The sequence below is a fragment of the Delftia sp. GW456-R20 genome, from assembly GCF_001622915.1.
Taxonomy (GTDB): Bacteria; Pseudomonadota; Gammaproteobacteria; order Burkholderiales; family Burkholderiaceae_C; genus Comamonas; species Comamonas acidovorans.
Genome location: NZ_LWCN01000001.1, coordinates 172,444 through 229,620, shown reverse-complemented (window position 1 = coordinate 229,620; position 57,177 = coordinate 172,444). Strand labels below are relative to the sequence as shown.

Here is a 57,177-nt window from a genome sequence, read left to right as displayed (position 1 = left end):
CCAGCGAAACGCCGGCCGAGGCCGCCGTCTACCGCAAGGTGGCCTGGCGCCTGCTGCCCTTCATCATGGCCTGCTATGTGGCGGCCTACCTGGACCGGGTGAACGTGGGCTTCGCCAAGCTGCACATGCTGGCCGACCTGCAGTTCAGCGAGGCCATGTACGGCCTGGGTGCGGGGCTGTTCTTCATCGGCTACTTCTTCTTCGAGGTGCCCAGCAACATGCTGATGCACCGCATAGGCGCCAAGGCCACCATCTCGCGGATCATGATCATGTGGAGCCTGATCTCGGCGGCCATGATGTTCGTGAGCACGCCCACGCAGTTCTACGTGCTGCGCTTTCTGCTGGGCGCGGCCGAGGCGGGCTTCTACCCCGGCATGATCCTGTACATGACCTACTGGTTTCCGTCGTACCGGCGCGCCCGCATGGTGGCGCTGTTCATGTGCGCGATTCCGGTCTCGGGCATCCTGGGCGGCCCGCTGTCGGGCGGCATCATGGACCTGATGCAGGGCGTGGCGGGCCTGCGCGGCTGGCAATGGCTGTTCCTGCTCGAGGCCATTCCCTCGATGATCCTGGGCCTGGCCGTGCTCTGGTACCTGGACAACGGCATCCGCGCCGCACGCTGGTTGACCGAGGCGGAAAAGACCCTGCTGGAGCGCAACATCGCCCGCGAGAACGCCAGCAAGAGCGATAGCCATGTGACGCTGCGCGCGCTGTTCTCCGACCCGCGCATCATCAAGATGGCCCTGATCTGCTTTTGCACCGTCATGGGCCAGTACGGCCTCACGTTCTGGCTGCCCAGCCTGATCCGCCAGTCGGGCGTGGAGGGGGCCTTTCACATCGGCCTGCTGACGGCCGTGCCGTTCTCGGTGGCCGTGGTGTCCATGAACCTGGTCAGCCGCAGTTCGGACCGCATGCGCGAGCGCCGCTGGCACCTGATCGTGCCGTTCTGCGTGGGCGCAGCGGGCCTGATGCTGTCGGCCATCTTCAGCGGCAACGTCTATCTGTCGCTGGCCGCCCTGGCGCTGGCCGCGGGCGGCAGCCTGGCGACCTCTCCGCTGTTCTGGAGCCTGCCCACGGCCATCCTGTCCAGCGCGGGTGCGGCAGCCGGCATTGCGCTGATCAACTCCTTTGCCAACCTGGCCGGCTTCATCAGTCCCTACATGATCGGCCTCATCAAGGATGCGACACAGAGCACCAATGCCGCCATGTTCGTGCTGGCCGGCGTGCTGCTGTTCGGCGCCTTCCTGACCTATACGGTGCCGGCCAAGCTGGTCAACAAGTAGAGGCACCAACGCCGCACGACCACACGACCACACGACCGTGCGGCAGCGGTGCGCAGTCGCTAAGATCAGCGCACCTGCCGCCCCCGACCCCGAGACCTGCCAACGCATGGAACCCAGCACCGCTTCCAGTCCTTCCGCCAGCACCGCCGTTGCCGGCAATGCCGCCCGCGTGATCCGCGAGTGGATCGAGGGCGGCGTGTATCCGGTGGGCGCGCTGCTGCCGTCGCAGCGCGACCTGTCGGAGCAACTGGGCATCAGCCGGACCTCGCTGCGCGAGGCGCTGTCCACGCTGCAGGGGCTGGGCCTGGTCGTGGCGCGGCCCGGCAAGGGCATGTACGTGACGGAGGCCACCGACGCCCCGGCCTCCGCCGCAGAGGCCTGGCGCTTTGCCGACTCGCATGCGCTCACCGATGTCTATCAGCTGCGCTATGCGCTGGAGGGCTTTGTCGCACGCCTGGCCGCCCTGGTGGTGCAGCCCGAAGACGTGGCGGCCCTGCAGGCCAACCTGCAGGCCATGCAGCAGAGCATCGAGCTGGCCGATTTCGTGCAGGCCACGCGCCTGGATTTCGAATTTCACCTGCAGATCGCCACCATCTCGGGCAACCATGCGATTGCCGACGTGCTGCGCGGCAGCGGCGAGGTCATGCAGGAAAGCCAGCGCCTGCCGTACTACAAGCGCGGCGCGCGCCATGCGACCGCCGAGGAGCATGCCGCCATCATCGAGGCCCTGTCCCAGGGGCGGCCCGAACTGGCGCAGCAGGCCATGGCCACGCACATCGTGCAGGCTGCCCAGCGCGCGGGCGTGCACTTTCCCACCGGCCTGTAGGCGCGCCGGCACGAGCCCGATCGGCCGGGTTTTTGGCCTTACCATCCTTGGCGCAACGCATTTTTTCCCTCTCTACAGACCGCCACGGATGCCGATCCATGACAAGCCAAGGAAATGAACTCTGCATACTGGCAGACGCCCTCGCGGCGCAGCGCGAAGGACTCTTGCAGACATGGCGCAAGGCCGTCAGGCGGGACCCGGCACTGACCGCCGGCGAGGCGCTTCCCCGCACCCAGTTGAACGATCACATTCCGGCCGTGCTGGCCGCGTTCGAGCAGCAATTGCGGGCCCTCGGCGGTGCCCCGGCAGGCGCTGCCGAGCCGCCGGTCGATGGCGAGCAGGCCGCCGCCCACGGCCTGCACCGCTGGCAACAGGGCTATGACCTGCATGAAGTCGTGCGCGAGCTGGGCCTGCTCAACGAAGTCATGGTGGCGCAACTGGAGGCCTATGCCGAGGAGCATCCCGATGCGCATGGCGCCATGCCCGTTGCGCGCAAGGCCTGGGCCGCCACCTACACGCGCGACGTGCAGGACAGCAGCACCCAGTATTTCCGCCTGCAGCAGCAGGAGGCCGAGGGCCATGTCCGGGACCTGGAAGCGGCGCTGCATGACGTGAGCACGCTGGACCTGCAGCGCTCGCAACTGTGGGAGCAGGTCGCGCATGACCTGCGCAGCAACGTCGGCGTGGTGGCCAATGTGACGCATGGCCTGGGCATGCAGCATGCGCCGGCGCAGTCGCGCGAGAAACTCCTGCGCATGCTGGACCGCAACGTCCAGTCGCTGCGCCATCTGCTGGATGACGTGACGGAGCTGGCCAAGCTGCACGCCGGGCGCGAGCATCGCCAGCTGACCTCCTTTGACGCAGCCGAGGTGATCACCCATCTGTGCGAGGGACTGCAGGCCCTGGCCAACGATCGCGGCCTGTACCTGCACCTGCAGGGGCCGGGGACGATGCCGGTGGAAGGCGATGCCTTGAAACTGCGCCGCATCGCGCAGAACCTGATACTCAACGCGCTCAAGTACACCCAGGAGGGCGGTGTCACGGTGAAGTGGGCTCTGGGCGATGGGGAGGACCGGCGCCGCTGGATGCTCTCCATCGGGGACACGGGCCCTGGCATGGCGCCTGCGGCGCCTTTGGTTGCCGCCCTCAAGCAGGCCACGGACATGGACCCTTCGGGCCACCTGGGGACGGCGGAGTCCGGGGAGGTCCGCACCGGGGGCGCGCCGCAGCAAGGCGGTGCGGCGGCCAGCTACCGCAGCGGCGCAGGCGAGGGGATCGGCCTGTCCATCGTCAAGCGGCTGGCGGAATTGCTGGACGCCACGATCGAGGTGCAGTCGGCCGCGCAGACCGGCACGACCTTTCTTCTGTTGTTTCCGCTGCGATACGCCGACGAGTGACCGATAGCCGGGCCAGAAGATGAAAAAACGGGCACACAGGCCCGTCGTTTCGAGTGCGGGGTGCGGCCTGTGCCGCCGCCCCTGAGTCCGATGCTCAGGACTCTTCGTCCATCTGCGACTGCAGGTAGTTCTGGATGCCGACCTTGTCGATCAGGTCCAGCTGGGTTTCGAGGTAGTCGATGTGCTCCTCGGTATCGTCCAGGATCTTTTGCAGCAGATCGCGCGAGACATAGTCGCGCACGCTTTCGCAGTGGGCGATGCCATCCTTGATGGTCTGCTGCGCGGTTTTCTCGCTGCTCAGGTCGCAAGCCAGGGCTTCGGGCACGTCCTCGCCGACTTGCAGCTTGCCCAGGTCCTGCAGGTTGGGCAGGCCGTCGAGCACGAAGATGCGGTCCATGAGCCAGTCGGCGTGCTTCATCTCGCCGATGGACTCCTTGTATTCCTTCTTGGCCAGCCTGTCGAAGCCCCAGTGCTTGTACATGCGGTAGTGCAGGAAGTACTGGTTGATGGCCGTCAGCTCGTTCTTGAGCTGGGCTTGCAGCCAGGTGATGACTTGTGCGTCGCCTTGCATGGGAAACTCCTTTGTTGTACGTGGGGGACCGCGCCGATCGCCGGCCGCTATAGGGGTGGATTGTCTAGGGTTTCTGCGTCAGATCAAGCAAACCCCTGTTGTCGCGCATTGGCTGCTTATGAGGCGCGTTCTCGTTTGCGGGCCGGCTGCCGACGCGGCTGCGGGGTTGCTGCATTGCCTTGTCATATTTCGGCCCAAAATAGCCTCTTCAGGCCGGTGGCAGGCTGGTCAAGCCCGCAGGCCTGGAGACCAAGGATGTTCACATAGTTTTTGACAATCGGATGAATTCAATCAATTCATTGGATCAATCGATTGCCTGGGCCTAGACTTCGTCCTGTGTTCACTCACCAACCACAAAGGAAACAGCAATGTCCGTGATCAACACCCAAATCAAGCCCTTCAAGACGCAGGCCTTCAAGAATGGCAAGTTCATCGAAGTGACCGAAAAGGACGTCCTGGGCAAGTGGGCCGTGTTCTTCTTCTACCCCGCTGACTTCACCTTCGTGTGCCCCACCGAACTGGGCGACGTGGCCGACCATTACGACGAACTGCAAAAGCTGGGCGTGGAAGTCTTCTCCGTGTCCACCGACACCCACTTCGTGCACAAGGCATGGCACGACACGTCGGACACCATCCGCAAGATCAAGTACACGATGCTGGGCGACCCCACCTGGGAAATCAGCAACAACTTCGAAGTCCTGCGTCCCGGCCAGGGCCTGGCTGACCGCGGCACCTTCATCGTCGATCCCGATGGCGTGATCCAGGCCGTGGAAATCACCGCCGAAGGCATTGGCCGCAACGCCGTCGATCTGCTGCGCAAGGTCAAGGCTGCCCAGTACGTCCGCAACCACCCCGGTGAAGTCTGCCCCGCCAAGTGGGAAGAAGGCGACAAGACCCTGGCTCCTTCGCTCGACCTGGTCGGCAAGATCTAAGCGGTACACCGCTTCCTGTTCACAGTTGAACTGTTGAAGACGCCCGGGTGCCTGGCGCCCGGGCTTTTTTTTCCGAAAATTCGTATTTCCCTAGGAGTCCGACATGCTTGACAACAACCTGAAAGCCCAATTGCAGGCCTACCTGGAGCGCCTGCAGCGTCCGGTGGAGCTGGTGGCTTCGCTGGATGACAGCCAGGGTGCGCGCGAGCTGAAGGAACTGCTGCTGGAAATCCGCGAGCTGAGCGACAAGATCACCGTCGTCGAGCACAACGACGCCGAGGTGCGCAAGCCCTCGTTCCTGATCACCAATCCCGGCGTGGACAGCGGCGTGCGTTTCGCAGGCGTCCCCCTGGGCCATGAATTCACCTCGCTGGTGCTGGCCCTGCTGCAGGTCGGCGGCCATCCGTCCAAGGAATCGGCCGAGCTGCTGGAGCAGGTGCGCAATATCGACGTGCCGCTGCACTTCGAGACCTATTACTCGCTGTCCTGCCACAACTGTCCCGACGTGGTGCAGGCGCTGAACCTGATGTCCGTGCTCAACCCCAAGATCAGCCATACCGCCATCGACGGCGGGCTGTTCCAGAAGGAAGTCGAGCAGCGCGAAGTCATGGGCGTGCCCACCGTCTTTGTGAACGGCGAGCGCTTCGGCCAGGGCCGCATGGAGCTGGCCGAGATCGTGGCCAAGGTCGATACCGGCGCCGCTTCGCGTGAAGCGGCCAAGATTTCCGCCAAGGATGCCTTCGACGTGCTGATCGTCGGCGGCGGCCCGGCCGGCGCGGCCGCTGCCATCTATGCGGCACGCAAGGGCATCCGCACCGGCATCGCCGCCGAGCGCTTCGGTGGCCAGGTGCTGGACACCGTGGACATCGAGAACTTCATCTCGGTCTCCAAGACCGAAGGCCCGCAACTGGCCGCCGCCATGGAGCGCCATGTGCGCGACTACGAGGTGGACATCATGAACCTGCAGACGGCGTCCAAACTGATTCCGGCCGCCACGGAAGGCGGGCTGATCGAGGTGCAGACCGCCTCGGGCGCCAGCCTCAAGGCCAAGACCGTCATCCTCTCGACCGGCGCGCGCTGGCGCAACATGAACGTGCCGGGCGAGGACAAGTACCGCACCAAGGGCGTGACCTACTGCCCGCACTGCGACGGTCCCTTGTTCAAGGGCAAGAATGTGGCCGTCATCGGCGGCGGCAACTCGGGCGTGGAAGCGGCCATCGACCTGGCCGGCATCGTGCGCAGCGTGACGCTGCTGGAGTTCGCCAGCGAGCTCAAGGCCGACGCCGTGCTGCAAAAGAAGCTGCGCAGCCTGCCCAACGTCACGGTCATCCTCAACGCCCAGACCACCGAGGTCAACGGCGATGGCAAGAAGGTCACCGGCCTGACCTACAAGGACCGCACGACGGAAGAGGTCAAGACCGTGGCGCTGGAAGGCATCTTCGTGCAGATCGGCCTGCTGCCCAACACCGACTGGCTCAAGGGCACGGTGGAGCTGACACGCTTCGGCGAGATCGTGATCGACGCCAAGGGCCACACCAGCGTGCCCGGCGTGTTCGGCGCAGGTGACTGCACCAACGTGCCGTACAAGCAGATCATCATCGCTGCCGGTGCCGGCTCCACGGCTGCACTGTCGGCCTTCGATCACCTGATCCGCCACTGATCAGCCGCTGACCAGTTGCTGCTCCGCCATGGTGCGGAGCAAGCCGGAGAAAGGGCCCGGATGCCATGGCATCCGGGCCCTTTTTTCATCGCCCGACCAGGGGCGGAAGGCCTGGCGCAGCAAGGGGAGGGCGGGGGCTGTTTTTCATGCCCGCGTCTTCAGGCGCGGGCCTTGTCGCTGTGGGTGTCGCGCAGATAGCTGCCTGGCGGCACGCGGCGCCAGCAGGGTTTGTTCCGGAGACCATGAGCCAGATCAAACCAATAAATGAGAACTATTCGCATATAATTTTTCTTCATCCAGCCAGCACATGACGCGCCAACGGCTGGCGGGCCACCCGCCAGCTGCTGCAAGCAGAAGCCAGCTCTCGCACATCCATGTTGATCAGAGAGAGAGGGCTTCGCAATGGCTTACGACTTCGCAATGCAATCAAGCGCCCGGCGGGCGCGCCATCCCCTGGCCGCCGCCTGCGCGCTGCTGTGCGCCTCCGCTGCCCTGGCCCAGGATCCGGGGCAGGCCGCCGCAAACGTTGCAAATGCCGGGGATGCCGACACGCAATTGCTGGCGCAGGCCGCGTCCGGGGTACGGACCCGTGCCCCGGCCCTCAAGGAGATGGTGATCAGCGCCTCGCGCGAGGTGCAGGACCCTGACACCCTGCCCATGAGCATCGACGTGATCGACGCCGGCCGCATGGAACGCGAGCAGGCCAGCGACATCCGCGAGATGGTCAACCTCCTGCCCAATGTCGAGGTGCCGCGTGCCCCGGCCCGCTTCTCGCTGGCGACCTCTCCGGCCGGGCGCGATCAGAACAGCGGTTTCAACATCCGTGGCCTGGACGGCAACCGCGTGCTCATGCTGGTCGATGGCGTGCGCCTGCCGCGCAGCTACAGCTTCAGCGCCAACAGCTTCGGCCGCGACTACCTGGACCTGGGCCTGGTGCAGCGCGTGGAAATCCTGCGCGGCTCCACGCCGGCGCTCTATGGCTCGGACGGCATGGGCGGCCTGGTCAACTTCGTGACCGTGCAGCCGGACGATCTGCTGGGCAAGGACAAGCGCATCGCCGGCCGCGTGGCTGCCGGCTACGACGGCTCGGACAACGGCCGCAAGCTGGGCGCCACCGTGGCGGGCCGTGCCAGCCCCGAATGGGCATGGCTGCTGTCGGCGGGCCTGGGCCGCTCTCACGCGCTGGAGAACATGGGCACGAACAACGTGACGGGCGCGGCGCGCACCACGCCCAATCCCGAGAAAGACCGCAGCGAATCGCTGATGGGCCGCCTGGTCTTCACGCCCAGTGCCGTGCAAAAGCATGTCTTCACCTTCGAGAACGTGGACAAGCGCGCCGACTACGCCCTGCTGTCCGCGCGCTCGGCCACCGTGGCCAATTCCGACTCGCGTACCGACATGAAGCGCTGGCGGGCCAGCTGGCAGGGCCAGTGGCAGCAACTGGGCACGGCGCTGGCCGACGAACTGCAGCTGATGGCCAGCTACCAGAAGTCCGACGCGCGCGAATTCGTCACCGAGACGCGCATCGGCCTGCCCTACCGCGAGCGCGACGTGACCTATGACGAGGACGCGATCCAGCTGCACGCCCAGGCCAGCCGCCTGCTGCGCTGGAGTTCTTCGGCCAGCGGCAAGTTCACCTACGGGCTGGACTACCTCCGCAACAAGGTGGTCAACGCGCAAAACGGCATCACGCCGCCCGTGGGCGAGAGCTTCCCGCTCAAGCGCTTCCCCGACACCACCGAAAGCGCCACCGCCCTGTTCGCCCAGGCCGAACTGCACAGCGGCCCCTGGAGCGTGACCCCGGGCCTGCGCGCCGAGCACTACAGCATCAAGCCCCGGCAGAACGGCTTTGTGCCCACCGTGGTCAGCAACTCCGACTCCGCGCTCTCGCCCAAGCTGGGCGTGATGCTGCAGGCCAGCCCGGCCTGGTCCGTCTATGGCAACTATGCGGCGGGCTTCCGGGCGCCCAACGCCGGGCAGATCAACGCCTTCTTCGAGAACCCGGTGGCGTTCTACCGGAACATTCCCAACCCCAACCTGCGGCCCGAAAAGAGCCAGACCTTCGAGCTGGGCCTGCGCGGGCGCATGGACAGGCTGCGCCTGGACGCCGCCGTGTTCACGGGGCGCTACAAGGACTTCATCGTCGACCAGCAGTTGGTTGCGGGCCAGCCCGGCAACGCGGCCAACCCCGCCATCTACCAGTCCATCAACGTGGGCCGCGCCCGCATCAGCGGCTTCGAACTCAAGGCCGACTACGACTGGGGCCGCTGGGCCGGCGGCGACTGGCAGACGCGCCTGGCCTACGGCTATACCGACGGCAAGGACACGCAGTCCGACAAGCCGCTGGACACCATCTCGCCCCAGCAACTGGTGCTGGGCGTGCGCTATGAGCGCTCTGCCGTGGGCGTGCAGTTCAACGTCTCGCACTGGAGTGGCAAGAAGGCCGGCGACGTGTCCAACGGCAGCGCCGCCTGGCTCAGCCCCTCGGCCACCGTGGCCGACCTGAGTGCCCAGTGGCGCATACGCCCCGACCTGCGCCTGAACGCCGGCATCTACAACCTGACCGACAAGAAGTACTGGCGCTGGGCCGATGTGCGCGGCCTGGCTGCCAGCACGACGATTGCCGACGCCTACAGCCAGCCCGGCCGCCATGTGCGGGTGTCGATGGTCAAGGATTTCTGAAGCATGCGCCTGTGGCGCGGGCGCATGCATGTGCAACGCTGCCAACTGAAACGCAAGGAGAACCCCATGCATCCATCCAAGAGTGAGAGCCTTGCCCAGGACGAGGAATACCTGCTGCCCGAGAACGAGGCCGCGCTGGCTGCCACGCTGGCCCTGATGACCGGCTTCGGCCACGGCTGCTGCGACACCCATAGGCCGGCCATGGCCGCCCGGGTGGCCGAGCAGCTCGAAAACCTGGCCTGCGCGGGCGGCTTGTCCCATGACATGCGCGCCCTGCTGGGGCGGCTGCAGCAACGCTGGCAGGCAGTGGCCGATGCGGGCGCGCCGTCGCGCTCGCACCGCGCCGTGCCCGATGCCGAAGTGTCCCTGCCTGGAGCCCATGCAGCCCAGCCGGTGCCCCATGCGCTCTGGCACGCACCGCTGGACACCCTGCAATGAGCAGCGCCGTCCACGATGCCGAGGAGAGCGGGCTCCTGATTCCCGTTGATGCTCCCGCAGTCCGCCAGCGCTTTGCGCGGGCGCGCCAGGGTGGCCTGCGCGCCAAGGAGGCAGCCGATTCCCTGGGCCTGCCGGAAGGCGCCGCCATTGCCGCGCATGCGGGCCAGCATGAGGGCAGCCTCCAGGCCGTGCCGCTGCGCGCCGAATGGCTGGCCATCCTGAAGGGTTTGCAGGACTGCGGCCCCGTGATGGCGCTGACGCGCAACGAGTCCACGGTCCACGAAAAGACCGGGGTCTACCAGAAGCTTTCGGCCAACGGCGGCGTGGGCCTTGCCCTGGGCCGCGACATCGACCTGCGAATGTTCTTTGCCCAATGGCATGCCGGCTATGCCGTGACCGAGCAGCCTGCCCAGGCCGGCAGGCCGGCCATGCGCAGCCTGCAGTTCTTCAATGCGCAGGGCCGTGCCGTGCACAAGGTCCATGCGCGCGAGTCCACCGACCTGCAGGCGTGGGAGGCGCTGGTGCAGCGTTTCGCCGAGCCCAGCGCTGGTTACCTGTTCCGCCATGCCCGCCCGCGTGCGCTGCCGCAGGCCGACGAGGCCATCGACGTGCCCGGCCTGAGCACTGCCTGGGCCGCCATGCAGGACACGCATGAATTCTTCGACCTGCTGCGCCGGTTTGGCGCGGAGCGCCAGCAGGCCTTCCGCCTGGTGCCCGGTCACTGCGCGCGGCTGGCGCCCGAGTCCGTGGCCCAGTTGCTGGGCGATGCGGCCGTGGACGGCCTGCCCATCATGGTCTTCGTGGACAGCGGCGGCTGCATACAGATCCACACCGGCCCCGTGCACAACATCCAGCCCATGGACACGCCCGGCGGCGCACAGTGGATCAATGTGATGGACCCGGATTTCAACCTGCATCTGCGCTGCGATCTGATCGCCAGCGTCTGGGCCGTGCAAAAGCCCACGGCCGATGGCGTGGTCACCTCGGTCGAGGCCTTCGATGCCCAGGGCGACCTGATGGCCATGTTCTTTGGCGAGCGCAAGCCGGGCCGGGCCGAGCTGCCGGGTTGGCGCGAACTGGTGGCAGGCCTGCCGCGCCTGGCAGCGCAGGCGCTGGCCTGAGCGCACCCAGTCCCTGAAAAGAAAGATCCGGCCCTGCGTCGGGCCGCGTCAGAGATGCACGGTGGCGGCCACCAGCCTGCCCACCAGCGGACGCACCACCATCACGCAGACAAAGGCCACAGGCATGGCCAGCACATAGGCCTGTATCACGCGCCGCAGGTAGTCGGCGCCCAGGCCGCTGTTGGCGCCGACGATGGCGCAGCACATCAGAAACGCCATGATGGCCGACATGTAGAAGGCAAAGACGATGGGTGCGAAGCGGCGGTGCAGCTTGCGGCTGCGGGGGGCTGCAGGGGAAATGGAGGCAGAGGCAGAGGTGGATGCGGAGGTAGGAGGCATGGACACGGATCCGGTCAGGCCGCTTGTCGATTCGGCGCGGCAAGTGCACGACTGTAGGCAAGGCCCGTGCTGCCGTGTAGAGGGCTGCAGCTTGGTGCACTCGTAAGCTATATTGATGAATCGATTTTTCATCCATAGTTTTTTGTGCCTAATCTGCGCTCCATCGAGACCTTCGTCAAAGCCCTGGAAGGCGGCTCCATTGCCTCGGCTGCACGCCAGCTGGGCATTTCTCCGGCGGCGGCCAGCCAGAACATCGCCCGGCTGGAGCGCGAGCTGGGCACGCGGCTGATCACGCGCACCACGCGATCCATGGCGTTGACCGAGGCGGGCGAGCGCTATCTGGCGCGCGTGGGCCCCGTGCTGCAGGAGCTGGAAAAAGCGCAGTCCGACCTGTCCCAGCTGCACGGCGAGTTGCAGGGCCGGCTGCGCATCGCCTGCATGGCAGCCTTTGGCCGCCATGTGCTGGCGCCGCTGCTGCCGGCCTTTGCCGCGCAGCATCCCCGGCTGGAGCTGGAGTTGCTGGTGGTGGACAGGCAGGTGGATGTGCTCAAGGAAGACGTGGACATCAGCGTGCGTTACCGCGATGTGCTGGAGCCCGGCATGGCCGTGCGCCAGCTGGCGGCCGTGCCGCGCGTGCTGTGTGCATCGCCGGCCTATCTGCAGGCCCATGGCAGGCCACGGACGGCCCAGGATCTGCTGGACCATGCCTGCCTGCTGTACCGGCGCGAGGCCGATGGCCGCTTCATGCGCTGGCCGTTTTCACGCGACGGCAAGCGTGTGGACCCGCAGCTGCGCGTGACCGCCATCGCCAGCGACGTGGATGCCCTGACCGAGATGGCCGTGGCCGGGGGCGGCATTGTCTGGATCGGCAGCTTCATCGCGCACCGCTACATGCGCGAGGGGCTGCTGCAGCCGCTGGCCCTGGGCCCGGCGCGCAAGGGGCAGCTGCATTTCGAGGACACCACGCTGGATTTCTTCGCCTGCTTTCGTGACCGCCAGTACGTGCCGACCAAGGTGCGTGCCCTGGTGGACTACCTGGTCGAGACGCTGCCGCAGCAGCCCATGCTGCGCTGGAACGTCCCGGCCTGAGCAGCGCAGGGGAGGCTAGTGCCCCAGGTGCTGGGGCAGCACCTCCTGCAGGATGGTGGTGGCGATTTCCTCGATGGACTTGGTCGTGCTCGACAGCCACGGTATGCCGCTGCGGCGCATCATGGATTCGGCCTCGGCCACCTCGTAGCGGCAATTGACGAGGCTGGCGTACTTGGAGTCGGGCCGGCGTTCGTTGCGGATGCTGGACAGGCGCTGCGGATCGATGGTCAGGCCGAACAGCTTCTTGCGCGAGGGCACCAGGGCGGGCGGCAGCTGCTTGCGCTCGAAATCCTCGGGGATCAGCGGGTAGTTGGCCACCTTGAGGCCGAACTGCATGGCCAGGTACAGGCTGGTGGGGGTCTTGCCGCTGCGCGAGACGCCGACCAGGATCACGTCGGCGCCCGTCAGGTCCTGGTGGGTCTGGCCGTCGTCATGGGCCAGCGTGTAGTTGATGGCCTCCATGCGCTCCAGGTATTCCTTGCTCTCGCTGATGTCGGCGAAGCGGCCCACGCGGTGCAGCGATTTCTGGCCCAGCTCCAGCTCCAGCGGCCGCACGAAGGTGCCGAACATGTCGAACACCTTGCCCTTGCACTGGCTCTCGATCAGGTCGAGCATGTCCTGGTTGACCAGGGTGGTGAAGACGATGGGCTTGTGGCTTTCCGACTCGGCCACATGGTTGATCTGGCGCACGGCCTGGTGCACCTTGTCCATGGTGTCCACGAAGGGGATGCGGACCAGGCGCGACTTGGTGTCGAACTGGGCCATGATGGCCGTGCCGAAGGTCTCGGCTGTAATGCCAGTGCCATCGGAGATGACGAAGATGGTGTGGGTGTGCATGGTGGTCGGACTCTGGACAGGGGGGCTGCCGTCGGTTCACGGCAAACGCCTACAATGGCGCCCATTATTCCCAATTTCCCATCCATGCTCGCTGCCGGCCTCCAACCAGAACAGCAAAGCCTCGCGCATGCCTGCGTGGATGGATCGACCGTGCCCGGCTTTGGCAGCCGGGGCGGCGCACGACGGTTTTCAACTTCTGGAGCTTTCCCATGTCTCAACTGTTCGAGGCCACCGCCCTCGTCGTTCCGTTTGAACAACTGAGGATGACCGATGTCGAGTCCGTAGGCGGCAAGAACGCCTCGCTCGGCGAAATGATCTCGCAGCTGCCGCAAGGCGTGCGCGTTCCCACGGGCTTTGCCACCACGGCCCACGCCTTCCGCCAGTTCCTGGCCCACGACGGCCTGGCCGACAAGATCAGTGCCAAGCTGGCCGCCCTGGACGTGGAAGACGTCCGCGCCCTGGCCCAGGTGGGTGCCGAAATCCGTGCCCTGGTCGAGAACCAGCCCTTCCCGGCAGATCTGGAGCAGGCCATCCGCGAGGAATTCGTGCGCCTGCAGGGCGGCAACGAGGCAGCCTCGTTCGCCGTGCGCTCCTCGGCCACGGCCGAAGACCTGCCCGACGCTTCGTTCGCCGGCCAGCAGGAAACCTTCCTGAACGTGGTGGGCATCGAGTCGGTGCTGCACAAGATGAAGGAAGTCTTCGCCTCGCTGTACAACGACCGCGCCATCTCCTACCGCGTGCACAAGGGCTTTGCCCACGACGTGGTGGCCCTGTCGGCCGGCGTGCAGCGCATGGTGCGCTCCGACCTGGGCGCGGCCGGCGTGATGTTCACCATCGACACCGAATCGGGCTTCGAGGAAGTGGTCTTCATCACCTCCAGCTATGGCCTGGGCGAGACCGTGGTGCAGGGCGCCGTCAATCCTGACGAGTTCTATGTGCACAAGCCCATGCTCAAGGCCGGCAAGAAGGCCCTGATCCGCCGCAACCTGGGCTCCAAGCTGATCCAGATGGTCTTTGCCTCGCCCGAGGAAAAGGCCGCCAGCGGCAAGCTGGTCAAGACCACCGACGTCGCCCATGAGCTGCGCAACCGCTACTCGCTGTCCGACGAGGACGTGCAGCAGCTGGCCCACTATGCCCTGGTCATCGAGCAGCACTATGGCCGCCCCATGGACATCGAATGGGGCAAGGACGGCACGGACGGCCAGCTCTACATCCTGCAGGCCCGCCCCGAGACCGTGAAAAGCCAGGCCAAGGGCCAGGCCGAGCAGCGCTACGCCCTCAAGGGCACGGGCAATGTGCTGGCCGAAGGCCGCGCCATTGGCCAGAAGATCGGCACGGGCCCCGTGCGCCTGGTCAATGACATCGCCAACATGGACCAGGTCCAGCCCGGCGACGTGCTGGTGACCGACATGACCGATCCCAACTGGGAGCCGGTGATGAAGCGCGCCTCGGCCATCGTCACCAACCGTGGCGGCCGTACCTGCCACGCGGCCATCATTGCGCGCGAACTGGGCATTCCGGCCGTGGTCGGCTGCGGCAACGCCACCGACCTGCTCAAGGACGGCACCCTGGTCACCGTCAGCTGCGCCGAAGGCGATACCGGCAAGATCTACGACGGCCTGATCGAGACCGAGATCACCGAAGTGCAGCGTGGCGAGATGCCCGCCATCAAGACCAAGATCATGATGAACGTGGGCAACCCCCAGCTGGCCTTCGACTTCGCCCAGCTGCCCAACGAGGGTGTGGGCCTGGCCCGCCTGGAGTTCATCATCAACAACAACATCGGCGTGCACCCCAAGGCCATCCTGGACTACCCCGCCGTCGATGCCGACCTCAAGAAGGCCGTCGAGTCCGTGGCCCGCGGCCATGCCTCGCCGCGTGCCTTCTATGTGGACAAGGTTGCCGAAGGCGTGGCCACGATTGCCGCCGCCTTCTGGCCCAAGCCCGTCATCGTGCGCATGTCGGACTTCAAGTCCAACGAGTACCGCAAGCTCATCGGCGGCAGCCGCTACGAGCCCGAGGAAGAGAACCCCATGCTGGGCTTCCGTGGCGCCGCGCGCTACATCTCCGAGGACTTCGGCGAGGCCTTCCGCATGGAGTGCGAGGCACTGCGCCGCGTGCGCGAGGACATGGGCCTGACCAACGTGCAGATCATGATTCCCTTCGTGCGCACGCTCAAGCAGGCCGAGCGCGTCACCCAGCTGCTGGCGGCCAACGGCCTCAAGCGCGGCGACAACGAACTCAAGCTCATCATGATGTGCGAGGTGCCCTCCAACGCCATCCTGGCCGACGAGTTCCTCGAGTTCTTCGACGGCTTCTCCATCGGCTCCAACGACCTGACCCAGCTGACGCTGGGCCTGGACCGCGACTCCGGCCTGGAGCTGCTGGCTGCCGACTTCGACGAGCGCGACCCCGCCGTGCGCAAGATGCTGTCGCGCGCCATCAAGGCCTGCCTGGACCAGGGCAAGTACGTGGGCATCTGCGGCCAGGGCCCTTCGGACCACCCGGACTTCGCCCAATGGCTGGCTGACGAAGGCATTGCCTCCATCTCGCTGAATCCCGACAGCGTGGTCGCCACCTGGCAGCGCTTGGCGCAGTAAGGGCTGGCAGCGTCGCCATGCATACGCCGAAAGCGCACTTGCATGACGACGCGGTCGGGGGACCGTCCGAAGGCGAGACCTTCGCCCCCGACCTGCACGACATCCGCCATCTGTGGCTCAAGGCCGTGCTGTTCGCGGTCTGGGTGGCCGTCTCCTTTGGCGCCTGCTACTACGCGCGCGACCTGCAGGCGCTGATGCCGGACTGGCCGCTGGCCTACTGGTTCGCGGCCCAGGGGGCAGTCCTGATGTTCCTGGCCATCGTCATCGTCTATTGTCTGTCCATGGACCATTTCGAGCGCCGCGAGGCCCGGGCCGCTTTTGCGACGGCACCGGCTCCCGCATCCCCATCGGCCGATACGCAACCGTCCGCACCGCCATCGCCTCCCGGCCATGGCTGAGCGAGCACCGCTGACGGCGGCCTCCCACTGGCGGCTGCACCGCATCGTGGCCCTGTACACGCTGGGCGTGCTGGGTTTTCTGGCCCTCATGTTCTGGGCCGAGCAGCAAGGCCTGTCGCGCCACTGGATAGGCCCCATCTTCCTGTTCTTCACCGTCATGGTCTATGCGGCCATCGGCGTGTATTTGCGCACCAGCGACCCCGAGGAGTACTACGTCGCGGGCCGGCGTATTCCGCCCTTCTACAACGGCATGGCGGCTGCGGCGGACTGGGTCAGCGCGGCCTCGTTCATCAGCCTGTCGGGGGCGCTGTACCTGCAGGGCTTTGCCGGCGTGCCGGGCCAGGCCGGAGGACTGGCCTACCTGCTGGGCTGGACGGGCGGCTTTTGCCTGGTTGCCATGCTGATCGCGCCGCACCTGCGGGCGATGAAGCTCTACACCATTCCCGATTTCTTCCAGCAGCGCTACGGCGGGCGCTGGCCGCGCGTGATCGCGGCGCTGGCGGCCGTGATCTGCTCGTTCACCTATGTGGTGGCGCAGATCTACGGCGTGGGGCTGATCGCCTCGCGGCTGACGGGTGTGCAGTTCGAGATCGGCATCATGCTGGGCCTGGGCGGCGTACTGCTGTGCTCCTTCCTGGGCGGCATGCGCGCCATCACCTGGACCCAGGTCGCGCAGTACGTGGTGATCCTGCTGGCCTTTCTGATCCCCGTGTCCTGGCTGGCCTACCGGCAGATGAGCAATCCCGTGGCGCCACTGGCCTATACGGCCCAGCTCAGCCAGATTGCGGAGATGGAGCAGCGCCTGCTGGACTCGCCGGCCGAGCAGGAGGTGATCGCCGCCTACCGCCTGCGCGCCGAGGTGCTGGAGGACAAGCTCAAGGACGTGCCGCGCGTGCTGGCCGCCGAGCGCCATGCGCTGGCCGAGCGCATACGCGATCTGCGCACGCGCAGCGGCGATATCGGCGCCATCATGGCCGCCAGCCGCGAACTGGCCGCCATGCCGCGCGACGAAGCCGCCGCGCGCGCGCTGTGGACACGCCAGCTGCAGGAAATGCGCGAGCGCGAGAAGCCGCTGGGCGGCATCCCGCTGCACAGCCTGCCATTCGCCGGCAACCCCGACGGATCGCCCCAGGAGCAGCAGATCTACGAGGACAGCCGGCGCAACTTCCTGGCGCTGATGTTCTGCCTCATGGCCGGCACGGCCGGCCTGCCGCACCTGCTCACGCGCTACTACACGGCGCCCTCGGTCTCGGGGGCGCGGGCCTCGGTGGGCTGGACGCTGTTCTTCATCGGCGTGCTGTACATGAGCGCGCCGGCCCTGGCCGTGCTGGTCAAGTTCGAGGTCATGAACAACCTCGTGGGCATCCGCTTTGACGAGCTGCCCAACTGGATGGCGCAGTGGGCCCGGGTGGATGCCTCCTTGCTGGCCGTGGAGGATGTCAACGGCGACGGCGTGCTGCAGTTCGGCGAGATCCGCATGGGCGCCGACCTCATCATGCTGGCCACGCCCGAGCTGGGCGGCATGCCCTACGTGGTCTCCGGCCTGGTGGCGGCCGGCGGCCTGGCTGCGGCGCTGTCCACGGCCGATGGACTGCTGCTGACCATCAGCAACGCGCTGGTGCGCGACCTGTACTTTCGCGAGCGCCGCCGCCGCGCCTCGCCCGAGCAGCGCGTGATCCTTTCCAAGTTCGCGCTGCTGGTGATGGCGCTGTCGGCCGCCTTCGTGGCCTCACGCCGTTCCTCGGACATCCTGCCCATGGTCACGGCATCGTTCTCGCTGGCGGCCTCGGCTTTCGTTCCGGCCATGGTGCTGGGCATCTTCTGGCGTGGCACCACGCGCCGGGGCGCCGTGGCCGGCATGCTGGCCGGGCTGGGCGTCACGCTGTACTACATGGTCTCGCATGTGCCGGCACTGCAGCCCGTGCTGCCCGAAGCGCTGCACGCGCGCCTGTGGTGGGGCATACAGCCGATTTCGTCGGGCGTCTTCGGCGTGCCGGCCGGCCTGCTGGTGACCTGGCTGGTCAGCTGCCTGGACCCGCGCCGCCGGGCGCCGGCGCGTTCCGTGCCCGCAAAAGCGTCCTGACGGGCAGAGGCCGCCGGGCGGGAGGATGGCCATTTTCTGCCCCGTTTTTGCGCTTTTGGCAGATCTGGATCATTGCCGGCCCCACTGAAGCCTGTGCGTGCTGGAAAACCCGCTTTTGGGAGCGGGAGGCTCATGACACGCTGCGAGCCGTGTCCGATCCGATCCCTTGCAGAGAATCCCGTCCGCCATGCATTTTGTGAAAACGTCCGCCGGCCAACAGGCATTCAAGGAACGCCATGCCGATCTCTCGCCCCGGTTGCGCTCGGCCTTTTTGCTGTTTGACGGGCAACGCAGCCTGGCGCAGGTGCTGCAGGCCGTCGCCGGCATGGGCGTGACGCAGGACGAGATCCTGGCGCTGGTGGAGCGCGAATGGCTGGCACCGCGCGACGCGGCCGAGCCCCGGCTGGGCGTGGTGGCCGTTGCGGTGCCTTCGGTCCCTGCCGCGCCTGCTGCAGCGGCTTCGTCCACGGATTCGGCTGGCGATGCCCCCGCGCAGTCCGAGCCATCGCTGGCCGTGCGCTATCGCAACGCCTATCCGCTGGCCGTGGCCATCACGGCCAACCTGGGCCTGAAGGGGTTCCGGCTCAACCTTGCCGTGGAAGCGGCCATGGGCTACGACCAGCTGGTGGCGCTGGCGCCGCGCCTGCGCGAGGCGGCCAGTCCTGCCAGCTACCTGCCGCTGCACGAGGCGCTGTTCGGCAAGGCACCTTGAATGAGGAATGGCCCGCACGCTCGCCGAGGGTGCGCTTTTCATCTTGGGGTGGCGCGGCAATGAAAAAGGGCAAGGCGCCTTCGCACCTTGCCCTGGCATGAATCCGTGGGTGCAGGCTCAGACGGCCAGCAGCTCCACGTCGAACTTCAGCGTGGCGTTGGGGGGGATCACGCCGCCGGCGCCGCGGGCGCCATAGCCCAGCTCGGCCGGGATGATCAGGGTGCGCTGGCCGCCCACCTTCATGCCTTGCACGCCTTCGTCCCAGCCCTTGATCACCATGCCGCCGCCCAGGGGGAAGACGAAGGGATCGTTGCGGTCCTTGCTGGAGTCGAACTTGGCGCCCTGCACGCCGTTGTTGTAGAGCCAGCCCGTGTAGTGCACGGTCACGCTGCGGCCGCGCTGGGCTTCGGCGCCGTCGCCCACGACGGTGTCTTCATACTGCAGGCCGGATGCGGTGGTGGTGAAAGCCATGGTGGTATTCCTTGAGAGAGAAACGGTAGGGGGAAAGGAGACGACCCGGCGGGCCGGTGGCCCTGCGCGGGAAGAGGCCGTGGCGCCTGGTTCCGCGCCCGGCCTGACATCACTTCTTGGCGCGCGCGGCCACCCAGCGGTTGGCAAAGGCCTGCACATCGGACAGGCGCTTGAGCAGGTCCTGGCCGGCCAGCGTCACGGTGTAGCCGTCGGAGCCATGCTCCAGCAGCCCGCACTCGCGCAGCTCCTTGATGCGGGTGTTCAGCGTGTTGGGCGTGATGCCGCCCACGCTGTCTTGCAGCAGTCGAAAGGTCTGAGGATGGCCGTCACGCAGCGCCCACAGCACGCGCAACGCGTAGCGGCATTCGAGTTTCTCGAACAGCTGGTTGATGGCGGCGTTTTCCTTGGAGCTCATGACGCTTCTCCTTGCGCAATGGTGTGGGTGAGCCGGCGGGTGCGTCCGGGTGGGACGCGCGCCGAGCCAAGTCCCGGGGAACTATAGCTCTGGATCCATTCTGCTACAAGTTTGGTAGCTCAAAACCCACAGCGGCAATGCCCCACGCTAGAGGAATACGCGTATGACCAAGCCAGTGTTGCAGGCCCGCCACGTGGCCTGCCCGCTGCGCGGCGGTTTCTCAGCTCTTGAGTTTGAGCAGATAGGTCATCACGCTGGCCGTGGTGTGCTCCAGCTCCAGAAAGCCGTTGAAATCGCGGCCCGCCTGCCAGGAAGACTCCCAGCGGTTCTGGCGCAGGGCGCGTTGCCAGCTCTCGTGCTGCGTGGCCTGCTCCACGGCGCCCAGCAGGGCCTGGGCACGTGCGGCGCTGACCTGCTTGCCGGTGAAGACGGCGCGCCAGTTGGCCATGTCCGCATCCAGCCCCTGCTCGCGGAACGAGGGCAGGCCGAACAGGCTGCGGCGCGAGGACACGCCGATGGCGCGCAGCTTGCCGCTGGCCAGCGCCTCGCTGAACTCGCTGTAGCCGGACACGCCCATGCGCGCATCGCCCTTGAGCAAGGCCTCCACCACCTGGGCGCCGCCTGGAAAGGGCTTGTAGACCAGTTGCTCGGGCGCCGCCTTGGCCGCGCGCGTGAGCAGGCCGGCGAACATGTGGTCCACGCCACCGGCCGAGCCACCCGCAAACGACTGGTGGGCCAGATCGCTGCGCAGCGCGGCCACCAGGTCCTTGGCATTGCGGATGGGGGAGTCGGCCGGTACGGCCACGACCAGGTAATCGCTGGTCAGGCGGGCAATCGGCTGCACATGCGACATGTTGACGGCCGGCTTTTGCAGTGCCACCGCACCGACCATCACCATGCCGCCGATCAGCAAGGCGTCGGGGTCCTTGCCATGGCGCTCGGCAAACTGGGCCAGGCCGATGGTGCCTCCCTTGCCGCCCACGTTTTCATACTCCACGCGCTCGGCCGCGCCGCTGGCCACCAGCGCCGCGCCCAGCGCGCGGCCGGTCTGGTCCCAGCCGCCGCCGGCATTGGCTGGAATGACGATGCGCAGGCTGGTCGCCACGCGCTGGGCGCTGCCGGCAGCACGTGGCGCATGGGCTGCAGGTGCTGCCGCTGGCGGTGCGGCCTGGGCCAGAGGAGAGCACAGCATGGCCAGGGCAGCGCCCTGGACCAGCATCTGGCGGCGGTTCTGGCGCGTTCCATCGGCGGTATGGGCGGCGTTGGCGGCGGTTTGCGAAAAGCTCGGAAGGCGCATGCAGTCTCCAATCGGGTTCGCGCGCCATTGTGGGCGCAAATGAATCAGAAAAGCAGATTATGTAAGCATGTGCGTCAGCTGCTTGACACAACACAGTACAGCGCAGTCCGGCCCGCGCGGCTCTGTGATCTCTGGGCCGGTGCGGTCCCTCAGCGCTCAGAAGTCGTAACGCATGCTCACGTTGACGCTGCGCGGCGCACCCCAGGTGTAGTACAGGCCCTGGGCATTGAAGTTGGTCACGCCAGAGAAGTAGTGCTTGTCGAACAGGTTGTTGACGTTGGCCGCGATGCTGAGATGGCGGTTGATCTGGTAGCGCGCCATCAGGTCCATCACCCAGTAGGCGTCCTGGCGCAGCGTGGCGGCGCCGCGGCTGGTGGAGATGGCGCTTTGCCAGCGCGCGGCGCCGCCCACGGTCAGGCCGGACAGCGCGCCCTGCGCGAAGCGGTAGGTGGTGCCCAGCTTGAACTGGTGGCGCGGGCTGGTGGCGGCGTTGTCCAGATTGCTGTTGATGGTCACGTAGCTGCCCTGGGCCTGCCAGCCCTTGGCCAGCTCGCCGGACAGTTCCAGTTCGAAGCCGCGCCTGCGCGCGCCCTGGACCGCGCGGTAGGCCGTTTCGCCATTGGGCATGAGCCCGTCTTCCACGGCCGTGTTGTCGGTGCGCATCCAGAAATGGGCGACGCTGGCGTTCAACCGCTTGTCGAAGAATTCGCCCTTGGCGCCGATCTCGTAGGTCAGGCCCTCCTCGGGCGGCAGGGTGCGTTCCTGCAGATCCTTGGCGCTTTGCGCCTTGAAGATGCTGGCGTAGCTGCCATACAGCGAGATGTTCGGGCTGACGTCATACACCAGGCCCGCATAGGGCGTGACCACGCCGTGCTCGCGCATGTTGTAGTTGTACCAGCTGATGTCGGTCACATCCTTCTGGTCGTAGTTGGTCACGCGCAGGCCGGCGATCAGCTTCAGCGGATCGGCCAGATTGAGGCGTGCCGCGCTGTAGAGATAGCTGCGCTTGTTGCTGAACAGGTCGTTGGAATAGGGGATGTTGTCCGCTGGCGCCGGGATGGCTGCGCCGCCCTGGCTGAAGTCCACCTGCGGCAGGTCCAGGCCGGGGCGCGCGCCGCGCAGCAGCGTGGTGCGGTTGCGTGCGGCGCCCGCGCCCACCAGCAACTCATGCTGGCGGCCGAACAGCGTGAACGGGCCTTGCACGTCGATGCTGATGTTCTGGTTGCGGGACTCGATGTCCTTGTAGGCCGCGAACTGGGCCGAGCTGGGCAGGGCGTAGCGCAGCAGGCCGATCTGCATGTCGGGCGTCTTCACCTCTTCATGCGACATCTGCAGCTTGGCCTTCCAGCCGCTGGCAAAGCGGTGCTCCAGGCGCGCGAAGCTGTTGAGCGACTCCTGCTCGTAGCCCGACCAGGGCGCGGCGATGTTCAGCGAGCGCGGCATCCAGCCGACGAACTGGCCGGTGCCCGTGTAGCCCTGGATGGGCGTGGTGCCGCCCGAGCCGCGCAGCTCGCGCTGGCGGTAGGTGATGCCGGCGCTCAGCAGGGTGTCGGGGGTGAGGTCGTATTCCAGCGTGCCGTACAGCATGGAGCTGTTGCTGTGCTGGTGGTCGCGGAAGCTGTCGCCGCTCTTGCGCGAGGCCACCAGGCGGCCGCGCAGGCTGCCTTCCTGGTTCAGCGGACCGGCAATGTCGGCATCGGCACGGTAGGTGCCCCAGCTGCCCGCGCTGGCCATTGCGCTGGCCTGGAAGTCGCGCGTGGGGCGCTTGCGGATCAGGTTGACCGTGGCTCCGTAGGCGCCGTCGCCATTGATCAGGCCCGACGAGCCCTTGAGCACTTCAACGCGGTCGATCTCGGCCAGATCGTCCAGCGAGTACATGATGTGCGTGTTCCAGCCCCAGCCATTGGTGAGCTGGCGGCTGCCATCGGTCTGCAGGTTGACGCTGGAGCCGCGCACGTTGAAGGTGGTCATCTCGCTTTGGCGGACCACGGCCACGCCGGGCGTCTGCTCCAGCACGTCGGCCAGCGTCTCCAGCTTGAAGTCGTCCATGCGCTGGCGCGTCATCACGCTCACCGACTGCGGCGTCTCGCGCAGCGACAGGCCCAGGCCCGTGGCCGTGCTGCTGGCTCCGGTCGCGGTGTAGGCGCCCGTGCCTTCCGTGGCGCTGCCGACCTCGGCCTTGGCGGTGACGTGCACCTCGCCCAGCGTGGTGGCGCCCACGGCTGATGCGGCAGGCGCTGTCGAGGACGCAGGCGATGCCTGCGAGCGGCGCAGCGTATAGCCGCCGTTGCCTGAGGTCGCGGCCGCCAGGCCCGAGCCCGCCAGCAGGCGGGTCAGCGCCTCGGCCGGCGCATGGCTGCCCTGCAGGCCCGGGCTTTGCAGATCGCGCACCAGCTCGGGCGTATAGGCCAGCAGCACGCCCGAGGCCTTGGCGAAGCGCGTGAGCGCGGCCTCCAGCGGTCCTGCCGGAATGTCGTAGGCCTGGGCGCGCTCGGTACCTGTCTGGGCCTGGGCCTGGGCCTGGCCCTGGCCCTGGGCATTCGCGGGCAAGGGCAGGGCGGACAGGCTCGCCAGTGCGGCGGCCAGGGCCAGGGTCAATGCGGACAGGTGGAACACGGGCGCAGGCTGCGCGGGGCGGAGGACGCGTGCCGCCGCGGTAGCGAGGCGGCGCTGGTGATGGAGGTCGGACATGTTGATGCGGTCTTTGGATCAGGGAGGAAACATGGCGCCGCAAAGCGCCTCTCCCCTGCTTGTCACGCGAGATGGGAAAAGGTACAGACCGATGTCACCCGGCCGGATTGTCCCGCCGCCTTTTCTTCATGCCGGACCTATGCGCACCCAGTAGCGCACCGGCACATGGATGCGCACGGGCAGCACCTGTACCAGGGACTGCAGGATGCGGTCCGTATCGGCGAGCGGGAAGACGCCCGACAGGCGCAACCCGGCCACCTCGGGTGCCAGCGTGATCAGCCCGGGTCGGTAGCGGCGCAGTTCGTCGATGAAGCGGTCCAGGCGCATGTCCGAGGCCACGAGCACGCCTTCGTCCCAGCCCGGCCCCTCGCCGGCCGCGCCGGCCGGCAGCGCCTGCGTGGCACTGAGCCTTGCCGCTTCGCCGCTGTCGACACGCAGCAACTCGCCCGTGCGGCTGCGGGCCTCGACCGCACCCTCGAAAACGGCCACGCGCGTATCCGCAGTCTCCATGTCATGGCGCACCGTGAAACGCGTGCCCAGGGCGCGCAGCCTGCCCGCGGGCGTGTCCACCACAAAGGGGCGCGCGGGCTGGGCCGTGTCATGGGCGGTGGTGACCATCAGCTCGCCGCGCAACAGCAGCACGCGGCGCAGCTGGTCGTCGAAGGCAAGGTCCACGGACGTCTCGGTGTTGAGCAGCAGCTGCGTGCCATCGGGCAACTGCAGGGAGCGCCGCTCGCCCTTGGCGGTGCTGACATCGGCATTCCAGGCCTGCCAGGGCAGGCGCTCATGCGCAGTCCATGCCGCAGCACCTGCGCCGGCCAGGCCAGCGACGCTGGCCAGCAGGCGGCGGCGTGACTGGGAGGTCTTGAGGCTGCGCGCCAGCGTGGCCGTGGCAAGGGGGCCATTGAGGGGACCGCTGTCCGGGCGTGCGTCAGGCAGCCTGAGCCGCGCATTCGTGGCCTCGATGCGCTGCCAGGCCCGCTCATGCAGCGGATGGGCCGCGCGCCAGTCCAGCCATTGCGCGCGTTGTTCCTCTGTGCACTCGCCTGACCACAGCTGCACCAGCCAGTCCACGGCGCTGTGGACCACGTCAGGCGGCAGCGCGGGGTCGGCACTATGGGTGGAAGCCATCGGCGCCATGGACGCGCCCGGCAGCGCAGCGCTGCGTCATGCCGCATGTTCCGGGAAGTAGCAATGCCGGATGGCGCGCGCCATGTACTGCTTGACCGAGCTGACCGAGACCTGCAGCAGCAACGCGATCTCGGCATAGGCCATGCCGTCCAGCTGGGCGTGCAAAAAGGCCGCGCGCACCTTGGGCGGCAGGCCGTCGAGCAGGCGGTCCAGCTCGCACAGCGTCTCCAGCACGATGGCGCGTTCCTCGGGCGAGGGCGCCAGCGGCTCGGGCTGCAGCGCCAGCGTGTCCAGATAGGCACGTTCAATTTCTCGGCGGCGCAGGTGGTTGGCCATCACGCGCTTGGCCACCGTGGTGAGGAAGGCGCGTGGCTCCCGGATCTCGGACAGTTCGGTGCGGGACTCCATCACGCGCACGTAGGTGTCCTGTGCGAAATCTGCCGCATCGCCTGCATGGCCCAGCCGGCGCTGCAGCCAGGTGCGCAGCCAGCCATGGTGCTGCTGGTAGAGATGGGCAAGGGCCTGGTGGGGAGTCACGGCGGGACAGGACACGAACGGTGAAGAGAGGGGATGCAAGTGATAAGCATTCTTATTTTACTTTGGGTGATGCTGGCACCGCCTTGGCGTGGTGCACGATTAAGCCGGTAAAGCTTGTGTAAATGCGATCAATTCTTATTTGTGGGCGGTAGAATCCCCGGGCCTTTCCTTTCCTGGGCTCCCGTGCCCGCCATCCGTGATGGTTGACGCCGCGTGGCGCTGCCGCCTTTTTCTGTTGCGATGACACCCCCCAAACCGGACCCTCGGCGCCGTTCCTACTGGCTCAAGACACTGCACGAGTGGCACTGGGTCAGCTCCGCGCTGTGCCTGATCGGCATGCTGCTGTTCGCCGTCACGGGGTTCACGCTCAACCATGCGGGGCAGATCGAGTCCAAGCCGCGCATCGTGCGTGGCGAGGCGGCATTGCCCGATGCGCTGCGCGTGCAGTTGGTCCAGCAGCAGGCCAGCCAGCCGCGCGACCGGGCTCCCGTGCCTGCGCCGTTTGCGGACTGGGTGCGCGGCCAGTGGGGCCTTGAGGCCGAGGGCCGCGAGGCCGAATGGACGGCCGACGAACTCTATGTCTCCCTGCCACGCCCTGGCGGCGATGCCTGGGTGCGCGTTGCCCTGGCCGATGGCGAGGCCGAATACGAGCGCACCGACCGGGGCTGGATCGCCTATCTGAACGACCTGCACAAGGGCCGCAACACGGGCGCCGCCTGGAGCTGGTTCATCGACATCTTTGCCGCAGCCTGCCTGGTGTTCACCGTCACGGGCCTGTTCATCCTGAAGATGCATGCAGGCAACCGCCCCTTCACCTGGCCCATGGTCGGCATGGGGCTGGTGATTCCCATGCTGCTGGCCCTCCTGTTGATCCACTGAGAACCGAAAGAGCCTTGCCAATGAATCCGCACTTCTCTCTGCGCTACACCATGGCGCTTGGCGCCTGCCTGGGCGCGGTCCCGGTCTTTGCCGCCGGCCTGAACGTGGGCGTGGAAATTCCGCGCCTGGATGTCGCCGAATACCACCGCCCCTACGTGGCCGTGTGGATCGAGCGCGCCGACGCTTCGGTGGCCTCCACGCTGTCGGTCTGGTACGACGTGAAGATGCGCAATGCCGAAGGCACGAAGTGGCTCAAGGACATGCGCCAGTGGTGGCGCCGCACGGGCCGTGACCTGACCCTGCCGATCGATGGCGTGACCAGCCCCACGCGTCCCGTGGGCAAGCACCAGCTGAGTTTCACCGAAGGCGCCAATCCCTTCGCCAAGCTGCCGCCCGGTGAATACAAGCTCGTGGTCGAGGCCGCGCGCGAAGTCGGCGGCCGCGAAGTGGTTACCGTGCCCTTCAAGTGGCCCGCTGCCAAGGCCGAGCAACTGAGCGCCAAGGGCAGCAGCGAGCTGGGCGAGATCAGCGTCGAGCTCAAGCCTTGAAATTGAAAGCCGCCGAGGCGCTGTGCGCCTTCCCCCTCACGAGGGGGACGACGCCATCGCTGCACGTGCCAGACCCATCCACGAACCAAGGAGATTTTTCATGAAGTCCAAGACCCGCTTTGCCGTCCGTCTGGCTGCCAGCCTCGCCATTGCCTGCGGCGCCTTCCAGGCCGCCCAGGCCCACAACCTGTGGCTGCTGCCCTCGACCACGGTGCTGTCCAAGGCCGAATGGATCACGGTGGATGCCGCTGTCTCCAACGACCTGTTCTTCTTCAACCACGTGCCGCTGGGCCTGGACAACCTCGTTGTCTCGGCGCCGGACGGCTCGGCCGTCGCGCCGCAGAATGCCCATCGCGGCAAGCTGCGCAGCGTGTTCGATCTGGACCTGCAGCAAAGCGGCACCTACCGCCTGGCCATCGTCAACGACGGCCTGTTTGCCTCCTGGAAGGACAAGGCCACGGGCCAGAACCGCCGCTGGCGCGGCTCGCCCGAGAAGTTCGCCGCCGATGTGCCCGCCGACGCGCAGGACCTGAAGGTGACCCAGTCCGTGGGCCGCATCGAGACCTTCGTGACCGTGGGCAAGCCCAGTGCCGTCAAACCTTCCGGCAAGGGGCTGGAGCTGGTGCCCGTGACCCATCCCAACGACCTGGTGAAGGGCGAGAAGGCCACCTTCGCCTTCCATGTGGACGGCAAGCCCGCCGCCAACCTGGAAGTCGTGCTGGTGCCCGGCGCCACGCGCTACCGCGACAACAAGGGCGAGATCAAGGCCACGACCGACGCCAAGGGCGAGTTCAGCGTGACCTGGCCCACCGCCGGCATGTACTGGGTGGATGCCGATGCCCAGGACAGCAAGACATCGCTGCCCCAGGCCAAGGAGCGCCGCCTGTCCTACGTGGGCACGTTCGAGGTGCTGCCCTGAGCCTTGCGTCCCCACCCGGGGCTCCGTCTGCGCCCACGCCCGTGCGCGTGAGCTTCGCGCCCGCCCTGTTGCAGGGCAGCGCAGGCCGGGGCCTTGCCGCGCCTGTGTCCACAGGCGCGGCGTCCTTTGCCGTCTCCGGCTACGCGCCGCAGGCCGTGCGGCGGGCAGACCCCGCCGCGCTGCAAACACTCACTGGCGAGGCCATGGGCACGACCTGGAGCGTGCGCCTGCACAACCCGGATTTCCGCCCGCTCGATGAGGCGTGCCAAGCCATAGAGGCTGCGCTGGCCCTGGTCGTGCGCCAGATGAGCAACTGGGAAGCCGGCTCCGACATCTCGCGCTTCAACCGCGCCGAGCCCGGCAGCTGGCATGCACTGCCGCCCGAATTCTTCACCGTGCTGGCCTGCGCACTCGAGTGGGCACAGGCCAGCGGCGGCGCCTGGGATCCTACCGTGGGGCCGCTGGTTGATCTGTGGGGCTTCGGCCCGCGTGCGGAAAAGGCGCAGGGCGCCGGCATCCCCGATGCCTATGCGCTGCGGCGGGTGCGCGAGCGCGTGGGCTACCAGCGCATCGTGCTGGACCTGGCGGGCCGGCGCGCGCTGCAGCCCGGCGCCGTGCATGTGGACTTCAGCGGCATCGCCAAAGGCTATTCGGTGGACCTGGTCGCCGAGCGCCTGCAGGCGCTGGGCCATACCGATTTCCTCGTCGAGGTGGGCGGCGAGCTGCGGGCCTGCGGTCAGCGCCCTGGCAACCAGCCCTGGCGCGTGGCCGTGGCCAGCATGGCGGACCAGTCCACGCCGCTGGCGCTGCCGCTGCGCGACATGGCCATCGCCACCTCGGGCGACCACTGGCATGCCTTCGAGCAGGGCGGGCGCCGCTACTCCCACACCATCGATCCGCGCAGCGGCGAGCCCGTGGCGCATGGCCTGACCAGCGTCACCGTGCTGCATGCCGAATGCATGCAGGCCGACGCCCTGGCCACCGTGCTCACCGTGCTGGGACCGCGCGAGGGCCTGGACTTTGCCGAGCAGCGCGGCGTGGCGGCGCTGCTTTGCGAGCGCACTGCCCAAGGCCCTGCCATGGCGATGACAACGGCTTTTGCCGCGCTGCTGCCGTGAGCGTTTCCTTCCCTTTTTCCGCCGTGTAGATTCCCGGTCCTGCCATGACCTTGTCCGACCCTGGGCTGCGCGTACTCGCAGCCGCCGTGCTGGTCCTGCTCTATGCGGCCATGTGCGCCGCCATCTGGTGGCGTGAGCGCCGCCAGCGCATGCGGACCCTGCAGGAAGCGGCTGCGCTGACCAGCGCACGCGAGGGCGCGCTGCCCCTGCTCGTGGCCTATGCCAGCCAGACCGGCCAGGCCGAGGAGCTGGCGCGCGAGACCGCACGGCTGCTGCACACGGCCGGAGAAAGCGTGCACCTGTGCGCCCTGGACGCTGTGGATGCCGACCTGCTGGCGCGCACGCAAAGGGCGCTGTTCATCGCCAGCACCTATGGCGAAGGCGACCCGCCCGACAACGCGGCGCTGTTCCTGGCGCACGCCATGGCCGATGCACGGCCGCTGTCCCATCTGCAATACGGTCTGCTGGCGCTGGGCGACCGGCAGTACGCGCAGTTCTGCGGCTTTGGCCGCGCGCTGGACAGCTGGCTGCGTGCCGGTGGCGCCAGGCCCTGGTTCGAGCGCATTGAAATGGACAACGGCGCGCCGCAGGCGCTGACCGCCTGGCAGCACCAGCTGACCCAGATCAGCAGCCTGGGCGACATGCCGGCATGGGAGCAGCCGGTCTTCAGCGAATGGACGCTGGCCGCGCGCCGGCACATGAACCCGGGCAGCGCAGGCGAGCCGGTGTTCCACATCGAGCTGCAGCCCCCTGCAACGGAGCCCGCGCTGTGGGAGTCCGGCGACCTGGCGCAGGTCTGCATTCCTGCGGACCCGCAGCATCCGCGCGAGTACTCCATCGCCTCCATCGCCCAGGATGGCTGCGTGCACCTGCTGGTGCGCCAGACGCGGCGCGAGGATGGCTCGCCGGGCCTGGCCTCGGGCTGGCTCACTCAGGGCGCCCCCCTGGGGGCAGCCATCACCCTGAGGCTGCGTGCGCACCGCAATTTCCGGCTGGAAGACAACCTGCAGCGCCCGCTGGTGCTGATCGGCAACGGCACGGGCCTGGCCGGCCTGCGCAGCCACCTGCGCGCGCGTGCTGCGGCGGGCCTGGGTCCCAACTGGCTGCTGTTCGGCGAGCGCAATGCGGCGCACGACCGGCTGTACGGCGACGAGCTTCAGGCATGGTGCGATGGCGGCGTGCTGCAGCGCCTGGAGCTGGCCTTCTCGCGCGACCGCAGCGAAGGCGCGCCGCGCGCCTATGTGCAGGACCTGCTGGCGCAGTCCGGCGATGTCTTGCGCCAATGGGTGGCGCAGGGCGCAGCCATCTACGTTTGCGGCAGCCTGCAGGGCATGGCCCAGGGCGTGGACCAGGCGCTGCACGCCGTGCTGGGCGAGGCGCAGATGGAGCTGCTGGTGCGCAGCGGCCGATACCGGCGCGATGTGTACTGAACCCCGCTTGCGCGAGCGCAAAGATGGGCCCGGTTTGCTCCTAGGAACGTAGCATCGGCACGACAGATAAATCCTATTGTGCTCGTGAGAATGGAAATGATTCTCAATGTTCATATAATTTCGTTACATATCCCCATCCCATCGCATAACCAAACATTTCAAAGCGAGTTTCACGGGCCCCACAGCCCGTTTTCCGTTTCTGGAGTGTTTGCATGTCGTATCGCGATCTGCGCGGAGTTCTTCCGTCGCGTCCTTCCCATCTGGCCCTTGTGGTGGCTGCCGTCTGCGCTTCGGGTGCCGTCTGTGCACAGACGGCAACAGGCAATGCCGCGCCCGCCACGGAGCTGCGCGAAGTCGTGGTCTCCGCCTCGGGTTTCGAGCAGGACATCAAGGAGGCGCCGGCCTCCATCACCGTCATCCCGCGTGAGGAACTGGCCAAGGGCCGCTTCGGCAGCCTGACCGACGCGCTGGAAAGCGTGGAAGGCATCGACGTGGGCGCCCCCGCAGGCAAGACCGGCGGCCTGAACATCAGCATCCGCGGCATGCCCAGCGACTACACGCTGGTGCTCATCGACGGCCGCCGCCAGAACTCGGCCGGCAACGTCACGCCCAACGGCTTTGGCGAGACGCAGACCAGCTTCATGCCGCCCATCGGCGCCATCGAGCGCATCGAGGTCATCCGCGGCCCCATGTCCACGCTCTACGGCTCCGACGCCATGGGCGGCGTGATCAACATCATCACCCGCAAGGTCGGCAAGACCTGGACGGGCAGCGTCAGCGCCGACTACACGCTGCAGGAAGAGTCGGAGTTCGGCGACATCAAATCCGGCAAGTTCTACCTGAGCGGCCCCATCAAGGAGGACCTGCTGGGCCTGTCGATCCGCGGCAGCACGCAGCGCCGGGCCGCTTCGGACATCACCTATGCGGGCGCCAACGGCCAGCCAGCCGTTCCCATCATGGGCGGCAACCCCGTCAAGTCCGAGATCAACAACCTGGGCCTGCGCCTGGCGCTCACGCCCAACAGGTACCACGACATCACGCTGGACCTGGACTCGGGCCGCCAGACCTATGACAACTCGCGCGGCCAGCTCGGCACGCTGGGGCTGCAGGGCGGCTACGGCCCCGAGCAGAAATACAACCGCGACCAGCTCACGCTGGCGCACACGGGCCGCTTCGGCTTCGGAACCTGGGACACCAGCTTCATGGTCAACCGCACCGAAACCATGGGCCGCACCGTTCCCCCGGGAACGCCGGGCGCGACACCGGGCGCTGCGCGCACGCTGGAGGTGGAAAGCAAGGTGCTGGACAGCAAGCTGGTCCTGCCCTGGGGTGCCCACCTGATCACGCTGGGCGGCCAGTGGTGGGATGCCGAGATGAAGGACGGCGTGGCGCCGAACAAGTTCGCCTTCACGCAGAAGGCCCTGTTTGCCGAGGACGAATGGAGCCTGACCGACGCCTTCAAGCTCACGCTGGGCGCGCGCTATGACCGCCACAGCCTCTTCGGCGGCAAGCTCAGCCCGCGCATCTACGGCGTGTGGAATGCCGCGCCGCAGTGGACCGTGAAGGGCGGCGTCAGCAACGGCTACAAGACGCCGCGTGTGGAGCAACTGGCGCCCGGCATCAACGGCTTCGGCCAGCAGGGCCGCCTGCCGCTGGTGGGCAGCCCCAACCTCAAGCCCGAAACCAGCCGCACCACCGAATTGGGCGTCTATTTCGACAGCCCCACGGGCTTTGCGGGCAGCGCCACGGTGTTCAACAACGAGTTCAAGGACAAGATCACCAGCGGCCCGGGCCTGATCAACTGCGACTTTGCGGCAGCGCCCAACCGCCCCGGCTGCGTGAGCTTCGGCAACTGGCCCCTGGTGGATGCCTTCGGCCAGTCCATCAACGTGGACGAGGCCGTCACGCGCGGGCTGGAGCTGAGCGCGCGCATGCCGCTGGCGCGCGGCTGGAACGCCAGCGCCAACTACACCTTCACCAAGAGCGAGCAAAAGAGCGGCCCCAACCGCGGCAACCCGCTGAGCGACACGCCCAAGCATGCGCTCAACGCCCGCCTGAACTGGGAGCCGGGTGCCCAGTGGAACCTGTGGCTGCGTGCCGAATACCGCAGCGAACGCTTCCGCGACCCCGGCACCAGCGCCAGCTCCCAGGCCGCCAAGGCCGCGCTGGGCAACTACAAGGCCTATACCCAGTTCCACCTGGGCGGCAGCTACCGCGTGAGCAAGCAGTTCACCATCAACGCGGCCATCTACAACCTGTTCAACAAGGATTTCGTGGACTACCAGCCCTACAACGTACCGGGCCAGGTCCAGGGTACCGTGATCTTTGGCAACCGCTACGCGAACAACCAGGAAGGCCGCCGCCTGTGGGTGTCTGCCAACTACGAGTTCTGAGGCGGGTTGCGGGGCGCCTGGCTGGCCTGCATGCGTGAAGGGGCCAGCCTGACCAGCACCTGCAGCGTGCGGTTCAGCGGCACGGGCACGCCCAGGGCCTCGCCGCGCCGCACCACGTAGCCGTTCAGGTGATCGATTTCGCTGGGCTTGCCCAGCGCCAGGTCCTGGGCGGTGGACGAAAACTGGCCCGGCATGGTGGCCGGCAGGCCGCGCACGGCAGCGGGCACGTCGCCGGGCAGGGCCACGCCGTCGGCCCTGGCCACGGCCAGGCATTCGGCCACCACGTCATCCACCACGTCCGTCACGCCGGGCGACTGCACCAGTGGGCCGTAGGGCAGCTGGCACAGCGCCGACAGCGCGTTGTAGGCGCAGTTGATCACCAGCTTGGCCCACAGCGCGCCGCGCACATCGGGCGATACCTGCACGGCAATGCCTGCCTTGCCAAACTGCAGGGCTACCTGTTCACTGAGTGCAGACGGAGCAATGACCAGCTCGCCGCGGCCGAAATGGCGCACATGGCCGGGACCGGCCATGGCCGTGGCCACATAGACCACGGCGGCCGCCACGGCAACGGACGGGCCCAGCACGGCGCGCACGCGCTCGTCGTTGTCCACGCCGTTTTGCATGGTCAGCACCAGGGCGCCGGGCGCCAGGTGCGGCTGCATCTCGCGGGCCGCTTCCTCGGTGGCCGTGGACTTGACGCAGAACATCACCACATCGGCATCGCGCACGGCGCTGGCCTCGGTCGATGCCTGCATGGGCACCTGGATGTCCAGCGCCGCCGTCTCCAGCCGCAGGCCATGCTGCTGCACGGCCTGCACATGGGCGGGACGGCCGATCAGCGTGACCTGGTGGCCGGCGCGTGCCAGCAGTGCGCCGAAATAGCAGCCCACGGCGCCTGCACCCATGACGGCGATGCGCAGCGGCGCGGTGGGGGAGGAGGGGCTGGCGGAAGAAGCGTCCATGGTGCGAATCGGATAGGCCTTTGATGGCGCCCAGTCTAGCCAGGCTGCCGTCAAGGGCCCATGCTGTCTTCCCTGCCGGGGGGGGCACTGCGGACTTCAGGCCGTCCTCATGCCGTGCTCATGCCGTCTGCAGGCACAGGTACTTGGTTTCCAGGTATTCCTCGATGCCGTGGCGCGAGCCCTCGCGGCCCAGGCCGGACTGCTTGACGCCGCCGAAGGGTGCGACCTCGTTGGAGATCAGGCCGGTATTGATGCCCACCATGCCGTACTCCAGCGCACGCGATACGCGCCAGATGCGGCGGTTGTCGTTGGTGAACAGATAGGCGGCCAGGCCGTAGATGGTGTCGTTGGCGCGGCGCACCACTTCGTCCTCGTCGTGGAAACGGAACAGCGGCGCCAGCGGGCCGAAGGTCTCTTCCTCGCAGACCCGCATGCTGTCGTTCACATCGGCCAGCAGCGTGGGCTCGAAGAACAACTGGCCCGGCACCGGGCGCCTGCCACCGGCCAGCAGGCGTGCGCCCTTGGACAGCGCGTCGGCCACATGGCTTTCCACCTTCTGCACGGCGGCCTCGTTGATCAGCGGGCCATGCGTCACGCCGGGCTCCAGGCCGTTGCCGACCTTGAACTCCGCCATGGCCCGCGCCAGGCGGCGGGCCAGTTCGTCATGGATGCCGTCCTGCACATAGATGCGGTTGGCGCATACGCAGGTCTGGCCCGCGTTGCGGAACTTGGAAGCCAGGATGCCGGCCACGGCCTGGTCGATATCGGCATCGTCGAACACGATCAGCGGCGCATTGCCGCCCAGCTCCAGCGACAGCTTCTTGACCGTGTCGCTGCACTGGCGCATCAGCAGCCGCCCGGTGGCCGTGGAGCCCGTGAAGCTGAGCTTGCGCACCACGGGGCTTTGCGTCAGCGCCTGGCCGATGTCCTGCGGATGGCCGGTCAGCACCTGGAACACACCGGCTGGAATGCCGGCCTCCTCGGCCAGCACGGCCAGGGCCAGGGCCGTGAAGGGCGTGCTTTCGGCCGGCTTGACCAGCATGGTGCAGCCGGCGGCCAGCGCCGGGCCGGCCTTGCGCGTGATCATGGCGGCCGGGAAGTTCCAGGGCGTGATGGCGGCGCACACGCCAATGGGCTCGCGCAGCGTCAGCAGTTGCTGGCCGGCCGTGGGCGACTGCAGCAGTTCTCCGTCCACGCGCTTGCCTTCCTCGGCAAACCATTCGATGAAGGAGGCCGCGTAGGCGATCTCGCCGCGTGCCTCGGCCAGGGGCTTGCCCTGCTCCAGGGTCATCAGCCGCGCCAGATCGTCCTGGTGCGCCAGCATCAGGTCGAACCAGCGGCGCAGGATGCCGGCGCGCTGCTTGCCCGTCAGCGCGGCCCAGGCGGGCAGGGCGCGCTGTGCGGCGGCAATGGCGGCTTCGGTTTCGCCGGCCTGCAGGGCAGGCACCTGGCCCAGGCGCTCGCCCGTGGCGGGGTTGAAGACGTCGATGGCGGGGCCGGAGCCCACGGCTCGCCAGCCCTCGGCGAGCAGGCAGGCCTGGCGGAACAGATCGGGGCGTTGCAGTGAAAGACTCATGGTGCGGCAGGGTGTGGCTGGGATGGGGATTCAGGCGGCGACTGGCTGGGACGCGCTCTGGGTGATGGCGCTGTCGATGATGTCCAGGGCCCTGGCGAACAGCGGCTGTGGAATCGTCAGCGGATAGAGAAAGCGGATGGCGTTGCCGTACAGGCCGCAGGTCAGCAGCAGCAGGCCCTGCTCCTGCGCGTGCCGGACGACGGCGGCCACGCGCTGCGCATCGGGCTCGCCGCTGCCGGGAAGGCGGAACTCCGCGGCCAGCATCGAGCCCAGTCCGCGCACGTCGGCAATGCCGGCATCCTGCGCCTGCAGGGCTTGCAGGCGCGCGCGCAGCTGGTTGCCCAGTGCGTGGGCGCGCTCGCACAGCCGTTCTTCATCGATCACGTCGAGCACGGCATGGGCCGCGGCCACGGCCAGCGGGTTGGCGGCATAGGTGCCGCCCAGGCCGCCGGGGTGGGGTGCGTCCATGATGGCCGCGCGGCCCACCACGCCCGAGATCGGCAGGCCGCCGCCCAGGCTCTTGGCCATGGTGATCAGGTCGGGCTGCACGCCGTAGTGCTCCATGGCGAACAGCTTGCCCGTGCGAGCGAAGCCGGTCTGCACCTCGTCGGCGATCAGCAGCATGCCGTGCTGGTCGCACAGCTGGCGCAGGCCGGTGAACAGGGCGGCAGGCACGGGGTGGAAGCCCCCTTCGCCCTGGACGGGCTCCACGATGATGGCGGCCACGCGCTGCGGGTCCACCGAGGTCTTGAGCAGCATGGCAATGGCGTCCAGCGACTGCTGCACGCTTACGCCGGCCTGCTCGCCGGGGAAGGGCGCGTGGAAGACTTCGCCCGGCATGGGGCCGAAGCCCTGCTTGTAGGGCGCCACCTTGCCCGTCAGTGCCATGCCCAGCTGGGTGCGGCCATGGAAGGCGCCCTGGAAGGCGATCACGGCCGAGCGTCCCGTGGCATGGCGCGCGATCTTGACGGCGTTCTCCACGGCCTCGGCGCCCGTGGTGAAGAAGGCGGTCTTGGCCGGGCCGGCGATGGGCGCCAGCGCATTGATGCGCTCGGCCAGCGCAATCGCGCTTTCGTAGGGAACGATCTGGAAGGCCGTGTGCGTGAAGCGCTCCAGTTGCTGCTGCACGGCCTGGACCACGCGCGGATGGCGATGGCCCGTGTTGAGCACGGCAATGCCGGCCGCGAAATCGATGTACTGCCGGCCCTCGGCATCGGTCAGCAGGGCGTTGTCGGCCTGCACGGCATGGAAGCCGCACATCACGCCCACGCCGCGCGGCATGGCGGCGTTGCGCCGGTTCTGGAGTTGCTGGTTCGGGGAAGAGGCGGTGGCGCTGGACATGAGAGGGTTCTCCGTTGATGGGGATGCAAGGCTTCCCGTTATAGTGGCCATTGGTTCCATGACTGGAGCCATCTTTTGAAAAGATGGTGGTGCCAATTGAGCGCGCCTCCACTTCCACCTCTATCCTCACTCCACCAAGGCAGGCATGGCAAAACCCTCCGTGTGCGCGGATCTCATCCTCCAGATGGACTGGCGCGGGCTGGGCGGCGACCGCACCCATCTCAACCGGGGCCTGTACCTGGCCATCCGCCAGGCCATAGACAGCGGGGCCCTGTTGCCGCGCAGCCGTCTGCCTGCCTCGCGTGACCTGGCGCGCGAGCTGGGCGTGTCGCGCAACACCGTCAACCACGCCTACGAGCAGCTGCAGGTGGAGGGCTATGTGCGCAGCCAGGTGGGGCGGGGCACGCATGTGGTGGACACCCTGCCTGCGGCCTTGCTGCTGAGCGGCGGGCGTGCGCCCGCACGCCGCGCCACCGCCGCGGCGCCCGCACCGGGCGGCGGCCTGTCTGCACAGGCGCAGGCCCTGCTGAAAACGGCCCAGGCCTCCGAGCAGCAATGGGGCGCCTTCATGCCCGGCGTGCCCGACGTGACCGAATTTCCGCGCGCCACCTATGCGCGCATCCACAACCGCCTGCTGCGCCACGCCGGGCCGCAACTGCTGACCTACGGCACGCGCGGCGGCGTGGACACGCTCAAGCAGGCCCTGGCCGAGCACCTGCGCGTGGCGCGCTCGGTGGACTGCGGGCCGGGCCAGGTGCTGATCACCGAAGGCGTGCACCAGGCCATCGACCTGGTGGTGCGCAGCCTTGCCGATCCCGGCGACTGCGTGTGGATGGAGGAGCCCGGCTACTGGGGCATTGCCAACGTGCTGCGCATGCAGCACGGGCTGCACCTGCACAGCGTGCCCGTGGACGAGGAGGGCATGCAACTGCCCGAAGGCCTGCCCGCGCCCCGGCTGATTTTCGTCACGCCCTCGCACCAATATCCCCTGGGCGCCGTCATGAGCATGGCCCGGCGCCGTGCGCTGATTGCCTATGCGCGCCGCGTGGGCGCCTGGATCGTGGAGGACGACTACGACAGCGAATTCCGCTTCTCCGGCAGTCCCGTGCCCAGCATGCAGGGCATGGAGGAAGGTGCGCCCGTGATCTACATAGGCACCTTCAGCAAAACCCTCTATCCGGGGCTGCGCATGGGCTACATGGTGCTGCCACCGGCGCTGGCCGAGCCCCTGCGGCGCATCCATTCCGAGCTGTACCGCGAGGGGCACCAGCTGCCCCAGCAGGTGATTGCCGAGTTGATCACCGAAGGCCACTACGCCGCCCACATCCGCAAGATGCGCCTGCTCTACGGCAAGCGCCGCCGCATGCTGCTGTCCCTGATCGAGCGCTACCTGGGCGCCGACCACCTGCCCTGGGTGGAAAGCAGCGCAGGCCTGCATTTCGTGATGCAGCTGCCGGGCCAGGACGACGATGTGGCACTTGCCGAGGATCTCCGGCAGGCGGGCATTTTCGTCAAGCCGCTGTCGCGCTATTACGCAGGCCCGCACAAGCGGCGCGGCCTGCTGCTGGGATACGCCTGCGTCTGCGAGGAGGAGATCGGTGCCGCCTTCTTCCGTATGCTGGCGGTGCTCGCAGCCCGGCATGGCCGGGGCTGAGGTTCTCTTTCCCAACCCCTTTGCCTGACGCACAAAGCTCCATGATCTCCATCCGCCCCGTTGATCCCCATGAATGGCCGCAGTACCGAGATATCCGCCTGCGTGCCCTGCGCGATGCCCCCGACGCCTTCGGCAGCACCTGGGCGGCAGAGGCTGCAAGGGCTGACGCGGACTGGGCTGCACGGCTGCAGGCCGCTGCTGCCGGGGGCAGGGACAGGGTGCTCTTCGCTGTCAACGGCGAACAGGCCTGCGGCCTGGTCTGGTGCAAGCTGTGTGCCGACGAGCCCGGCGTGGCCGACCTCTTTCAGATGTGGGTCGATCCTGCCGCGCGTGGCCGGGGCGCGGGCCAGGCGCTGCTGGCGCAGGCCGTCGCCTGGGCCTGGCAGATGGGCATGCGGCGTGTGCGGCTGGGCGTGACCGCAGCAGACTCTCCCGCCATGCGGCTGTATTTGGCGCATGGCTTCCGGGCGCAGGGCGATCTGCAGCCGCTGCGCGAGGGCTGCGAACTGCGGGTGCAGACGATGGCCCTGGACCGGGCCGGCGGCTGAACCGCTGCACGGCGCAGGCAGTCCCGGCAGTCAGTCCCGGCAGTCAGTCCCTATAGCCCCGGGGCGTCCACAGGGCCGTCCTGCGTCAACCCGGCAGCACGGCCGGTGAGGGCAACTGCCGGGTCTTGGCCAGTTGCGAATTGCTGTAGCGCAGGTCGGAGGTGACCTCCGCGCCCAGCCAGGCGGGCGATGGCGGCTGGATATCCTCGCTGGCCAGCTCGATCTCGGCCGTGACCAGGCCGGCCAGGGGGCCTTCGAACACATCGACCTCGAAGTCGAAACCGTCCACCGGCACGATGTAGCGCACCTTGTCGATGGCGCCATGCGCGCAGTGCTGGGCCAGCAGCGTCTCGGCATCGGCCAGCGGGATCCGGTATTCGAATTCGGCCCGGCTCATGCCGCGTGCCGGGCCCTTGAGCGTGAGAAATCCGGTGTCTCCGGCGATGCGCACCCGCACCCACATGCCGTTGTCGGCGATGTATCCCTGCGCCATGCGCACGCCGATCAGGCCTGCCACGATGCCAGGGTCGGCCACCAGGTATTTGCGTTCGATTTCGAGAGCCATGCTGTTGCCCGTGCAGACAAAGGCGGCAGTCTATCGCGCCACCGTCGCCCTGCCCGGCAGATGGCCCGCCACAAACAAAAAGCCCCGCAGGGGAGTGCGGGGCTTTCCAGGGGGGGCGGTTGCCGGCCCGGGGGCCGGCATCCACAGCGCCTTACAGCGAGTCGATGAAGCTGCGCAGCTTGTCCGAGCGGCTCGGGTGCTTGAGCTTGCGCAGGGCCTTGGCCTCGATCTGGCGGATGCGTTCGCGCGTGACGTCGAACTGCTTGCCCACTTCTTCCAGCGTGTGGTCGGTGGACATTTCGATGCCGAAGCGCATGCGCAGCACCTTGGCTTCGCGCGGGGTGAGGCCGTCGAGGATGTCCTTGACCACGTCGCGCAGGCCGGCCTGCATGGCGGCGTCCACGGGAGCGGTGTTGTTGGTGTCCTCGATGAAGTCGCCCAGGTGCGAATCGTCGTCGTCGCCGATCGGCGTTTCCATGGAGATCGGCTCCTTGGCGATCTTCATGATCTTGCGGATCTTGTCCTCGGGGATCTCCATCTTGGCCGCCAGGATGGACGCATCGGGCTCGAAGCCGAACTCCTGCAGATGCTGGCGCGAGATGCGGTTCATCTTGTTGATGGTCTCGATCATGTGCACCGGGATACGGATGGTGCGCGCCTGGTCGGCGATCGAGCGCGTGATGGCCTGGCGGATCCACCACGTGGCATAGGTCGAGAACTTGTAGCCGCGACGGTATTCGAACTTGTCCACCGCCTTCATCAGGCCGATGTTGCCTTCCTGGATCAGGTCCAGGAACTGCAGGCCGCGGTTCGTGTACTTCTTGGCGATGGAGATCACCAGGCGCAGGTTGGCCTCGATCATCTCCTTCTTGGCGTCACGGCTGGCGCGCTCGCCATCGTTCATGCGCTTGTTGATGCGCTTGAGCTCGTCCAGCGGCACGACCACGCGCGATTGCAGGTCGATCAGGTTCTGCTGCAGCTCCTGCACGGGCGGGATGTTGCGCTCGAGCACGTTGCTCCAGGGCTTGCCGGCCGCGACCTGCTGCACCACCCACTGCAGGTTCAGCAGGTTGGGCGGGAACTGGGCGATGAAGGTCTCCTGCGGCATGCCGCACTTGTCCACGATGATCTTGCGCAGCTCGCGTTCCTTCTTGCGCACGTCATCCACCTGGGCGCGCACGAGGTCGCACAGCTTCTCGATGGTCTTGGCCGTGAAGCGGATGGTCATCAGCTCTTCGGTCAGGGCCTTCTGCACCTTCATGTACACGGGCGTGCCGTAGCCGTCCTTGTCGTACACCTTGTGCATCTTGTCGAAGTTCTCGCGCATGGCGTCGAAGCGGCGCAGCGCCTCGTTCTTGAGTTCTTCGAGCTTCTTGGTCAGCGCCTTGGAGCCGCCCTTGCCGTCGTCGTCGTCCTCTTCGTCGTATTCGTCGAAGTCTTCTTCGGCCACGTAGTCGTCGTTCTCATTGGCGTTGACGAAGCCGTCGACGATGGTGGAGATGACGACCTTGCCTTCGCGGATTTCCTCGGACATGGCCAGGATTTCTGCGATGGTGGCAGGCGAGGCCGAGATGGCCTCCATCATGTCCATCAGGCCGCCTTCGATGCGCTTGGCGATTTCGATTTCGCCTTCGCGCGTCAGCAGCTCGACCGTGCCCATTTCGCGCATGTACATGCGCACGGGGTCGGTGGTGCGGCCGAACTCGGAGTCCACCGTGGACAGGGCGGCTTCGGCCTCTTCCTCGGCTTCCTCTTCGGTGGTGGCGGACTGGCCCGTGTTGTTCAGCAGCAGGGTTTCCGCGTCGGGCGTCTGCTCGTAGACGGCCACGCCCATGTCGTTGAGCATGGAGATCACGACTTCCAGCGTCTCGGCATCGACCAGCTTGTCGGGCAGGTGGTCGTTGATTTCGCTGTGCGTCAGGTAGCCGCGCGTCTTGCCCAGCTTGATCAGCGCCTTCAGGCGCTGGCGGCGGGTGGACATTTCCTCTTCGGTCAGGACGGTTTCGTCCAGGCCGAATTCCTTCATCAAGGCGCGTTCCTTGGCCTTGCTGATCTTCATGCGCAGGGGCTTGACCTTTTCGGCCGGGGCCGAAGTGGTCTCGACCTCGACTTCCACTTCGGTCTCGACCTCGGACTCGCCTTCACCTTCGCCGTCGATGTCGCCATCGATGTCGGACAGGTCGGCATCATCGATGTCGTCGCCGCCTTCCTTGGCTTTGGGCTTGCGGCCGCGCTTGGCGGGGGTCTTGGCAGCGGCGGTGGAGCTTGCGGCTGCCTTGGCCGGCGCCTTCTTGGCGGCGGCAGGCTTCTTTTCGGTCTGGGCGGGGGCGTCGTCGCCTTCGGCTGCCTTCTTGCGGCCGCGCTTGGGGGTCGCGGCGGCGAGCAGCTCGTCGGCCATGGCTTTGAGTTCGGCTTGGGACTTGGTTACCACGTCGGTATCTTTCTTTGCTTTGGCCGCAGATGCGGCGCTCTTCGGTCCTGCAGCGGCTTTGCCGGCACCGGCCTTGGCCGGGGCTGAAGAGGTTGTCGAAGTCTTGGGCTTCGCTGGAGCTTCGGGGGCCTGCTTGGACTTCACGGACTTTGAAACGGGCATGAACACCTCACGGTCAGGAGCGAACACACACAAAGGGAAACTCAAACAAGCGCCGCCTAGGCGCACGCGCGGACGGACTAGGTCCGCCAGGGAAGCGAAAAACGTTCCAGGCAAGATGTCTGGGCGAACATTTGGTGTGCAGTCCTTGCGGGAAATTGGGCCGTGCAGTTGCTGCAATCACGTGAGTTCTTCACGGGGCCCGGTCCGGAGGTGCTGCTGTCGCTCTTGCCGATAGCCCCTAATTATATCTGCTTACCTCGATTTCAAGAGGAAGTACGCATCTGGTTTTCCAGGACCTGCTGTCGGGCAAAGAGATCGCGATAGCGCTGGGCGGCGCTGGGGTCCCGTGCCATGTCGCGCACGGCTTCGTCGATCTGGGCCTTGATGTGGTCGATGACGATGCGGTTGAGCACGCCGCGCAGCTCGCGGCGCAGCTCGGACAGCTCGCCTTCGGGATGGGCGTGGGGGCCGCTCATCAGCTTGTCCGCCAGCACTTCATGGGGCAGGCCGCGCAGCTGCTCGCGCAGCACGGCGAAGGGCCGGGGGCCGGATTCCTGGAACTGTGCTTCCATCCAGCGGAACAGCGCGCCGTGCCCGGCGGCGCAGCGCGCCAGCGCCTCGAAGTCCTCGTGGGTGAGTTCTTCCATGAACTCCATGTGCGCCATGAGCAGGCGCGCCGCCTGGTCCGTGCGTGTGGCGGGTGCTACGCGCGGCCCCATGGGGGGCGGGTTGAAGTCGCTGCGGCCATTTTTGTCCCAGGGCTTGCGCGGCCAGGGCTTTTTGCCGCCGCGCCCGGGCTCGCCGCCGCGCCAGCCGCCTGCGCCGCCGCCCTGGCTGCCCCCCTCGGGCCAGCCCGAAGGGGTGTTGTATTCGGCCGGCTGGCCCCAGTCGGGCGCGGCCGGTGCATGGCTGGCCTGGCCCGGATGGTGGGCGCCACCGGCCATGGAGCCCCGTGCGGGACCGCTGCGGGCGGCTTCCTGCGACCACAGGTCCGAGAGATCGCGCGCATCCAGCTGCACGAGTTCGGCGATCTCGCCCAGCAGCTGGCGCTTGAGGGCGCCGTCGGGCAGTGCCGTCCACAGCGGGCGGGCATTGCTGGCCATGTGGGCACGGCCTTCGGCCTGGCCCAGGTCGCAGCCTTCGCTGGCCGCCTCGATGAGAAAGCGGCTCAACGGCAGCGCGTCGCCCACGTAGCGGGCAAAGGCTTCGCTGCCGTATTCGCGGATGAAGCTGTCCGGGTCATGCTCGGCGGGCAGGAAGAGGAATTTGACGCTGCGCGTGTCGCTGGCATAGGGCAGGGCCGCATCGAGCGCCTTGCGCGCGGCGCGCCGACCCGCCGCGTCTCCGTCGAAGCTGAAGACGACGGCTTCGGTAAATCGAAACAGTTTGTGAATATGGTCGGGTGTGCAGGCCGTGCCCAGCGTGGCGACGGCGTTGGCAAAGCCCAGCTGGGCCAGGGCCACCACGTCCATATAGCCTTCGGTGACCAGCGCATAGCCCATGTCGCGCAGGGCGGTGCGGGCCTCGAAGAGGCCGTAGAGCTCGCGCCCCTTGTGAAAGACCGGGGTTTCGGGCGAATTCAGGTATTTGGGCTTCTCGTCGCCGAAGACGCGGCCGCCGAAGCCGATGCACTCGCCCTTGACGTTGCGGATGGGAAACATCAGCCGGTCGCGGAAGCGGTCGTAGCGCTTGTCGTCGCCCTCGCCAACGATGACCAGGCCCGATTCTTCGAGCTGCGGATCGTCGTACTGCGGGAACACGCTGGCCAGCGACCGCCAGCCCGCAGGCGCGTAGCCCAGGCCGAAGCGCTTGGCGGTCTCGCCCGAGACGCCGCGGCGCTTGAGGTAGTCGATGGCCTGGGGCGATGCCTTGAGGTGCTTGCGGTAGGCGTCGCCTGCCTTCTCCAGCACGTCGGTGAGGGTGGCCTGTTTCTGCTTTTGCGCGGCCTGGCGCTCGCGCTCGGCGGGGCTGATGTCGTCCTGCGGCACCTGCAGGCCGACCTGGCCGGCAAGATCCTGCACGGCTTCGACGAAGCCCATGCCGGCATGGTCCATCAGAAAGCCGATGGCGTTGCCATTCTTGCCGCAGCCAAAGCAGTGATAGAACTGCTTGCTGGGACTGACGGTGAAGGAGGGCGACTTCTCGCTGTGGAACGGGCACAGGCCCATGAAGTTGGCGCCGCCCTTCCTGAGCTGCACGTAGCGTCCCACGATATCGACCACGTCGACGCGCGAGAGCAATTCCTGGATGAACGATTGGGGAATGGACACCCGCGTATTGTGCCTTCGCGGGGCCATCCGGCCGTGCCCCGGGGGCACTGGCCGGCGGTGCCCGGCCCTCAGCCCAGGCGCTGGAAGGTCAGCGTGAAGGCCACGCCATCGCGCGTGTTGTGCGCCTTGATCGTGCCGCCCATCTTGGCCATGTAGGTCCTGGCCACGAACAGGCCCTGGCCCCGGTGCTCGGCGCCGCCGGCGGCCGCCGGCTCCTGGGGGGCGGACACGCCCAGCTCGAAGATGCGCTCCAGCAGGTCCTCCGCAATGGTGGCGCCCTGGTTGTGCAGCGTGGCGCTGGCGGCGGACTCCGAGGCCGACAGCGACAGCGTGATGGCCGTGCCCGCGGGGCGGTAGCTGTCGGCATTGCGCAGGATGTGGGTGACCACGTCTTCCAGCGCAAACTCGTCGGCACGCACGATCACGGCGCCCGTGACGTCCCTGTTCCCGCCCCCGCCCCCTTCCCCGCTCCCGCCTTCGTAGACCACGTTGGCAATGCCCGCGAAGTGCGCGTTGGCGGCCACGTGGGACAGGAAGGCGTTCAGGTCCAGCCGGCCTTCGGGCACGTTGGCGGCCTGCAGCGCCTCGGCCGGCGATGCCGTGCCGTAGAGCACATGCACGGCCTGCTGCATGCGCTGCACGTAGCGGTGGCCGGGGTCGTCGGGCCCGTAAAGCACCATCAGCGATTGCAGGGGCGACATGATTTCGTGGCCCACGGCATGCCACATGTCGCGTTCCTGCTGGGCGCGCAGCTGTTCGCGCTGCAGGTCGTCCTTCACGCGCTGCAGCAGGTCGGCCAGTCCGCCGGCCAGAATGCCCAGCTCGTCGGAACCACGAAGGTCCGACACTTCAAGGTCGCCCAGGCGCGGGCCGACATGGCCGTCCTGCACGTTGTACGACACGGCGGCGGCGCGCCGGGTGAGGGCGGTCACGCGGCGGATCAGCCCCAGCTCGACGATCAGCCAGGCCAGCGCAATGGCGGCCAGCATGGCGCCCAGGTACCACGACAGGCGCGTGGCCACGGCGGCCAGGCCCTGCTCCACATCGCGCGGGTGGCCGGTGAAGCTGACGGTGTAGTTGCCCGTGGGCGTGTCCAGGATGTCCTGGCCCGTGGGCACGGCCGGGGTCATGGTGGCGGCGGAGACGCCGGCCGCATCCAGCGGCAGCCAGCTGATCAGGCGCAGCAGCCAGGGCGCCGACGGCGCGGCCTGCACATCCACGCCCTTGAGGGTGATGGCGCTGGCTTCGTCGGCACCCACCTTGCGGATCTGCACGCGCTCGCCCGGCAGCAGGCTGCGCGAGATGTCGTTGAGCGAGGCTGCCAGCTGCGCCCCAGGCGAGTTGCTGTCGAACAGCGGCGGCTCCGTGTCGCCGGGGGCCAGCATTTCCACTCGCACACGCATGCTGCCCAGGTCTTCAGGCGGCCAGACGGGGCGCACGTCCCTGCGGAACAGGGCTTCGCGGAACAGCTCGACCGGCAGGCGGATGGAGTAGTGCGTGCGGCGCAGGCAGTCGGCTGCAGGGGGTGTCTTGTCATTGCCCGCATTGCCCTGCACGCCAGGCGGCAGGTCGCGGCAATGGCCGTTCTGCCAGAGCCAGCCACGGAAATCGCGCACGGGCCGCGCGCGGGCGTCAAGCTGGGGCGTGCCGTTGTCCACAAAGCCGGTGAGCCGGCCGTGCTCGCCGTTGCCGGACTTGTTGCCCTGCTGCGGCATGGCCTCATAGGGCGCGATCCAGCGGTAGGTGCTGCCGCGCATGTCCAGCGTGATGCGGGCGCGGTGCGCCTGGGCGGGCTCGCGCGAGCCGCGCTCGCGCGGTGTCAGCTCGCCTGCGAAGAAGCTGCCCACCAGATAGATGAAGCCGCCTGCGTAGGGATTGTTGCCAATGGCTGCGCACAGCGAGGCGCCATCGGGATACTGCACCGAGCAGCCGGCCATCTCCACGGCCTGCTGGGACTTTTGCGGATCGTCGAAGTCGATGGCCGCGTAGGGCAGCAGCAGCGGCGCCAGCGGCGTCACGCCCTGGCCCAGGTGGCCGGCGTTGAGCAGGGCCAGCCGGCCCGAAGGATGGCGCAGCCGCGCCATGACCTCGGCCTGGCTGCGCACAAAGCCGTGCTGGTAGGCCTGCCAGGCGCGTTCCTTCTCGTCCTTGAGCACCACCACGCTCAGCGCCACCGTGGCCACGGCCAGCAGCACGAACACGCCGCGCAGCAGGATGCGCTGGCGGAAGGCGGCCAGGCCCAGGCGCGGCACTTCCAGCCGGGGCAGCTCCAGCCTGGGGTTGAGCAGGCGCTTCATGTGCGGACGGCGGCGCCGGCCTGGCCCACCCAGCGAAAGCCGCGCATGGGCACGTTCTCTATGCCTTCGAAGCCCGGGTCCACCTCGCGCAGGGCCTCGCGGATGGTGCTGACGTGCTTGCGCACGTTGTCGCGGTTGCGGCCGCTTTTGACCACCTCGAACAGCTCGTCGTAGGACACCACTTCGCCGCTGCGCTGGTGCAGCGTGGCCAGGATGCGCTGGGCCGTCAGCGGCAGGTTGATGCGCTCGCCGCGCCAGGTGGGCGTGCGCTGCCACAGCGGGTCCAGCACCAGGGCGTCGCCTGCGGGCGCTGCGGCGGCCTGCGCGGCCACGGGCGCCGCGCGCTGCGTGGTGCGCAGGATGTCCAGGAAGGTCTCGATGAAGTCCGCCTCCTCGAAGGTGGTCTTTTGCAGGTAGTCCCAGGCGTCCAGCGCTTTCATGATGCTGCGGTAGATGGCGGCCGGCATGGCCGAGACCACCAGCACCGGCGTGCCCTGGCCCAGCTTGTTGATGGCGTTGATCAGGGCCACGCCCGCATGGCGCTCGCGGCCCAGCTCGATGTCCAGCACCACGGCGTCGTAGTGCTCGCGGGCCAGGGCGGCCTCGGCCTCGTCGCGCGTGAACCACTGGTCGATCACGATGCCGCTGCGCGCACTGCGTATCCATCCCGCCAACTGGTTGCTGGTGGGCAGGTCGTCTTCGATCACGGCGATACGGGTCATGGGGCTGTGCGGTGGTGGGGTCGGGGGAGGCCGCCGTGGCGGTGTTCGCGGGATTATCTCGGCCCTGCGCCGGCCCGGGTGTGAGTTTTTCTTCCGGGGCCGGAGCGTTTGCGCAGCCGGTGTGAGCGCTTTGGTCCGTGCGCTGCGTTGTTGCTTCCGGGGTGGATCCGAACAATCGGTCCTCAATGAGCCACCCCTGTTTCCGGTGCCTCAGAAACAGCCAACAACAGCCAACAACAGCCATCACAGCCGAGAGAGAGAACACCATGAAAGCCACCTGGAACCGCATCATGCAGGCCCTGACGGGCCGCAAGTCCGCCCGCCTGGACGAAGCCGGCACTGCCGCGCCCGCAGCCGGGTCCGATGCTGCAACGCTGCCGGGCAACGCGCCCCGCCGCCAGCCCGTGGACTGGGCGGTCCTGCTGCCCACGGCACGTACCGTGCGCTGGCTGGCCATCGGCGCCGTGGTGGTGGCGGCAGGTCTGGTGGTGGTGCGCAACCCGCCCGTGCAGCACCTGGAGCAGGGCACGCTGGGCGTGCGCCTGAACCAGTTCACGGGCTCCGTCAGCCTGTGGCGCGATGGCAGCGTATGGGTGGTGCCGGGCCTGCACACGGTGCGCGTGTTCTCCCTGCGCGACCAGAGCTACCGCCCGGAGGCCATGCGCCAGGCCAATGGCAGCGCACCCCTGCAGTCGGTCGAGGGCCTGTCCCTGGGCCTGGACCTGAACGTGCGCTATGCGCTTGATCCCGCATCGCCCGCCGTCAAGGCCGGCAACCTGCCTCTGGACATAGGCGGCGACATCGTGGAGCCCGCCGTGCAGGGCCTGGTCTACAAGGTGTTTGCGCGCTACACCGTGCGCGAAATCTTCTCGACCAAGCGTGCCGAGATCGCCCAGATCATGGAGACCGAACTGCGCACGCGCCTGGCGGCCGACGGCGTCACGCTGCGCAGCATCCAGATCGGCAAGGTGGACCTGCCCGCCGAGTACCGCCGCGGCATGGACAGCCTGCTGGCCGAGGAGCTGGCCTCGGAGAAGATGCGCTACACGCTGGAACTCAAGGACAAGCGCGTCAAGGAAACCGAGCTGGACGCCAATGCCGACAAGGTGCGCCGCGAAGTGGCCGCCGAAGCCGCCGCGCGCGAGCAGGTGATTGCCGCGCGTGCCCAGGAAGAGGCCATGAAGCATGTGCTGCCCTTCAAGCAGCGCCAGATCGAGCAGCGCCAGCTGGAGGCCGAGGCCGAGCGCGTGGCCCGCGTGAAAGCCGCCGAGGGCAGCGCCCAGGCCCGCCGCATCGAGGCCAATGGCGAAGCCGATGCGCGCCAGAAACTGGCCGAGGCCGAGGCCTTCCGCATGGACCGCCTGGGCAAGGTCAACGCCGAGCAGATGGCACGCGAGGGCACCCTGGTCACGCGCTACCCGCTGCTCATCCAGAAGACGCTGGCCGACAAGCTTTCGGACAAGATCCAGGTCATCATCGCGCCCCCGCCGACCAATGGCGACTTCATCGGCGCGGCCCTGCTGGGCGGCAGCCGCAATGCACAGGCCGGCGCAGCCTCCGTGGCGGCCGAAGATGCCAACGCAGCCGTTCAGGAGCAATAAGCCATGCTGACCGTATCGACCTTGGCCGCCGCAGCGCTGGCCACCGGCATGGGCAGCGCCATCGTGGTGCAGGACCAGGCCAGCCTGCGCGCCGCGCCGCGCGATGGCGCCCAGCAGCAGGCCAGCCTGTGGCAGGGCGAGGTGCTGGAGATCAGGGGCGAACGCCTGGACTACCTCCAGGTCTGGGACCACAAGCGCGAGCGCGGCGGCTTCATCCGCGCCGGCGATGTGCGCCGCGTGGCCATGACCGAGGCCGATGCTCCCGCCTTGCTGGCCGTGCTGCGCTTCGTGCAGGACACGCCCGGTGCCGAGGCGCTGGGCATCGGCCTGGCGGCCGCCTACCTGCAGGCCGCGCCCGCCAGGACCCTGGCTGGCGCCGAAGGCGCGCAGGCCTTCGACGCACTGGGCGGCTTTGCCGACCGGCTGGCGCGGCGCGCCTCCGCCGCGGCGCCCGGCAAGGCCTCGGGCGCCACGCTGTCGGCCCACCTGGATGTGGCCAACGGCTACGGCCTGCGCTTTGCGACCTATGAGGTCGAAGGCCGCATGCAGGTCTGCTATGAAGGCGAATTCTTCCGCCGCGTGCTGGCCATGCCCGCCGCCGACGCGCCGCAGCGCGCCCGCGCCGCCCTGGCGCTGACACGGCCCGAATGCGTGGACCCCGATCTGCCGGCCCATGAGCGCGCCCGCATGCATGCCTGGCAGGCCGATGTGCTGGAGCGCGTGGACGTGACCGGCCTGCCGCCCTACCTGCGCGGCCGCGTGCAGATGCGCCGCGCCAGCGTGTGGGCGGCGCTGGCCTTTCAGCAGGCGCGCAAGAGCATGGCCGACCCTGCCGTGGCGGCATCGGCCGCCCGGGCGCTGGCCGAGTTCACGGGCGTCAGCAAGTCCGAGCTGCCCGATGAAGACCAGAGCGCCTACAACGACGCGGCCATGCGGGTGAGCGCCGTGCGCTGGGCGCTGTCGCCTGTTGCTGCTGTGGCTCCTGCTGCCGGAGCCCGCCCGACGCTGCTGACCGAGCCCGGTGCTCCCGGCGAAACCTGCGTGCTGCTGGTGGACGCCCAGCACGGCGCCAAGGCCCCTTTGTTGCGCCGCTGCACCTATGGCGTGGTGTGGGCCGCATCGGCCAGCACCAATCGCGAGGGCACGGCCGTGGCCCTGGCCGTGCAGCCGCTGGAAGGCTGGCGCGAACTGTGGGTGCTGCGCAAGACCGAAGGCGGCTGGCTGGCCGACGTGCTGCCCCCGGCCGCCACAGCCCCGGAGACCGGCGTGGCCGAATGGGCGGGCTGGGTGCCTGGCGGCCAGCTGATGCTGGTGGCGCGCGAGGCCCGTGGCCAGGGCCGCTACCGCAAGAGCTTCGAAGTAGTGCGGCTGGACGGCCTGGCCACCGAGCGCGTGACCGGCGATGTGTCTGCCCTGCCGCTGTTCCAGCGCTGGCAGGACCAGGCCTGGAAGCGCCAGTCCCTGAGCCTGCGCTGAAGCAAAAAAAAGCCTGCACCGGTGGGGTGCAGGCTCGTCTCCAACGATGCCTGGAGCGTTGCCAGGCGACTCCTCTAGGAACTCCTTGTTCGCCTTCCAGCGGTGCTGGCCGGCGAATCCAAGCGGCGATTCTACGAGTGAAGCCGAGGCCGTGCGGCCGAGTCATCTGATAAATGATGTCTTATAGAGGACTGTGGTTGTGCAGTCGCCTGGGGGACAGTCGGGGGCGCGCCTGCAGGCAGGTCAAGTGATTGTTCTGCATAAGTATTTTCAATTTTCATGAAATTCTGAAAGTTGTGATGCCCTGCAAAGACCATGCATGCCGCTTTGGTTATCCGGGCCTGTGCGGTGGCGAGCCGGGTGGATGCGCATCAAGCTTGTGTAAGCCTGTCTTGCTATATCTTCAGGTTTCGCCAGCCTGCGGCGGCAGGCGGGCATCTCACCAGAAAACCCAGCGAACCGGAGACCACGATGACCCACATTTACGACCAGCATCTGGAGCGCAACAGCGCCAACCATGCGCCGCTCAGCCCCTTGGGCTTCATCGCCCGCACGGCCGAGGTCTATCCCGAGCGGCTGGCCGTGGTCCACGGCACGCTGCGCCGCAACTGGGGCGAGACCTATGCGCGCTGCCGCCAGCTGGCCAGCAGCCTGCACAAGGCTGGCGTGGGCAAGAACGACACCGTGGCCGTGATGCTGCCCAATACGCCGCCCATGGTGGAGGCGCATTTCGGCGTGCCCATGGCGGGGGCCGTGCTCAATGCGCTGAACACGCGGCTGGATGCGGAAACCATTGCCTTCATGCTGGACCACGGCGAGGCCAAGGTGCTGATCGTGGACCCGGAGTTCACGGGCGTGGTGGCCAAGGCGCTGAAGCTGCGCCAGCGCAGCGCGCCGCTGCTGGTGATCCAGGTCGAGGACGCGCTGTACGGCCCGGCCGCCGAGCAGGTGGGCAGCCTGGACTACGACGATTTCGTGGCCGGTGGCGATGCCGGTTTCGACTGGCAACTGCCCGCCGACGAGTGGGACGCCATTGCGCTGAACTACACCAGCGGCACCACGGGCAACCCCAAGGGCGTGGTCTATCACCACCGGGGCGCGGCCATCAATGCCATCAGCAATGTGCTGGAGTGGGACATGCCCAAGCACGCCGTCTACCTGTGGACCCTGCCCATGTTCCATTGCAACGGCTGGTGCTTTCCGTGGACGGTGGCGGCGCGCGCGGGGGTCAATGTCTGCCTGCGCCGGGTGGAGGCGCAGGCCATCTTCGATGCCATCCGCAACCATGGCGTCACGCATTACTGCGGCGCGCCCATCGTGCACGGCCTGCTGGTCAATGCGCCGGCCGCCATGAAGGAGGGCGTGCCCGCCGGGGTCAAGGCCATGGTGGCGGGCGCCGCACCACCGGCGTCGATGATCGAGGGCATGGAGCAGCTGGGCTTCGACATCACCCATGTCTACGGCCTGACCGAGGTCTATGGCCCGGCCACGGTCTGCGCCAAGCATGCAGCCTGGGATGCGCTGGACATCGGCGAACGCGCACGCCTCAATTCCCGCCAGGGCGTGCGCTACCACCTGCAGCGCTCGGCCAGCGTGCTCGATCCGGAGACCATGGAGCCCGTGCCCCATGACGGCCAGACCATGGGCGAGATCATGTTCCAGGGCAACATCGCCATGAAGGGCTACCTGAAGAACCCGCAGGCCACGGACGAGGCCTTCCGCGGCGGCTGGTTCCACACGGGCGACCTGGCCGTGCAGCATCCGGACGGCTATATACAGATCAAGGACCGCAGCAAGGACATCATCATCTCGGGCGGGGAGAACATCTCGTCCATCGAGGTCGAGGACGTGCTCTACCGCCACCCGGCCGTGCTGGCCGCCGCCGTGGTGGCCAAGCCCGATCCCAAGTGGGGCGAGACGCCCTGCGCCTTCATCGAGCTGAAGGCCGGCGCCCAGACCACGGCCGAAGACATCGTGGCCCACTGCAAGAAGCACCTGGCCGGCTACAAGGTGCCGCGCGCCGTGGTCTTTGGCGAGCTGCCCAAGACCAGCACGGGCAAGATCCAGAAGTTCGAGCTGCGCCGGCAGGCCGGATCGGTCCAGGCCATCACGGGCTGAAGGCCGGGCCGCAGCGCGGGCAGCGGCTCAGTGTCCGGCCGTCTTGGAAAACAGCTGGATGACCAGCACGCCCGCCACGATCAGGCTCATGCCCGCCAGCGCGGGCAGGTCCAGCGTCTGGCCCTGCCAGAGCCATCCGACCAGGGAGATCAGCACGATGCCCGCGCCGGACCAGATCGCATAGGCCACGCCCGTGGGCACGGTGCGCAGCGTCAGCGACAGGAAGTAGAAGGCCAGCGCGTAGCCCAGGACCGTGACCACGCTGGGCCACAGCCGCGTGAAGCCTTCGGACTGCTTGAGGCAGGAGGTGGCCGCCACCTCGGCGACGATGGCCAGGCCCAGGTACAGGTAGTTGGACGCCATGCTCAGATGGCCGCGTAGCTGCCGGTGCCCTCGGGCCAGCGCGTGAGCACGTCGAAGCCCGTGTCGGTCACCACCACCATGTGCTCCCACTGGGCGGACAGCGACTTGTCGTTGGTGATCACCGTCCAGCCGTCGGCCAGTTCGCGCGTGGCCGCCTTGCCGGCGTTGAGCATGGGCTCGATGGTGAAGATCATGCCGGCCTCCAGCACCATGCCCTGGCCGGGCTGGCCGTAATGCAGCACCTGGGGGTCGTCGTGGTAGACCTTGCCGATGCCGTGGCCGCAGTACTCGCGCACCACGCTGAAGCGCTCGCGCTGGGCCACGGTCTGGATGGCATGGCCGATGTCGCCCAGCGTGGCGCCGGGGCGCACGGCGCGGATGCCGGCCAGCAGGGCCTCGTAGGTGGTCTCCACCAGGCGGCGCGCCTGGTTGGACGGCTGGCCCACGTAGTACATGCGGCTGGTGTCGCCGATCCAGCCCTCGGGCGTGGTCACGGCCACATCGACGTTGAGGATGTCGCCCTCGCGCAGGATCTGCCGGGCGTCGGGGATGCCGTGGCAGACCACGTGGTTGGGCGAGGTGCAGACCGTCTTCGGAAAGCCGTGGTAGCCCACGTTGGTGGGCACGCAGCGCAGTTCGTCGACGATGAAGTCATGGCAGAGCTTGTCCAGGTGCTCGGTGCTGACGCCCGGCTGCACGTGGGGCACCAGCATCTGCAGGACACGGGCGGCCAGGCCACCGGCCTTGCGTGATTGCCCGATATCGAGGGCGTCGTGCAGCGGAACGCTGCGCAGCTTGGCGCCCCTCATTGCAGGCCTCCGGACAGGCGCACGGGGCGCGGGCGGCGTGCTGCCGTATCGGCGGGAGCCGGTGCCGCTTCGGGCTCGCCCAGCTTCAGCGTGGCTGCGGCCTCCTGCAGCAGCAGGGCGCAGATGCCTGCGTAGTCGAGATGGGGATGGTGTTCGGCCAGCTGGCCGACACGCAGCCAATGCTCGGCCTGGGCGTTGATGGATCGACCCAGGGCCGCGCTGGACAGGCGGATCTGGTCGTGCAATTGGTCGGATATTTTGACGATTCCCATGGGGTGGCGATCATACGGGGAATATACGTTTCGTATATTGACAATCGCAAATCGCGGGCCCGGAGGCGGGGCATTCGTGCAGGCCTGCAGATGCAGGCCGCCATGTCGTCGTCGATGCTGCGTGACGTACGGGGTGGATGCTCTTGTGTTGATAGCGCAATGATCACGTCCGGCTGGCCATCCGGCAGGGATGATGTTTTTCCTGCAGCGCGGTCCTGTACAAGACTGGGCCTTGCGCGATCTGCGGTCTTCTATCAGATATCTGTTGCAGATCTGGGGCTTACCCCTAGCAAGTCGCCTGCTACCCAAACTGACAAGAATCAAGACTGTCTGGAAGCGAATGTCCTGCAAGCCGGCGCATGGTGCGGCCGGCCGGGCCTTCCGGCAGGGAGCAGCAATGGGCAAGGAACAAGAAGCGGGTTCGGCAACGGGATCGGGCGGGGCGCGCATCGTCGTCGTGGGCGGTGGCGTGGCGGGGCTGGAGATTGCCACGGCGCTGGGCAAGAGACGCACGGACGCCATCGGCTCGGTGACCCTGGTGGACAGCGATTCGGCCCATGTCTGGAAGCCCATGCTGCACACCATTGCAGCCGGCACGCGCGACCTGGCCCAGCAGCAGACCACCTACCTGGCCCAGGCCAGCGACGCCAGCTTTGCCTACCAGCCCGGCGAAATGTGCGGCCTGGACCGCGAGGCCCGCGAGGTGCTGCTGGCCCCCATCGAGGCGCCCGATGGCCGCGAGATCGTGCCGGGCCGGCGCATTGCCTACGACCGGCTGGTGATCGCCGTGGGCAGCGGTGCCAATGATTTCGGCACGCCGGGCGTGGACGAGCACTGCTTCATGATCGACTCGCGCCGCAAGGCCGATGCCTTCAACAGCGAGATCCGCCTGCGCATGGTGCGCTGCATGACCAGCGGCGAGCAGCTGCGCGTGGCCATCGTGGGCGGCGGCGCCACGGGCGTGGAGCTGGCGGCCGAGCTGGTGCAGCTGGCCGAGAGCGCCCGGGCCTACGGCGCGCTGGGCGAGGCCGCGCGCTTCGGCATCGTGTTGATCGAGGCCGGGCCGCGCCTGCTGCCCGGTTTTCCTGAAGAGATTTCCGAAGCCACGCGCCTGCGGCTGCAGGCCCTGGGCGTTTCGGTGATCGTCAACGGCCGCGTGCAGTCGGCCAGCGAAGAGGGGTTCGTGCTGGCCAGCGGCGAGTTCGTCCCCGCAGGCCTGCGTGTCTGGGCAGCGGGCGTGAAGGCCCCGGCCTTCCTGGCGCAGCTGGGACTGGAGACCACGCAAGGCAACCAGCTCAAGGTCAACGGCCAGTTGCAGACCAGCGACCCCCATGTCTACGCCGTGGGGGATTGCGCCAGCTTCACCCTGCCCGGCGCCAGCGTGCCGCTGCCGCCCACCGCCCAGGTGGCGCACCAGCAGGCCCGCTATCTGGTGGAGACGCTGCCGCGCCTGCTGAAGGAGCCGGGTTTCCGTCCCGAAGGCTTTGCCTACCGCGACTTTGGCGCCCTGGTGTCATTGGCCCATTACGACGCCTATGGATCGCTGGGCAAATTCGGCCTGTTCAACGGCGGCGTGATCCGCGGGCGCATGGCCATGCTGAGCCACATCATGCTGTACCGCTCGCACCAGGCCCGCATCTACGGCTTTTGGCGCGGCGGGCTGCTGTGGCTGATCGATTTGATGAATTCGCGCCTGCGCCCGTCGATCCGGCTGGACTGAGCGGCCGGGCCCGGCATCAAAGCAGCCCCTCGATGGGCAGCCAGCCCAGCACGCGCAGCATCAGGCGCTTGAATGCACTGCTGCCGGGCTCGGTGGTAGTGGTGAGTGGCTCAGGCGGCGTGCCGCTTTCCGTGGTCCAGCTCAGGCGGCCCTGTGCATCGATCTGCACGTGGTAGGCGGCGGACGGCAGGCTCTGGTCGAGCATGCGGCTCATCTGCGAAGCCATCTCGGGGCTGTCGATCAGCAGGCCCATCTCGGTGTTGAGGTGGGCCGAGCGCGGGTCGAAGTTGAACGAGCCCACGAAGATGCGCTCGCCATCGACCGCAAAAGTCTTCGCATGCAGGCTGGAGCCCGAGCTGCCGGGGCGGCTGCCCGAACCCACGCCCGCCTTCCCGCCCGAGGACGCGGCGGGCGACGGGGGCCCTTGCCGGGGCACGCCTGCATCGGCGGCGGGCGTGTCCGGCTCGCCGATCTGGCGGCGCAGCTCGTACAACTGCACGCCTTCCTCGATCAGCGGGCGCCGGTACCGGGCATAGCCGGCATGGACTACGGCCACGTCGGTCGCCTCCAGGCTGTTGGTGAGCACGCGCACGGCAATGCCCTGGCGGCGCAGGCCGGCCAGGGCGCGCACACCGTCCTCGGTGGGCACGAAGTAGGGCGAGACCAGGTCCAGCTGGCGCTGCGGCTGGCCGATGGCGGGTGCCAGCTGCGTGATCAGCAGCCCCTGCCTGGGCACCTGGCCCAGCACCTTGGCCGGGTCGTCGCTGACCAGGGTGGTGCGGGCCCATTGCAGTGGTAGGCGGCCGGCCAGCAGCTCTTGCGTGAACGGGCTTTGCGCCACGGCGCGCACATAGGCCTGGGCCTCGGGGCGATGCACCTCGGTGGCCAGGGCCTCGCTGGCGCGCGCCACCGCATAGTCGGGCAGCGGCGGCAGCAGGCTGGCCACGGGGTAGGCCGAGGCGCTGGCCCAGTACTGGTCGAACGAGTGCGCGATATCGGCCACCACCGGCCCCATGGCGACCACGTCCAGATCGGCGAACAGCACGCCGTCGGTGGCCGCGAAGTACTCGTCGCCGATGTTGCGTCCACCCACGATGCTGGCCTGGCTGTCGGCCGTGAAGCTCTTGTTGTGCATGCGCCGCTGCGTGCGCGAGAAATCCGTGACATAGCCCAGCGTCTTGGGCGTGCGCTGCGCAAAGGGGTTGAACAGCCGCACCTCGATCTGCGGATGCCGGTCCAGCGCGCTGAGCTGCGTGTCCAGCCCCGCCGTGCCGCCGTCGTCCAGCAGCAGGCGCACGCGCACGCCCCGGTCGGCGGCCTGGCGCAGTTCGTCAAGCAGCAGGTGGCCCGTGGTGTCGTCACGCCAGATGTAGTACTGCACATCCAGCGTGCGCTGGGCCACGCGGGCCAGCAGGGCACGCGCCGCGTAGGCGTTGCGTGCATCGGAAAGCGCGTGGATGCCAGTGAGTCCCGGATGCTGGTCCAGCAGC

46 protein-coding genes (2 of these 46 cut by a window edge) are annotated in these 57,177 nt (G+C 67.7%); 25 read left to right on the top strand and 21 right to left on the bottom strand.

Features of this window, described 5'->3' with window-relative positions; genetic code table 11:
* From A4F85_RS00955 to A4F85_RS00945, 3 genes are all read left to right on the top strand, one after another.
* Positions 1-1,283 carry the 3' portion of an MFS transporter gene (locus A4F85_RS00955; protein ID WP_013801125.1) on the top strand. The gene continues 52 nt to the left of window position 1, outside the view, so 1,283 of the gene's 1,335 nt are visible here — the last part of the coding sequence; its start codon lies beyond the left edge, outside the window; its stop codon occupies positions 1,281-1,283.
* Between the two features lie 106 nt (positions 1,284-1,389).
* Positions 1,390-2,109: a FadR/GntR family transcriptional regulator gene (locus tag A4F85_RS00950; protein WP_043795813.1), complete on the top strand. Its 720-nt coding sequence runs from the start codon at positions 1,390-1,392 to the stop codon at positions 2,107-2,109.
* Positions 2,110-2,207: 98 nt separating this feature from the next.
* Positions 2,208-3,506 (top strand): sensor histidine kinase, encoded by a 1,299-nt coding sequence (locus A4F85_RS00945; protein WP_063325363.1) that lies wholly within the window; start codon positions 2,208-2,210, stop codon positions 3,504-3,506.
* Between the two features lie 94 nt (positions 3,507-3,600).
* Here the strand turns inward: A4F85_RS00945 and bfr are convergent, their stop codons facing one another.
* Positions 3,601-4,077 carry a bacterioferritin gene (bfr, locus tag A4F85_RS00940; protein WP_012206872.1) on the bottom strand — a complete coding sequence of 159 codons (477 nt, stop codon included), beginning with the start codon at positions 4,075-4,077 and terminating at the stop codon, positions 3,601-3,603.
* A 368-nt stretch (positions 4,078-4,445) separates the two neighbouring features.
* On the opposite strand from bfr, the gene ahpC reads away from it, so the two are divergent.
* From ahpC to A4F85_RS00915, 5 genes are all read left to right on the top strand, one after another.
* On the top strand, positions 4,446-5,009 hold the full coding sequence (gene ahpC / locus A4F85_RS00935; RefSeq protein ID WP_012206871.1) for an alkyl hydroperoxide reductase subunit C: 564 nt from the start codon (positions 4,446-4,448) through the stop codon (positions 5,007-5,009).
* A 103-nt stretch (positions 5,010-5,112) separates the two neighbouring features.
* Positions 5,113-6,669, top strand: coding sequence for an alkyl hydroperoxide reductase subunit F (ahpF, locus tag A4F85_RS00930; protein ID WP_012206870.1), 1,557 nt, complete (start codon positions 5,113-5,115; stop codon positions 6,667-6,669).
* 402 nt (positions 6,670-7,071) lie between these two features.
* Positions 7,072-9,351: a TonB-dependent hemoglobin/transferrin/lactoferrin family receptor gene (locus tag A4F85_RS00925; RefSeq protein WP_063325362.1), complete on the top strand. Its 2,280-nt coding sequence runs from the start codon at positions 7,072-7,074 to the stop codon at positions 9,349-9,351.
* A gap of 66 nt (positions 9,352-9,417) precedes the next feature.
* A complete protein-coding gene (locus A4F85_RS00920) occupies positions 9,418-9,789 on the top strand; it encodes a hypothetical protein (protein ID WP_063325380.1) in 372 nt (123 codons plus the stop codon).
* Positions 9,786-10,910 carry a hemin-degrading factor gene (locus tag A4F85_RS00915; protein WP_063325361.1) on the top strand — a complete coding sequence of 375 codons (1,125 nt, stop codon included), beginning with the start codon at positions 9,786-9,788 and terminating at the stop codon, positions 10,908-10,910. The genes A4F85_RS00920 and A4F85_RS00915 overlap by 4 nt, the downstream gene beginning before the upstream one ends.
* 48 nt (positions 10,911-10,958) lie before the next feature.
* On the opposite strand, the gene A4F85_RS00910 is transcribed toward A4F85_RS00915, so the two are convergent.
* Complete coding sequence (locus A4F85_RS00910) at positions 10,959-11,249, bottom strand: DUF2798 domain-containing protein (protein ID WP_063325360.1); 291 nt, start codon at positions 11,247-11,249, stop codon at positions 10,959-10,961.
* Positions 11,250-11,393: 144 nt separating this feature from the next.
* On the opposite strand from A4F85_RS00910, the gene A4F85_RS00905 reads away from it, so the two are divergent.
* Positions 11,394-12,338 (top strand): LysR family transcriptional regulator, encoded by a 945-nt coding sequence (locus A4F85_RS00905; RefSeq protein WP_043819159.1) that lies wholly within the window; start codon positions 11,394-11,396, stop codon positions 12,336-12,338.
* Between the two features lie 15 nt (positions 12,339-12,353).
* Here A4F85_RS00905 and ppsR read toward each other — a convergent pair whose 3' ends face one another.
* Complete coding sequence (gene ppsR / locus A4F85_RS00900) at positions 12,354-13,175, bottom strand: posphoenolpyruvate synthetase regulatory kinase/phosphorylase PpsR (RefSeq protein ID WP_012206864.1); 822 nt, start codon at positions 13,173-13,175, stop codon at positions 12,354-12,356.
* A gap of 209 nt (positions 13,176-13,384) precedes the next feature.
* On the opposite strand from ppsR, the gene ppsA reads away from it, so the two are divergent.
* The 4 genes from ppsA (at position 13,385) to A4F85_RS00880 (ending at position 18,968) form a co-directional block, all read left to right on the top strand.
* Positions 13,385-15,775 (top strand): phosphoenolpyruvate synthase, encoded by a 2,391-nt coding sequence (gene ppsA, locus A4F85_RS00895; protein ID WP_012206863.1) that lies wholly within the window; start codon positions 13,385-13,387, stop codon positions 15,773-15,775.
* A 17-nt stretch (positions 15,776-15,792) separates the two neighbouring features.
* The gene (locus tag A4F85_RS00890) at positions 15,793-16,173 is read left to right on the top strand and encodes a DUF4212 domain-containing protein (RefSeq protein ID WP_012206862.1); all 381 of its coding nucleotides are present in this window, start codon (positions 15,793-15,795) and stop codon (positions 16,171-16,173) included.
* Positions 16,166-18,256, top strand: coding sequence for a VC_2705 family sodium/solute symporter (locus A4F85_RS00885; RefSeq protein WP_063325359.1), 2,091 nt, complete (start codon positions 16,166-16,168; stop codon positions 18,254-18,256). Before A4F85_RS00890 ends, A4F85_RS00885 begins: the two co-directional genes overlap by 8 nt.
* A 187-nt stretch (positions 18,257-18,443) precedes the next feature.
* The gene (locus A4F85_RS00880) at positions 18,444-18,968 is read left to right on the top strand and encodes a hypothetical protein (RefSeq protein ID WP_012206860.1); all 525 of its coding nucleotides are present in this window, start codon (positions 18,444-18,446) and stop codon (positions 18,966-18,968) included.
* 117 nt (positions 18,969-19,085) lie between these two features.
* On the opposite strand, the gene A4F85_RS00875 is transcribed toward A4F85_RS00880, so the two are convergent.
* From A4F85_RS00875 to A4F85_RS00850, 6 genes are all read right to left on the bottom strand, one after another.
* The gene (locus tag A4F85_RS00875) at positions 19,086-19,439 is read right to left on the bottom strand and encodes an FKBP-type peptidyl-prolyl cis-trans isomerase (RefSeq protein WP_012206859.1); all 354 of its coding nucleotides are present in this window, start codon (positions 19,437-19,439) and stop codon (positions 19,086-19,088) included.
* A gap of 109 nt (positions 19,440-19,548) precedes the next feature.
* Complete coding sequence (locus tag A4F85_RS00870; RefSeq protein WP_012206858.1) at positions 19,549-19,854, bottom strand: winged helix-turn-helix transcriptional regulator; 306 nt, start codon at positions 19,852-19,854, stop codon at positions 19,549-19,551.
* A 220-nt stretch (positions 19,855-20,074) separates the two neighbouring features.
* On the bottom strand, positions 20,075-21,151 hold the full coding sequence (locus A4F85_RS00865) for a Bug family tripartite tricarboxylate transporter substrate binding protein (protein ID WP_063325358.1): 1,077 nt from the start codon (positions 21,149-21,151) through the stop codon (positions 20,075-20,077).
* 156 nt (positions 21,152-21,307) lie between these two features.
* Positions 21,308-23,842, bottom strand: a complete 2,535-nt coding sequence (locus A4F85_RS00860; RefSeq protein WP_063325357.1) for a TonB-dependent siderophore receptor — start codon at positions 23,840-23,842, stop codon at positions 21,308-21,310.
* Positions 23,843-23,968: 126 nt separating this feature from the next.
* The gene (locus tag A4F85_RS00855; protein WP_156516863.1) at positions 23,969-24,973 is read right to left on the bottom strand and encodes a FecR domain-containing protein; all 1,005 of its coding nucleotides are present in this window, start codon (positions 24,971-24,973) and stop codon (positions 23,969-23,971) included.
* A 36-nt stretch (positions 24,974-25,009) separates the two neighbouring features.
* The gene (locus A4F85_RS00850) at positions 25,010-25,525 is read right to left on the bottom strand and encodes a sigma-70 family RNA polymerase sigma factor (RefSeq protein WP_013801139.1); all 516 of its coding nucleotides are present in this window, start codon (positions 25,523-25,525) and stop codon (positions 25,010-25,012) included.
* A 225-nt stretch (positions 25,526-25,750) separates the two neighbouring features.
* Here A4F85_RS00850 and A4F85_RS00845 point away from each other — a divergent pair, with 225 nt between their 5' ends.
* The 6 genes from A4F85_RS00845 (at position 25,751) to A4F85_RS00820 (ending at position 32,797) form a co-directional block, all read left to right on the top strand.
* Positions 25,751-26,389, top strand: coding sequence for a PepSY-associated TM helix domain-containing protein (locus A4F85_RS00845; RefSeq protein ID WP_063325355.1), 639 nt, complete (start codon positions 25,751-25,753; stop codon positions 26,387-26,389).
* A 20-nt stretch (positions 26,390-26,409) separates the two neighbouring features.
* Positions 26,410-26,937 carry a DUF2271 domain-containing protein gene (locus A4F85_RS00840; RefSeq protein ID WP_034396360.1) on the top strand — a complete coding sequence of 176 codons (528 nt, stop codon included), beginning with the start codon at positions 26,410-26,412 and terminating at the stop codon, positions 26,935-26,937.
* Between the two features lie 100 nt (positions 26,938-27,037).
* Complete coding sequence (locus A4F85_RS00835) at positions 27,038-27,856, top strand: DUF4198 domain-containing protein (protein WP_012206854.1); 819 nt, start codon at positions 27,038-27,040, stop codon at positions 27,854-27,856.
* Between the two features lie 41 nt (positions 27,857-27,897).
* Positions 27,898-28,974: an FAD:protein FMN transferase gene (locus A4F85_RS00830; protein WP_063325354.1), complete on the top strand. Its 1,077-nt coding sequence runs from the start codon at positions 27,898-27,900 to the stop codon at positions 28,972-28,974.
* Between the two features lie 44 nt (positions 28,975-29,018).
* Positions 29,019-30,404, top strand: a complete 1,386-nt coding sequence (locus A4F85_RS00825; protein ID WP_063325353.1) for a sulfite reductase subunit alpha — start codon at positions 29,019-29,021, stop codon at positions 30,402-30,404.
* A 212-nt stretch (positions 30,405-30,616) separates the two neighbouring features.
* The gene (locus A4F85_RS00820; RefSeq protein WP_063325352.1) at positions 30,617-32,797 is read left to right on the top strand and encodes a TonB-dependent receptor domain-containing protein; all 2,181 of its coding nucleotides are present in this window, start codon (positions 30,617-30,619) and stop codon (positions 32,795-32,797) included.
* Here A4F85_RS00820 and A4F85_RS00815 read toward each other — a convergent pair.
* The 3 genes from A4F85_RS00815 to gabT all read right to left on the bottom strand — a co-directional run bounded on the left by A4F85_RS00815 (position 32,785) and on the right by gabT (position 36,679).
* Positions 32,785-33,762 (bottom strand): ketopantoate reductase family protein, encoded by a 978-nt coding sequence (locus A4F85_RS00815; protein ID WP_063325351.1) that lies wholly within the window; start codon positions 33,760-33,762, stop codon positions 32,785-32,787. The genes A4F85_RS00820 and A4F85_RS00815 overlap by 13 nt on opposite strands.
* Before the next feature lie 118 nt (positions 33,763-33,880).
* A complete protein-coding gene (locus tag A4F85_RS00810) occupies positions 33,881-35,338 on the bottom strand; it encodes an NAD-dependent succinate-semialdehyde dehydrogenase (protein WP_063325350.1) in 1,458 nt (485 codons plus the stop codon).
* 30 nt (positions 35,339-35,368) lie between these two features.
* A complete protein-coding gene (gene gabT / locus A4F85_RS00805) occupies positions 35,369-36,679 on the bottom strand; it encodes a 4-aminobutyrate--2-oxoglutarate transaminase (RefSeq protein WP_063325349.1) in 1,311 nt (436 codons plus the stop codon).
* 145 nt (positions 36,680-36,824) lie between these two features.
* Here gabT and pdxR point away from each other — a divergent pair, with 145 nt between their 5' ends.
* Positions 36,825-38,333: a MocR-like pyridoxine biosynthesis transcription factor PdxR gene (gene pdxR / locus A4F85_RS00800; RefSeq protein WP_063325348.1), complete on the top strand. Its 1,509-nt coding sequence runs from the start codon at positions 36,825-36,827 to the stop codon at positions 38,331-38,333.
* A 41-nt stretch (positions 38,334-38,374) separates the two neighbouring features.
* On the top strand, positions 38,375-38,881 hold the full coding sequence (locus A4F85_RS00795; RefSeq protein WP_063325347.1) for a GNAT family N-acetyltransferase: 507 nt from the start codon (positions 38,375-38,377) through the stop codon (positions 38,879-38,881).
* Positions 38,882-38,966: 85 nt separating this feature from the next.
* Here the strand turns inward: A4F85_RS00795 and A4F85_RS00790 are convergent, their stop codons facing one another.
* The 5 genes from A4F85_RS00790 to A4F85_RS00770 form a co-directional block, all read right to left on the bottom strand.
* Positions 38,967-39,446, bottom strand: coding sequence for a CYTH domain-containing protein (locus A4F85_RS00790; protein WP_063325346.1), 480 nt, complete (start codon positions 39,444-39,446; stop codon positions 38,967-38,969).
* 151 nt (positions 39,447-39,597) lie between these two features.
* A complete protein-coding gene (gene rpoD, locus A4F85_RS00785) occupies positions 39,598-42,039 on the bottom strand; it encodes an RNA polymerase sigma factor RpoD (protein ID WP_013801152.1) in 2,442 nt (813 codons plus the stop codon).
* Positions 42,040-42,302: 263 nt separating this feature from the next.
* Positions 42,303-44,336 (bottom strand): DNA primase, encoded by a 2,034-nt coding sequence (gene dnaG, locus A4F85_RS00780; RefSeq protein ID WP_063325345.1) that lies wholly within the window; start codon positions 44,334-44,336, stop codon positions 42,303-42,305.
* A gap of 41 nt (positions 44,337-44,377) precedes the next feature.
* Positions 44,378-46,606, bottom strand: a complete 2,229-nt coding sequence (locus A4F85_RS00775; RefSeq protein ID WP_063325344.1) for a sensor histidine kinase — start codon at positions 46,604-46,606, stop codon at positions 44,378-44,380.
* Entirely contained in the window at positions 46,603-47,328 is a 726-nt protein-coding gene (locus A4F85_RS00770) for a response regulator transcription factor (protein WP_012206841.1), read from the bottom strand. The genes A4F85_RS00775 and A4F85_RS00770 overlap by 4 nt, the downstream gene beginning before the upstream one ends.
* Before the next feature lie 266 nt (positions 47,329-47,594).
* Between A4F85_RS00770 and A4F85_RS00765 the strand changes: the two genes are divergently transcribed.
* The 3 genes from A4F85_RS00765 to A4F85_RS00755 all read left to right on the top strand — a co-directional run bounded on the left by A4F85_RS00765 (position 47,595) and on the right by A4F85_RS00755 (position 52,523).
* On the top strand, positions 47,595-48,929 hold the full coding sequence (locus A4F85_RS00765; protein ID WP_013801155.1) for an SPFH domain-containing protein: 1,335 nt from the start codon (positions 47,595-47,597) through the stop codon (positions 48,927-48,929).
* A 3-nt stretch (positions 48,930-48,932) separates the two neighbouring features.
* Entirely contained in the window at positions 48,933-50,405 is a 1,473-nt protein-coding gene (locus A4F85_RS00760; RefSeq protein ID WP_063325343.1) for a hypothetical protein, read from the top strand.
* Positions 50,406-50,876: 471 nt separating this feature from the next.
* Positions 50,877-52,523 carry an acyl-CoA synthetase gene (locus tag A4F85_RS00755; RefSeq protein WP_012206838.1) on the top strand — a complete coding sequence of 549 codons (1,647 nt, stop codon included), beginning with the start codon at positions 50,877-50,879 and terminating at the stop codon, positions 52,521-52,523.
* A 27-nt stretch (positions 52,524-52,550) separates the two neighbouring features.
* Here the strand turns inward: A4F85_RS00755 and A4F85_RS00750 are convergent, their stop codons facing one another.
* Genes A4F85_RS00750 through A4F85_RS00740 form a run of 3 tightly spaced genes read right to left on the bottom strand, consistent with a single transcriptional unit; the run spans position 52,551 to position 53,967 of the window.
* Positions 52,551-52,886: an SMR family transporter gene (locus A4F85_RS00750; RefSeq protein ID WP_063325342.1), complete on the bottom strand. Its 336-nt coding sequence runs from the start codon at positions 52,884-52,886 to the stop codon at positions 52,551-52,553.
* 2 nt (positions 52,887-52,888) lie between these two features.
* A complete protein-coding gene (gene map, locus A4F85_RS00745; protein WP_034396318.1) occupies positions 52,889-53,695 on the bottom strand; it encodes a type I methionyl aminopeptidase in 807 nt (268 codons plus the stop codon).
* The gene (locus A4F85_RS00740; RefSeq protein WP_012206835.1) at positions 53,692-53,967 is read right to left on the bottom strand and encodes a ParD-like family protein; all 276 of its coding nucleotides are present in this window, start codon (positions 53,965-53,967) and stop codon (positions 53,692-53,694) included. The genes map and A4F85_RS00740 overlap by 4 nt, the downstream gene beginning before the upstream one ends.
* A gap of 397 nt (positions 53,968-54,364) precedes the next feature.
* Here A4F85_RS00740 and A4F85_RS00735 point away from each other — a divergent pair, with 397 nt between their 5' ends.
* The gene (locus A4F85_RS00735; RefSeq protein ID WP_063325341.1) at positions 54,365-55,687 is read left to right on the top strand and encodes an NAD(P)/FAD-dependent oxidoreductase; all 1,323 of its coding nucleotides are present in this window, start codon (positions 54,365-54,367) and stop codon (positions 55,685-55,687) included.
* Between the two features lie 16 nt (positions 55,688-55,703).
* Here A4F85_RS00735 and A4F85_RS00730 read toward each other — a convergent pair whose 3' ends face one another.
* On the bottom strand, positions 55,704-57,177 hold the 3' portion of the coding sequence (locus A4F85_RS00730; protein ID WP_063325340.1) for a phospholipase D family protein. 158 nt of this gene lie beyond the right edge of the window; only the last 1,474 of its 1,632 coding nucleotides appear in the window; its start codon lies beyond the right edge, outside the window; the stop codon is at positions 55,704-55,706.

Bases quoted from the DNA above. Each gene is read 5' to 3' on its own strand.
- A4F85_RS00950 (WP_043795813.1), top strand. From the start codon at position 1,390: ATGGAACCCAGCACCGCTTCCAGTCCTTCCGCCAGCACCGCCGTTGCC.
- A4F85_RS00945 (WP_063325363.1), top strand. From the start codon at position 2,208: ATGACAAGCCAAGGAAATGAACTCTGCATACTGGCAGACGCCCTCGCG.
- bfr (WP_012206872.1), bottom strand. From the start codon at position 4,077: ATGCAAGGCGACGCACAAGTCATCACCTGGCTGCAAGCCCAGCTCAAG.
- ahpC (WP_012206871.1), top strand. From the start codon at position 4,446: ATGTCCGTGATCAACACCCAAATCAAGCCCTTCAAGACGCAGGCCTTC.
- ahpF (WP_012206870.1), top strand. From the start codon at position 5,113: ATGCTTGACAACAACCTGAAAGCCCAATTGCAGGCCTACCTGGAGCGC.
- A4F85_RS00925 (WP_063325362.1), top strand. From the start codon at position 7,072: ATGGCTTACGACTTCGCAATGCAATCAAGCGCCCGGCGGGCGCGCCAT.
- A4F85_RS00920 (WP_063325380.1), top strand. From the start codon at position 9,418: ATGCATCCATCCAAGAGTGAGAGCCTTGCCCAGGACGAGGAATACCTG.
- A4F85_RS00915 (WP_063325361.1), top strand. From the start codon at position 9,786: ATGAGCAGCGCCGTCCACGATGCCGAGGAGAGCGGGCTCCTGATTCCC.
- A4F85_RS00910 (WP_063325360.1), bottom strand. From the start codon at position 11,249: ATGCCTCCTACCTCCGCATCCACCTCTGCCTCTGCCTCCATTTCCCCT.
- ppsR (WP_012206864.1), bottom strand. From the start codon at position 13,175: ATGCACACCCACACCATCTTCGTCATCTCCGATGGCACTGGCATTACA.
- ppsA (WP_012206863.1), top strand. From the start codon at position 13,385: ATGTCTCAACTGTTCGAGGCCACCGCCCTCGTCGTTCCGTTTGAACAA.
- A4F85_RS00890 (WP_012206862.1), top strand. From the start codon at position 15,793: ATGCATACGCCGAAAGCGCACTTGCATGACGACGCGGTCGGGGGACCG.
- A4F85_RS00885 (WP_063325359.1), top strand. From the start codon at position 16,166: ATGGCTGAGCGAGCACCGCTGACGGCGGCCTCCCACTGGCGGCTGCAC.
- A4F85_RS00880 (WP_012206860.1), top strand. From the start codon at position 18,444: ATGCATTTTGTGAAAACGTCCGCCGGCCAACAGGCATTCAAGGAACGC.
- A4F85_RS00875 (WP_012206859.1), bottom strand. From the start codon at position 19,439: ATGGCTTTCACCACCACCGCATCCGGCCTGCAGTATGAAGACACCGTC.
- A4F85_RS00870 (WP_012206858.1), bottom strand. From the start codon at position 19,854: ATGAGCTCCAAGGAAAACGCCGCCATCAACCAGCTGTTCGAGAAACTC.
- A4F85_RS00865 (WP_063325358.1), bottom strand. From the start codon at position 21,151: ATGCGCCTTCCGAGCTTTTCGCAAACCGCCGCCAACGCCGCCCATACC.
- A4F85_RS00860 (WP_063325357.1), bottom strand. From the start codon at position 23,842: ATGTCCGACCTCCATCACCAGCGCCGCCTCGCTACCGCGGCGGCACGC.
- A4F85_RS00855 (WP_156516863.1), bottom strand. From the start codon at position 24,973: ATGGCTTCCACCCATAGTGCCGACCCCGCGCTGCCGCCTGACGTGGTC.
- A4F85_RS00845 (WP_063325355.1), top strand. From the start codon at position 25,751: ATGACACCCCCCAAACCGGACCCTCGGCGCCGTTCCTACTGGCTCAAG.
- A4F85_RS00840 (WP_034396360.1), top strand. From the start codon at position 26,410: ATGAATCCGCACTTCTCTCTGCGCTACACCATGGCGCTTGGCGCCTGC.
- A4F85_RS00835 (WP_012206854.1), top strand. From the start codon at position 27,038: ATGAAGTCCAAGACCCGCTTTGCCGTCCGTCTGGCTGCCAGCCTCGCC.
- A4F85_RS00825 (WP_063325353.1), top strand. From the start codon at position 29,019: ATGACCTTGTCCGACCCTGGGCTGCGCGTACTCGCAGCCGCCGTGCTG.
- A4F85_RS00820 (WP_063325352.1), top strand. From the start codon at position 30,617: ATGTCGTATCGCGATCTGCGCGGAGTTCTTCCGTCGCGTCCTTCCCAT.
- A4F85_RS00815 (WP_063325351.1), bottom strand. From the start codon at position 33,762: ATGGACGCTTCTTCCGCCAGCCCCTCCTCCCCCACCGCGCCGCTGCGC.
- A4F85_RS00810 (WP_063325350.1), bottom strand. From the start codon at position 35,338: ATGAGTCTTTCACTGCAACGCCCCGATCTGTTCCGCCAGGCCTGCCTG.
- gabT (WP_063325349.1), bottom strand. From the start codon at position 36,679: ATGTCCAGCGCCACCGCCTCTTCCCCGAACCAGCAACTCCAGAACCGG.
- pdxR (WP_063325348.1), top strand. From the start codon at position 36,825: ATGGCAAAACCCTCCGTGTGCGCGGATCTCATCCTCCAGATGGACTGG.
- A4F85_RS00795 (WP_063325347.1), top strand. From the start codon at position 38,375: ATGATCTCCATCCGCCCCGTTGATCCCCATGAATGGCCGCAGTACCGA.
- A4F85_RS00790 (WP_063325346.1), bottom strand. From the start codon at position 39,446: ATGGCTCTCGAAATCGAACGCAAATACCTGGTGGCCGACCCTGGCATC.
- rpoD (WP_013801152.1), bottom strand. From the start codon at position 42,039: ATGCCCGTTTCAAAGTCCGTGAAGTCCAAGCAGGCCCCCGAAGCTCCA.
- dnaG (WP_063325345.1), bottom strand. From the start codon at position 44,336: ATGGCCCCGCGAAGGCACAATACGCGGGTGTCCATTCCCCAATCGTTC.
- A4F85_RS00775 (WP_063325344.1), bottom strand. From the start codon at position 46,606: ATGAAGCGCCTGCTCAACCCCAGGCTGGAGCTGCCCCGGCTGGAAGTG.
- A4F85_RS00770 (WP_012206841.1), bottom strand. From the start codon at position 47,328: ATGACCCGTATCGCCGTGATCGAAGACGACCTGCCCACCAGCAACCAG.
- A4F85_RS00765 (WP_013801155.1), top strand. From the start codon at position 47,595: ATGAAAGCCACCTGGAACCGCATCATGCAGGCCCTGACGGGCCGCAAG.
- A4F85_RS00760 (WP_063325343.1), top strand. From the start codon at position 48,933: ATGCTGACCGTATCGACCTTGGCCGCCGCAGCGCTGGCCACCGGCATG.
- A4F85_RS00755 (WP_012206838.1), top strand. From the start codon at position 50,877: ATGACCCACATTTACGACCAGCATCTGGAGCGCAACAGCGCCAACCAT.
- A4F85_RS00750 (WP_063325342.1), bottom strand. From the start codon at position 52,886: ATGGCGTCCAACTACCTGTACCTGGGCCTGGCCATCGTCGCCGAGGTG.
- map (WP_034396318.1), bottom strand. From the start codon at position 53,695: ATGAGGGGCGCCAAGCTGCGCAGCGTTCCGCTGCACGACGCCCTCGAT.
- A4F85_RS00740 (WP_012206835.1), bottom strand. From the start codon at position 53,967: ATGGGAATCGTCAAAATATCCGACCAATTGCACGACCAGATCCGCCTG.
- A4F85_RS00735 (WP_063325341.1), top strand. From the start codon at position 54,365: ATGGGCAAGGAACAAGAAGCGGGTTCGGCAACGGGATCGGGCGGGGCG.